This window comes from Glaciimonas soli (genome assembly GCF_009497155.1).
GTDB classification, from domain to species: Bacteria; Pseudomonadota; Gammaproteobacteria; order Burkholderiales; family Burkholderiaceae_D; genus Glaciimonas; species Glaciimonas soli.
Genome location: NZ_WINI01000009.1, coordinates 230,686 through 287,758, shown reverse-complemented (window position 1 = coordinate 287,758; position 57,073 = coordinate 230,686). Strand labels below are relative to the sequence as shown.

The following is a 57,073-nucleotide window of genomic DNA, read 5'->3' as shown; positions in this document are numbered from 1 at the left end:
CTACCGACAGACTGAACATCCGACCATTGCGGCCAATATCGACTATCTGATTATTGCCACCGATCTGACCATCGAAGACGTCGGACAAGAAACCCAGCGTGCCGATGCCCCGCATCAACAATTTACCATCCATTGTGACTTCGAAGTGGTGCCGCTGAAGGGCAACACCTACCGCCCCGAGCGCGTCACGCCGAGTCCAGTGATGCGCACTAGCGTTGCGCGTGTGGTTGGCCCGGACAATCAGCCGGTCTGGACCGATACGCTCGGTCGCATCAAAATTCAATTTGTCTGGGATCGACGTGACCTGAATAACGAAAACAGCAGTTGCTGGATACGTGCCGATCAGCTCTGGTCAGGTAACCAGCTTGGCATGACGTTTATCGCCCGCATCGGCAGCGAAGTCATCGTCGATTTCATCGGCGGCAATCCGGATCTCCCGATCATTATCGGCGCCGTTAATAACCAAAATAATCTGCCGCCATGGAATTTGCCCAGCCAGCAAGCGTTATCCGGCATACGCTCCCGCGAGTTTAGCGACAATGGCGGCAACAGCGCCAACGGGCGCAGCAACCATTTGATCTTCGACGACACGCAAGAGAAGATACAAGCACAATTTAAAAGTGATCATCAGCACAGTCAAATCAGCCTGGGACATATCGCCCGGATTGAAGATAACGCAGGGCGCAAGGATGAACGCGGCGAAGGGCTAGAAGCCCGCACCGATGGCGCAGCCGTAATACGCGCTGCGGAAGGCATGTTATTGAGTACCGATGCGCGCCCGAAAGCGGCTGGTAGCATGCTCAGCCGTGACGAACTGATCCGCGAATTGGAAGAGGCCATCCGCATCGCCAAAGGTCTGGGCCAATCCGCTGCCACGCACGAAGGTTCACCGCGTGACACCGAACCACAACAAGCACTCACCAACGCCGTCGAAGCCCTTGGTCACTGCAAAGGTGATGAAGTTAATTTGAAAAATGGCACGGCACCACAACAACCTATCATCGCCATCAGTTCCCCCGCTGGCATCGCCAGCGCCACGCCAAAAGATCAAACGCATTATGCCGGTCAACACATCGACACCGTTGCCGGTGGCAATCAGCAACATTATGCGATGGGTGATATTTCGCATACGGCAAGAAACAACATCGAAGGTTTTGCGGTCGATGGCGATATCCGGCAGATTGCCAACAAAGGGAAAGTCATCCATCAAGCACAACACAATACGATGGAATATACCGCAGATAAAACGCTGTCAATGACATCAGTAAATGATGGCGCCACCATCAGCGGCAAGAAGTACATCTTGCTGCAAGTGGGCGAAAGTTATATCCGCATGACGCCGGATATGATAGTGATTAATGGGAGGATTTTGAAAATGCAGAGCGATCATCCGACGATTACCGATTCGCAGGGAAGCAGTGTGAATGTACAAGGTTTTACCGCAGCTGGCGTATTCGACGAAACGTTCAGTGTGCGGAGTGCCAGTGGCGAGCCGATGGCAAACATGCCCTACGCGTTACAGCATCAAGACGAAGGGCACAACAGCCAAACCGAACGGTTTGGCAAAAGCCCATCGGTGACGACGCCAGAAGAACAAGCGCTCAAGTTTGGTTTGCATATATCCCAATTTAAAGTCACGCAAAACAGCCCGGCAGACGATGAAAATAATAATCAAGGAACCTCTTCATGAATAGTAAAGTGATCAGCAGAACCCCAACGTCCGTTACCGCGATGACCAACAGCACGCGAGGCACTTGCGTCGATTTGCAATGCAGTTGCAGCGTTATGTGGTCGATGGGAACATTGTTCTCTTACACACGCTTGAGCACCTATGATAAACCGCATGACGAATACACCTTAATAAATGATTACAGTGCGCGTGCCCGTCGTATTGCGGCAACCTATGCACGCTTTTATCTGGAGAAAGAAGATTTCAGTGATGTGAATAAGAAAGGTCGTTTCTATTGGATGGCTCTAGGCGCTCTAGCCAGCAAGACGGTAGCCTGTGCATTGGAATCGTGGCAGATGGGATTGGCGCCGGAGTCAGTGGTGGAGAGTTTTGGGAAAGGTAATTTCTGGCTATTTATCGACATCGCCACCACCCACTGGTTTTGGGCAAGGGATCCGAAGGGTTTCAAGCAATGTGCTGCTGAGCGTCCCAAAATTGATGAATTTGTTCCAAAAATAAAAGACCACATGCGGCAATTGCCGTGGTATCAGGACGCAATGGGGAAACTCCATAATCTGCCGATTACGCCAGAGATGTTTAAAGCGTTTGACGTGATTGGGGAATTTGAAAATGCCACTAAAATTGATAAACCCGCATATCAGTTTAAGCATCTGATGTTGGTCGCCCAACATGAGCAGCACAACATCCTGCAACCACTGATCTACGACAACAACCCTGTTTTAAAGAAAGTACTGACAGCACAGAGGGTTGGGCGCGGGGTTAGCCATATGCCGGACCCTATGCAAGATGGGGCAATACCTTATGATGATGGGGGGGCATCTGCTACGATCAACATGGTAAAAGCCGTGGTACCAGAGCTGGAGCTGGTGTTTACCAGTGCTTGTACTGTTGATGATCCTCAACTGAAATCGGTAGCACCGCTGGATACGGTGGTAAACGATTTTGAGAGTCGGATGCAATGGATTAAACAGGCCGCTTTGAAATTTCATGGTTTGATGCAAGAAAAGACAGAATTCATGGAGAGTGAATTAAGCACCATAGCGACCTGGTATCAGGATACCGGGATGGAAGCACTTAAAAATCGGATGGCAAAGAAATGAGCAAATCAATCCGGCGTAAACGCATCGTGATGACTTGTTCTATTGTCGGCTTCCTACTGGCATCCGTTTTGGTATGGTCGACAACTCCCTTGTCGTCAGCAAAGAAATCACTGGTGACCAACACTACAAAATCAACAGAAGGAGATAGTTCCATGAGCCCTAAAGAAGTCACCATCCGTCTTGGTCAACAAGGTAGAGAGTGGGTAGATATGTACCCAAATGCAGTACATGCCAACGACAAAAATGCAAATGGCGAAATTGTTTTTTATGATGTCGATTGGAAATCAGATCAACTAACTAATCGACAGCTTGGCACTGTGCGTATTGACCATGGAAACAACAGTTTTAGCGTTCCTTATGTGTTGAGTATTATGGGGACGGCACTACCGCAAGATTTTCCAGAAGAGGGAATTTATAATTTTGATCTCAGCGTTGCGATATCTCCCAACTCTACAAATTCTCATGCTATAGCTCTGCACCAATTTTATGCGTTACTCAAAACTATCCAAAATGCGGGATGGAAAAGAGAAATTGGTGTCTACAATCCTCGCCTCAGTGGGCGCGATGCCTTACTCTATTCGCAGGCGGGGGGTAATAGCAATTATTCTGTCGATGCAAACTATGTACCGGCGCTAGATGAATGGATGAAAATAAACGACTATACAGACTGGAAATTTTACGCCAATGAGGTGTATCTAGATGTGACCTTTGTGCGTAATCCAGACAAAATGGATCCAAATCAGCCAGGGGCTTACTTAGTTTCGTTAAATTTTAAAAGCGCCAATGCCGTAGAGCGTGCCTACTTTGACAAAAAAGACCGCCCACGCTACAAAGAATTGTATCCTGCCGAGCGCAAACGACTGGCAAAACTGCGCGGAGAAGCTGAACGAAAAATCTCCTCCCAATACCACATTGATGAAACGTATATTGACCCTGATGGTGAGACGTTAGCACCGGGATGGATTAGGCAGGGGGAGATAAATTAACGACGCTCAGTCATCATCAGCCTGCCCACAGGTAGCACTTCTTCTAGGAAATTGCGAATCACCTGCATTCCCATTCGATTCATACGATCTGCGATAGCGACCACTGTGCAAAATTTTGGATCATCGGCACAAACAATAAACGTGGGCGAAATTTGGGCGAAAACGGAGACCTTTCCAGCCCTCGCCAGACCGATTAGCTTTTGTAACATCTAGCATTTACACGGTCTGGCGGAGTCTGGGATGGTTTGTGATGGTGGAGGCGGCGGGAATCGAACCCGCGTCCGCAAGTCCTCTACAGACAGTTCTACATACTTAGTGCTGCCATTTGATTTAATCTGGCCGACGCGGACGCACACGCTGCGGTCAAACGAGTTACCTAAATTTAACTTTTAGCCAGGTAACCCGACTAAAAGCGATTCTCTGTAAATGACTCTACTGCTGTTGCCAGCCCACCCCAGAGACGAGATGGTGTAGAGCTAGACAGCGATTAAGCTGCTAGTGCGTACGAGTTATCGTTTGCAGTTATATATTTTCTGGTTGTATTTACGAGGTAGCCAGCCCTCGGTATGCCCTGCGCTGCTTTGTAACCCACGTCGAAACCAGGTCGCCCCCAAGCAGACTCTATTGTAACGCACTTAGCCTGCATGTTGTGCCGGCGCTGTGATAGTGCGATGTTTCACAGCGCTTTTGTTGCATTTACTTCATGGAAAAATCCACCCGATTTGGCTTGCCTTTGTCTTTAATGCCGTCTGCGGTCAATTTTGGGGCGATCAGGAATACCCTATCCAACGGAATTTTGCCGACGTTCTGCAGATAATCGCGCACCGCTTGAGCACGTTGGTCGGCCAGATTACGTAACTCATCCGGTGTAACTTTGGCGTTAGTCAGGATTAATTTCTCCATTTCTGGCACTGGCAACGATTTAGTGAAACCGATCATGTTGCGAGGTTTGTCGAATTTTTCGTCTTTGTAGACTTTTTCCATGTATTGCGCCTTATCGGCGTCAGTCAGGGTGATTTCTTGCGGCTCTTTGGCGGCAGTAGTGTCGCCCGCGATGTCTGTATCTGCTGCGGTTTCAGCGTGCGTTTCAGCAGCAGCTTGGTGTGGCGCATGTTTTTGTTTCAAGGCGTTCATTTTATGATTCAGCATAGCTTGTCTTAGCCCAACAGTATCAGTGTCTGGGTCAACCCGACCGATGATATCCATTTTTAATGCTGGACGATCAATCAGGGCTTTAACTAGCGTATCGAGTTTGGCTTTGCTTTCCGGTGTGAGGGTGGCTAAACCGGGTTTGAATTCGATATAGCTCAAATCCGCGCCGCCGCTGCCAAACATATTGCCGATCAACGCAAAAGGTGAGGTAACGGCTTTGACGATCAGATTGACGATGACGCGGATGATGATGCCACCCATCGAGAAATGCGGATCAGACAACGAGCCACTAATCGGCAAATTGATGTCGATCACACCGTTGCGATCTTTCAGCAGCGCGATGGCTAAACGTACCGGAAGTTTGGTCGCTGTCGGGCTATCGATTTTATCGCCAAAGGTGAATTGATCAATCTTCAAATGATTTTGCGCAGTCAGCTTTTGTTCTTCAATTTTGTACTCGACCTCCATAGACAGCTTGCCTTTAACGATGGCGTAGCCGGCATACTTGGCAGCATAGGATGTCAAACGCGGCAGTTCAACGCCGTCGGCACTGCCTTTGATATCCAAAAACATTGGCTTGAACAGTGGGTTAAACGTCCCGGAAATGGCGACTGGTGCGTCATTATCAATTTTTCCCTTGATGTCAATTGGTGCTGGCGCGGGTTTGTCCGAAGCGATTGCACCGATGGTCCCGTTCATACCGGTCATGTTGGCGGTGTAATTAGGTTTGATGAAGTTGTCGGTGAAATTGATGTTGCCACTTTTTAGCACGATTTGACCAATGTGAATAATCGGTGCCGGCGCGTTGCTATCGGTCGCAGGTTTGCTTGGTAAGGTGGCAGCGGTGGTGTCGCCTTTAACCGTTTTATCGACGGCGACCGTGGCAGCAGCTTCTTCATTATCGACACTACTTGCAGCCTCCGCCGATGCTGCCGCAGCGGCAGCAGCATCAGGTGCAAGTGCAGGTGAGCCAGCAGGCGCCGCTGGCTCGGATTCCGGTGCAGGAGCAGCTTTCGCCCCGGATTTTGTTGCGGCTTCTGATACAACTGATTTTTTCCCGACTTTGGACACGCGCATGTCTAGTAAATTTAAGCGGCCAGTCGGCGATAGAATTACGCGCGCAAAAAAATCATTCAGTGTGATTTTTCCTAGTGTGACATTTTGACGTGGACCGTTGATATCGGCATTAATGCCACTAACATCGAGTAATTTCCATTTTAAAAAGTCGTAGCCGTTTACTTTATCGACCAAATGAAAATTGGTAAAACGCACCATGCCGTTATAGCGCGCAATCAATGTCTGCCGGGCTGTCGGCGGAGTGAGTTGCAGTCTGCCTTTGGCGTGTGCAAGACCGCTGGTCAAGGTCACATTAAAGAGATTCGTCAAATACGGGTGCAGTGCCGGAATCGGCAGATTGAGAGCGTCAATCGCCAGATCAAATGATTTAAGCTGTGCAGCAGCAGTGCCGTTGATCTTGAGTTTTCCTGTTTTGTTGACCCGTGTATCTAGCGATATTTTGGTGGGTTTATCCAACTTGCTGGAAACATTTTCGAGTTTGAGATTGAAGCCATCAACACTAAATGCTGCTGTCGGTGTAACGCTATAGTCTTTGAATGAGACATTGCTATCGGTGACAGCGACAGTATTCAGATTGGCGAGCCATTCTGGAGCGCTACTTTTCTTAGCTGAAGATGTTACCCGCGCTTTAGTCGGTTTTTTTGCGTTTTTGGCAAATTGTTGTAGATTTATTTGGCCACGTGCATCGCGTCGCACATCGGTTTGTATACCGGCGATGGTGAGTGCTGTTGCGTTGAACAGATGTTTTTCCACATCGACACTGGCATCAGTCAAGCTCATTTTTTTCACGGCCAGACTACCATTGCTGGCCGGTTTGCCAGCCAGTTTGACATTGTCGATGTCGACGCCTAATTGGGTGAGCAACACCTTGCCATCTGCGACTGCCACTTGAGTTTTTAACGAAAGTTGACCGGACAGATCAGCGGCCAATGCACCGTTCAAATACGGTTGGTATTGCGCCAGCGATAAATCATCAATGCTTGCTTCACCATTGACCGCCGCGGTTGCAGGCGAAACGTACCCTGTAAATTTTATGGCTTGATCTCCAGCGTTGCCGACAGAGGCGGTGATGGCAGCGGGTGGTGCATTGGCAGCCAATGAGATGTGCTTTGCATCGACCGTCAGATTTTTTAATTGCATCTCCATCTTTGGTGATGCGTTGGATGCATCGGTCCAGTTAATCACACCGTCGTTAATGTTTAATTGCGTGAGCGCGATGGCCGGAGCAGCCTTGGGTGCTGCCTTAGTGGTCGCAGCATCGGCTTTTTCTGATGCCTTGGCAGAGTTAGCTTCGCCGAGTGTTGCCCAATTGAGCTTGCCATCTGTATTCATTGCCGCCCAGATTTCTGGTGCTTGCAGAGTGACTTTATCGATCACTGCAGTGGTAGTCATCAGGTCGAATTTCCCGATCTGGGTATCCAGGGTCTGTGCTTTGAGTAGCGGGGCAGGAGTTGCGCTCTTATCTGCGAGGGCGATATCGCTGAGTTTGATATCGCCTGATAAATTGATTTCAGGCTTGCTATTAGCCCGCGCAAAATTCAGATCGAGTTTGGTCGAGAGCTTGGCACTTTGTATCGTCAACGGCAAAGCGACCGGAGAAAAGCCGACGTAACTGGCAACATCAAGTTGATCAATATCGAGCGCTAGTGTGGTTTCCTGACTGCCCGCAAACGGCTTAGAACGGCCCTTCAATGCAAATGGCGTACCGTTTATCGTTGCGCTAAGTTTCGGTTGTACAAAGGTATTGATGTCGCGGTTAAGGTTGGAAATGAACGGCACACCGATATTAAGTGCAGCGACATTGATTTCTTTGCCGGTGACTTTGTCGTCAAACTTAATGGTGCCGTTATCGAGCTGAATATTCTCGATGGAAAATTTGGTTTCGCCCTCGGTTTTGGGCTTGGCCAGTATGCGGTCAATAATGTCAGAAAAATTATAACGACCGATGCCGGCGGCACTGGTACGTATCAAATGCACAGTTGGAGAGCTTAGTTTTATTTCATCCAATACTGGTGCCAAATGAATGATGGACGCCAGTGATGCGTTGACCGTCAGGCTTTTGAACGATAACGCGGGGGTGATTTTGTCCGGTTCGTAGAGCGTGAAATCTGAGGTAGTTAAATTTAACGTCAGTGGGTTAAAAGCGATTTTTCCAATAGTCGCTTTACGACCAATTTGTTGTTCAATTTGTTGTTCCGCCAAGTGTTTTACCAGCGGCGGCACCGCGATCCAACTGATAACGGCCAGCACTGCCAGTACGGCGATAAATATGCCAGTCCAGCGCAGAGTACGAGTTAGCCAAGCAGGGCGGGGAGAGTTTGCCATAGTGGTTGTTTTTCGTTACTGGTAAGGAATGATATACCGACACAGTCTATTGAGCCAGAGCCATGCGGTTTACGAGAGTAATGCGCGTTTTTTAGCGATAAGTGCAGCTAGTACAGCCCTTAAATCCTAAGGGTTTCGTTCACTCTGCATTGCTGAAGGCGTTGGTTGAAGAATGCGCAGAACAGCACGCAAACTTCTGGACTACTCAGCAGGCATCAAGGTTTTTGACGGATAACAGTTTTGAATCTGTTCGCGATCTAATCACGCAACCTTGCATAGGCTCTAAGAAGCTTGTGACTGCCGAATTAACGCGATCAATTCAGCCGGTGTGCTGATAAGTGCATCTGCTTCCCATGTGCTCGGTGCGACATGGCCGCCATAGCCCCAACCGACTGCAATAGTGACCATACCGGCGGCGCGACCGGCTTGGATATCGCGTAAGTCGTCGCCTACATACCAGCATTGGGAAGGCATTACATCCAGGCGTCGCGCAGCTTCCAACAACGGTGCGGGATGCGGTTTGGTATGTGGAGTAGTGTCACCGGAGATGACGCAGCCGGCGTCTTGTAGACCGATTTGCGGCACCAGAGGATCGGTAAAGCGCGAGGCTTTGTTGGTCACGATGCCCCATTGCAGCTGCTGATGCTGTATGTCTTCAAGCAAATGCGCTATTCCGTCGAATAGGTGGCTTTTTACAGCGAGCGCTTCTGCGTAATGGTTAAGAAAGGTGACACGTAAATCTTCGTATTCATCTTCGCCCGGCTTGATGCCAAAGGCAACGCCAATCAAACCACGTGCACCAGCAGAGGCAACTGGGCGCAGGTGTTCATAAGCGGTAAGAGTGAGTCCACGCTCACTTTGCAGACGCATCATTGCTGCTGCCAGATCTGGCGCAGTGTCGGCAAGTGTGCCATCGAGATCAAACAAAATGGCACGTGGTGCGGATAATGACATAGAGACTCTTGGTGAAAAATGAATTGGTTAATTACTAAGGCGCCATGTGAACAATTATGCCGGCCGGGTGCAAGCCATTAAATAATTCACACTGGTATCTTGATTGAGCGAATAGATACGCGTGACAGGGTTGTAGCTCATCCCTTTTAAGCCATTGACCGTTAAGTCTGCATTGCGCGCAAATTGTGCCAGTTCGGCAGGCGTAATGAATTTTGCGTAGTCATGTGTCCCTTTTGGGAGCATGCGCAGTACATATTCAGCACCAAGTACGGCAAACAGATAGGCTTTTGGATTTCTGTTTAATGTTGAAAAAAATACTTTTCCGCCCGGTTTCACTAAACCAGCGCAAGCACGCACGATGGAAGCGGGGTCTGGTACGTGTTCCAGCATTTCCATACAAGTAACGAGATCGAATTGCCCAGCCTCACGCGCAGCGAATTCCTCTGCCGAAATCTTTTCATAGCGCACCTGAATGCCAGATTCCAGGCTATGCAAATCAGCAACTTTTAATGCCTTTTCGGAGAGGTCGATGCCAGTCACATTGGCACCTTTTTTCGCCATGGATTCGGTCAATATTCCACCGCCGCAACCTACGTCGAGGACATTCTTTCCCGCAAGAGGAATGGCGGCATTGATCCACTCAAGGCGCAATGGATTGATTTCATGTAAAGGACGAAATTCGGCATCGGGATCCCACCAGCGGTGGGCAATGTCACTGAATTTTTGGAGTTCTGATGGATCTGCGTTCATAGGCATAATGATAGCTGGAAAGTGCTGTCGTGATGATGAAAATGATGGCGACAGTGATGACGAAAAAAAACCTCGCAGAAGCGAGGTTTTTTCGAACTCTTACTGAGTTTGAACTCAAATTTAACTATTAGTTAGTTAAAGTTGGGCCGCCAACTTTTGTCGTGCCAACAACTTCAACCTCAACGCGACGGTTTGGAGCTTGTTGTGCTTGACCAGCTTTAGTAGCAGATTTGATTGTCTTAGGTACCAATGGATTGCTCATACCTTTACCTTCGGTATAGATACGGTTCGATTCAATACCTTTGCTTACCAAGTACGCTTTAACTGCTTCAGCACGACGTACTGACAGTTTTTGGTTGTAAGCAGATTTACCGTACAAGTCAGTGTAACCAACAGCAATGATGACTTCCAGGTTGATCTCTTGCAATTTACCGTACAACTCATCCAGTTTAGCAACGCCTTCTGGTTTCAATGTCGACTTGTCGAAATTGAACAATGTGTCTGCTGCTAATTTGATTTTTTGTGATTCAGCAACTGGTGCTGGCGCTGGTGGTGGAACTACAACAGCTTCAGCAACTTTAACAATTTCACCATCGCAACCTGGTACTGAATCGGCTGGTGTCCAGTAGCCAGTGTGCCAGCATAGACCGTACGGATCACGTGCGATTACGCCACGTGCATCTTGCACGTAAGCACTGTATGGGGTTTTTGCTTGGATATCTGTGATTGTCTGCGCGGAAGCGGTCATTGCGACGACTGCGGACGCAGCGAAGACGAGTTTTGCTAATTTATTCATGTTTCTCCTCTCGGTTGAGATATCCGCAGATTAACTGCGCAACTAAATATACGACATCAAAAATTGGATAATACCACGTGATACGAGCTTTTACATGTGAAATTAGCCACATGCAATTAACTGATCACCATTCTGCCACATGCAGGTGTTGCTAGTGATGTATGCCAAATGTTCATGCACACGTTTTTTGTGCTTCGTTGTTTTTATACAACGTAACATAATGAAAACTTATGTCTCGGCAACATCATATATCGATTTGTAAAAAATAACCGCATTATTTTGCTTAATTGTCGATGGAAATGGCGATACGATCATTTGGGTTTAAATTTATTGCTTAAATTGCAATTAATAATTCACTGTTGCGAGTGTTAACAAGTCGCAATTTCCCGGCTCCAATAATCTGCTCTGGTTGTCGTAGCATCTTTATTTTTTTTAGGCGTATGGCAACTTTAGGTGTACGTTGCTTTATTAGTCTTTGATTAATTAATATGGCTCGTAATGGCGATGATCTGCTGTGCTGCTTTCGTTAAATCGGATCTGACTATGCTTTGGTGCCAGAAAAGGTGAAGTGAAGTACGTCGCATGTTAAAATCGCACGTTGTAATGAGCATCCTTGGTGACATTCGCCACTGCTACGTATGTCGACTAGGAAATACTGCTGATGCTGCACGATTGCTATATAGGCTGGCTTATCTGTTTAGTGATAGCCAGTTCGCCCGTGCGGTCTCTGTCCTTGCGGCTTCTATTCATGACCTATCAACCTAAGTAAAGACTCGTCTACTCGCTAATGGATCAATTCGCTAAAGAAACTATCCCAATTTCCCTCGAAGAAGAAATGCGCAAGAGTTACCTCGATTACGCCATGAGCGTGATCGTCGGACGTGCGCTACCGGATGCGCGTGACGGCCTCAAGCCGGTGCATCGTCGGGTCTTGTTCGGCATGCATGAAATGAACAACGTCTGGAACCGTCCCTACGTCAAATGTGCACGTGTGGTCGGTGAAGTCATGGGTAAATATCACCCGCATGGCGACCAATCTATTTATGACACTTTAGTCCGGATGGCGCAGGAGTTTTCTCTGCGTTATATGCTGGTCGATGGCCAAGGTAACTTCGGTTCGATTGACGGCGACGGCGCTGCGGCGATGCGTTATACCGAATGTCGTCTGGCTAAAATATCCAGCGATATTCTGGCTGACATCGATAAAGAAACCGTCGACTTTGTGCCTAACTATGACGGCAAAGAGAAAGAACCGTCGGTATTGCCGACGCGTATTCCGAATCTGCTGATCAATGGTGCATCCGGTATCGCGGTTGGTATGGCGACTAATATTCCGCCGCACAATATCACCGAGGTTATCAATGGCGCATTGCATGTATTGCGTAACCCAGAAGCGACGATAGACGAACTGATCGAAATTATCCCGGCGCCGGATTTCCCGACGGGCGGCATTATTTATGGCGTTTCCGGTGTGCGTGACGGTTATCGCACTGGTCGCGGCCGCGTTGTCATGCGCGCTAAAACGCACTTTGAAGAGTACGGCCGTGAAGGGCGTACTGCGATCATCGTTGATGAGCTGCCATATCAAGTCAATAAAAAAGCCTTGATCGAACGTATCGCCGAATTGCATCGCGATAAAAAACTCGATGGTATTTCCGATCTTCGTGACGAATCCGATAAATCCGGTATGCGCATGGTGATCGAGCTCAAACGCGGCGAAGTCGCGGAAGTCGTGCTCAACAATCTCTATAAGCAAACGCAACTGCAAGACACCTTCGGTATGAATATGGTGGCGTTGATTGACGGCCAGCCGAAGTTAATGAACTTGAAGCAAATGCTGGAATGCTTCTTGTCGCATCGCCGTGAAGTGGTCACACGCCGCACTGTGTTCGAATTGCGCAAAGCGCGCGAGCGTGGTCATGTGCTGGAAGGTTTGGCGGTTGCATTGGCCAATATTGATGACTTCATCGCCATCATCAAAGCCGCACCAACGCCACCAGTGGCGAAAACAGGTTTGATGGAACGTGCCTGGGATTCATCCGTGGTGCGCAACATGCTGGAGCGTACCGGTGCAGAAAACACCGGCGGCATCAACGCCTTCCGTCCAGATAATCTGCCGACGCACTATGGTATTCAAGCCGATGGTTTGTACAAACTATCCGACGATCAGGCGCAAGAAATTTTGCAAATGCGCTTGCAACGTTTGACTGGTTTGGAACAAGACAAGATCGTCAACGAATATCAAGAAGTGATGGCTGAAATCGCTGACTTGCTGGATATTTTGGCCAAGCCGGAGCGCGTCACTGTCATCATTACTGACGAATTGACTGCGGCTAAAAACGAATACGGTAATAAAGATGCGCGCCGCTCGCAGATTGAGCACAATCCGACCGATCTCGGCACTGAGGATTTGATTACGCCGCAAGACATGGTAGTCACGTTGTCGCACACTGGCTATATGAAATCGCAACCAGTGTCCGAATATCGCGCGCAAAAACGTGGCGGCCGCGGCAAGCAAGCCATGGCGACTAAAGATGATGACTGGATTGATCAACTGTTTGTCGGCAACACGCACGATTACATCCTGTGCTTTAGTAATCGTGGTCGTTTGTATTGGTTGAAAATCTGGGAAGTGCCGCAAGGTTCGCGCAACTCACGCGGCAAACCTATCGTCAATATGTTCCCGCTGCAAGACGGTGAAAAAATTACCGTGGTATTGCCGTTGTCTGGTGATAATCGCACGTTCCCTGAAGACCGTTATATCTTCATGTCGACCAGTTTGGGTACTGTGAAAAAGACACCGTTGTCCGATTTCAGCAATCCACGTAAAGCCGGCATTATTGCGGTTGATCTGGATGAAGGCGATTTCCTGATCGGTGCTGCGCTAACTGATGGTCAGCATGACGTGATGTTGTTCTCCGATTCCGGTAAAGCGGTGCGTTTCGATGAAAACGATGTCCGTCCGATGGGACGTACTGCGCGCGGTGTGCGTGGTATGAATCTGGAAGATGGTCAACAAGTCATCGCGTTGTTGGTGGCTGAAAATGAACAGCAATCGGTGTTGACCGCTACTGAAAATGGTTACGGTAAACGTACGCCAATTACGGAATACACACGTCATGGTCGCGGTACCAAAGGCATGATCGCGATTCAAACCAGTGAACGTAACGGTAAAGTAGTTGCAGCAACGCTGGTTGAACCTAGTGACGAAATTATTCTGATCACAACAGGTGGCGTGTTGATACGCACTCGTGTAGCAGAAATTCGTGAAATGGGTCGTGCAACGCAAGGCGTTACCTTGATCGCGGTGGAAGACGGCACGAAATTGAGCGGTCTGCAACGTGTAATGGAAAGCGATGTAGAGGAAGTAGTGGAAGTGGCTGAGGATGGCACTGGTAATGCTGCGGCTCCAGAAGCCGGTGCTACCGATACTGAATCCGACGCTGAGTAATATTGTTGTTTGTCGGATGGATACTGCTTCGCGCTATCCATCTGACATCATCTTAGTTTTTACCGACGAGTGCCAACATGACGATCTTTAATTTTTCCGCAGGTCCCGCCGTTCTCCCTAAAGAAGTGTTACAACAAGCCGCAGCAGAAATGCTCGATTGGCATGGCAGTGGCATGTCGGTGATGGAAATGAGTCATCGCGGTAAAGAATTCATGTCGATACTGGAAGCGGCTCAACGCGATTTTCGCGAATTGCTGGGCGTGCCGAGCAATTACAAAGTTTTGTTTTTGCAAGGCGGTGCGATTGCAGAAAACGCGATTATCCCGATGAATCTGGCGCACTTGAAGGGCCAATCGGCAACAGTCGATTACATCAATACCGGTTCATGGTCGGTCAAATCGATCAAGGAAGCCAAGCGCTATTGCGACGTTCACGTTGCAGCATCTTCGGAGGCGCAACACTTCGCGCAAATCCCAGCGCGTGATACCTGGCAATTGTCGAGTAATCCATCGTACGTGCATATTTGCAGTAATGAAACCATCGACGGTGTGGAGTTTCAATACACGCCGGACATCGCTGCTGAAACCAATAATGCGCCATTAATTGCAGATGTGTCGTCCCACATTTTGTCGCGCGAGATGGACGTCAGTAAGTACGGCGTAATCTACGGTGGCGCGCAAAAAAATATTGGGCCTGCTGGCTTAACTATTGTCGTGGTGCGCGAAGATTTACTAGAGGGCGGTCATGCGATGACATCTTGCCCTTCGGCGTTCAATTGGAAAATTGTCGCTGATAATGATTCGATGTACAACACACCGCCAACCTATGCGATTTATATCGCAGGGTTAGTTTTTCAGTGGTTGAAAAAACAAGGTGGTGTAGCAGCAATGGAGCAACGTAATATCGCCAAAGCGGCGCTGTTATATGATTACTTAGATTCAACCGATTTCTACCAAACCAAAATCGCAGCCGACAGTCGCTCGCGTATGAATGTACCTTTCTTTTTACATGACCATGCACTCAACGATGCTTTCCTCGAAGGAGCGAAAGAACGTGGGTTATTACAGCTAAAGGGCCACAAGTCCGTAGGCGGTATGCGCGCTTCTATTTACAACGCAATGCCGTTGGAAGGTGTGCAAGCATTGGTAACTTATTTAAAAGAATTTGAGAAGCGCGAACAGCGCAAGTAAAGATACGCAGGAGTAGGGTGGGCATGGCTTTTTGTGCCCACGCGGTATGGAGCCAGGTATGTCGATGACAGGGTGGTGGCAACCATCTCTGAAGTTGTCGATGGCATTCTGAGACTCTTCGCGTGGACATAAAAAGTTAAGTCGATCCTGCTCTGCTTACGTAAATTAGGAAGCAAGCAAATGAATATAGAAGACAAGCTCAAACCATTACGCGAACAAATCGATGCGCTTGATGCGCAGATTTTAGTGTTATTGAATCGTCGGGCGGAAGTCGCCCAAGAAGTTGGCCACGTCAAAGCGGAAACCAACGCTCCTGTATTCCGGCCGGAACGTGAAGTGCAAGTGCTGCGTAAAGTGGCCGAGAATAATCCTGGCCCGTTACAAGCCGGCGATGTACAAACCATTTTCCGCGAAGTGATGTCGGCTTGCCGCGCTTTGGAAAAGCGCGTGGTGGTTGCCTATCTTGGACCAGCAGGTACTTTTAGCGAGCAAGCGGTATATCAACAATTCGGCCATTCGGTCGAAGGCATGGCTTGTGTATCGATTGATGAAGTGTTTCGTGCGGCCGAAGCCGGGACCGCCGATTTTGGCGTAGTACCAATCGAAAATTCATCTGAAGGTGTGATCAATCGCACTCTCGATTTGTTATTGCAAACTACGTTGAACATTAGCGGTGAAGTATCAATGCCGGTACACCATAGTCTGATGACAAAAAACGGCACGATGGATGGCATTACGCGTATTTGCGCGCATTCGCAAGCGCTGGCGCAATGCAATGCCTGGCTGAATCAGCATTTCCCCAATATTGAACGTATCGCCGTTGCATCGAATGCCGAAGCGGCGCGCATGGCACGTGACGACGCCAGTGTTGCGGCTATCGCGGGTGAGATTGCCGCCCAGACCTATGATGTGCTGATCGTACATGCGCACATTCAGGACGATCCGCATAACCGTACGCGTTTTGCCGTGATCGGTCATCTGCAAACCAACCCTAGCGGGAAAGACCAAACTTCATTGGTGTTGTCGGTGCAAAATAAAGCGGGTGCTGTATATAAGCTGCTGTCACCGCTGTCGACTCACGATGTTTCGATGACGCGTTTTGAATCGCGACCGGCACGTACTGGCGCATGGGAATATTTTTTCTATGTCGATGTAGAAGGTCATGAGCAAGATGAAAATGTTGCCAAGGCATTGGCTGAACTTAAGCAAAATGCAGCGTTTTTCAAGTTGCTTGGTTCGTATCCATTTAGCCTCTAGAGCCTGACACCGTGAAAAAAATCGTTATTTTTGGTGTCGGTTTAATTGGTGGTTCGTTTGCCTTGGCACTTAAAGCGGCCAATAAGAATCCCAAAACGGGGCTGCAGATTGTCGGTGTGGGACGTAGTCAGGCTTCGTTACAGCGTGCGCTTGCATTGGGGATCATCGATACGATTGCAGCTTCGGTCGAAGAAGCGATGGCTGATGCAGATTTGGTATTGATTGCAGCGCCAGTCGCGCAAACGGCCGCGATACTCACCAGTATTTGCCCCTATCTGCAAGCCGGAACTATCGTCACGGATGCGGGCAGTACCAAGAGCGATGTCGAAGCTGCTGCACGTGCAGTGCTAGGTAATAAAATTGCGCAATTTGTCCCCGGGCATCCGATTGCTGGTCGCGAGAGCAATGGGCCAGATGCTGCGATTGTTGATCTGTATATCGGTAAAAAAGTCGTATTAACACCGTTGCCAGAAAACACCGCGGAAGATGTCGCTAAAGTTGCTGCAGCATGGCGTCTGTGTGGCGCCATCATTCATCAATTATCGCCGCAACAGCACGATGAAATCTTTGCGGCCGTCAGCCATTTTCCGCATATGTTGGCCTACGCATTGGTCGATCAGATTGCGAACAAGTCGCAAGCTGATGTGATGTTCCAATATGCCGCAAGCGGGTTTCGTGATTTCACGCGTATTGCCGGATCATCGCCAGAAATGTGGCGCGATATCTCGCTCGCCAATCGTCATGCTTTGCTGGGTGAGTTGAGCGTCTATCAAGCACAATTGATGCGTTTGCGCCATTTGCTGGAAGCTGGCGATGGTGCTGGTCTGGAAGCGATATATAGCAACGCGCAACAAGCGCGACATGACTGGATAACAGCAATCGAATCAGCGGAAAAACAGAATAAAGAAGGTGGAAATTAAATGGCACAGAAACAAAAGAGCTACCCGGCTTATATTAACCTGCAGCCGGCCTCACACATGCAAGGCACGGTGAAGTTACCCGGTTCTAAAAGCATTTCCAATCGCACTTTGTTATTGGCAGCGTTGGCAAACGGTACGACTGAAATTCTGGACTTGCTCGCTTCGGATGATACTTTGGTGATGTTGATGGCACTGAAGCAATTGGGCGTCACATGGACGCAACAAGAGGGCACGCAAAATTACACGGTGCATGGTTGTAATGGTCGCTTTCCGACGCATCAAGCCGATCTGTTTATGGGCAATGCCGGCACCGCAATTCGACCACTGACAGCGGCATTGGCGGCGATGGGCGGCGATTACACTTTGCACGGCGTGGCGCGTATGCACGAACGCCCGATTGGCGATTTGGTCGATGCATTAAATGCTATCGGCACCAATGTTATCTATACCGGCGTTGCAGGTTATCCGCCGTTGCATATTCGTCGCGGTCAATTGCATAAACATGCGATGCAGGTGCGTGGCAATGTTTCCAGTCAGTTTTTGACGGCCTTGTTAATGGCTGCGCCGTTGATGGCGAAGCATGACGCGATCACAATTGAGGTGATTGGCGAATTAATTTCCAAGCCCTATATCGAAATTACCTTGAATTTGATGCAGCGTTTCGGCGTGACCGTTGCACGTGATGGCTGGCAATCGTTTACGGTCGCGGCTGGTCAGCAGTATCAGGCGCCAAAAACAATTCATGTTGAGGGCGATGCTTCATCGGCGTCTTATTTTCTTGCTGCAGGCGCAATCGCAGGTGGCCCGGTGAGGGTCGAAGGCGTTGGCAAAAACAGTATTCAGGGCGATGTCCGATTTGTTGAAGCATTAGAACAAATGGGCGCGACCATCACGATGGGCGACAACTGGATAGAAGCTTCGTCGACGGGAAAACTAAAAGCCATCGACGCCGATTTCAATCATATTCCCGACGCCGCGATGACGATTGCAGTCGCTGCTTTGTATGCAGATGGTGTCAGTACCTTGCGCAATATCGCCAGCTGGCGCGTCAAAGAGACGGATAGATTAAGCGCAATGGCAACCGAATTGCGCAAATTGGGTGCGACAATAGAAGAGGGTGCGGATTATCTGCGCATCACGCCGCCAGCCCAGCTGCAGGCGGCGACTATCGACACTTATGACGATCACCGTATGGCGATGTGTTTTTCATTGGCGACCTTGGATGGCACGGGTTTACGTGGCGCTGCTTTACGTATCAATGACCCAAAATGTGTAGCAAAAACCTTCCCTGACTATTTTGACGTGTTTGCTCAAATCGCAGCGCAGTCGGTGCGTAACTCTTGATATTGGGCGCGATGCAGCCTGTTCACTTTACACTCGATGACATTCAGAATGCTGTCGAGGCTGCTGCATTTGAACGCGGGCAGGGATACGCAGATGAAGACAGAGTATTAAAAACAGAAACAGAAGTGATCGACAACGCCGAATTTTCTTTTCGAGCGACTGTGCGTGGCAGTGGACTGCAAATCTATGCGCAGGAAATTTATGTGTATAACGGTGAGCATGGAGTTGATGTCGAGGGGCATTGCTCTTGTCCTGTCGCTTATAACTGCAAGCATGTTGCAGCGGTATTAATTCATTATTTGCAGAGTTCTTCAGTGCACGCATTATCTGAAGCTATAACACCATCAGCATTGGTGACGACGGCAAAGGTGGAGCCACCTTTGCCGCGTGTTATTGACAACTGGTTGCAGCGGATCGCAGAAGATCGCGCTAAGATAATAGACCTGCCGACAGCCCCGTCGGTGAATCAGGACGTGCTTCATCATGCACCCAACAACCCATCCTTTCGCCTCATTTTCGCTTTAGTTCCGGGGCACAATGGCAAGCAGATCACTTTGCATTTGTGTCGGGCACGATTGCGCAAAGACGGCAGTTATAGCGCAGTCAAGCCGTTAAGTGATGGTCATAGTTTTCAAGAGTCGTTACGCGAAAACATACAAGAAAGCGACCATGATGCAGTCAGTCTGTTCATGGCATTGAGCGCAAATATCAAAGCGCCGTCTTATTATCAACGTCAGGCCAGTCACTGTGAGCTGCGTGGAAAACTCGGGGCGCAATTACTGAATCTGTTGTTGCAGAAAAAGAGTGTGCTGTGGGCAAATTCCTTAGCCGATTTAGGTAAGGGGCAAGCGCATCACATGCAATTGGCGGTGTCACGTCATGCCGTCTTAAACTGGCGCGCGCAGCATTTAGAAGAAGCCGGTGATACACCTGATGAGCGCATGTCTAGCTGGGGACGTCCGAAGAAATTGGCTGTGTCTGCCTACAAGCCGGCACGCGACGCATTGAAATTGGTATGGCAGTTTTCTTCTGAAACGAGTTCCGCGGTTGATACTGCTGCGGCTGAAATCATTGACTATGTATTGCCAACAGATCCGCCGTGGTACATTAATAATCTATCTAGCGGGGAACTGCATTTGCCATCGGCATTGATGCGGATAGCGAACGACGACTTGATTGCTCTGGTAGCACAAGCACCGCTGCTTGACGCGACGAATAAATTGCAAGTGGCGCAGCAACTATTGGTGCAGGGCCTCAATCATGTGATTCCTTTGCCGATAGAGGTGCCGTTTGCACAGCTTGATGCGGTGCAGCCGCAAGTGCTTTTGAAATTGGACAACGTGCCCTATGTGGATGGTTCTACATTGGATTTTGCGCAGTTGCATTTTGTGTATGACGGCACATTGGTGCCGGCATCATTTGCGCCAACTTTGCAGCGCAACAGCGCCAACGGCATAGAAAAAATAGCGCGCGATCCCGTGTTTGAAGCGGCGGCTCAGCAAGTCTTGCTTGCATTGCATTTTCAAGCTACGGCTAGCGATCATCCGCTTGCCACATTACCCGGCGCTTTTGTTTTGCCTGACCAGTCAGCCTGGCTACGGTTCAATCATGACGGCATATCTGCGTTGCAAGAGCAAGGCTGGCAGATTAATAAATCGTCAGCCTATCGTTTTGATGTGAGCGATATTGACGACTGGTATGCCGATATTGATGAGGCAAACGATGATGCGCAGGCGGGTAATACCTGGTTCGATTTGGCGTTGGGGATAGTTGTCAATCGGGAGCGAATATCGTTACTGCCGTTGCTGATTAATTTAATTCGCCAGGCGCCACAGGATTTTAATCCGCGTACTTTAGCGCAACGAGATGATCATGATGAGCTGTTGATGCGCTTGGATAACGGCCTGCGAGTCGCTCTGCCGTGGGGACGTATCAAACCTATTTTGACCACCTTGGGCGAGTTGTATTTTGCCGACAAGTTGATCGGCGACTCTGTGCGTTTATCAAGTCTGGACGCGGCTCGTCTGGCTGAATTGGAAGGTAGTGCGCAGATGCGCTGGATGGGTGGCGAGCGGTTGCGTCAGGTCGGCCATAAGCTCAACACCTTTGGCGGGATACAAGGCATCACTGTGCCTGATGGTTTGCAGGCGACATTGCGCAGCTATCAAATGGAAGGCGTAGCGTGGATGCAGTTTTTGCGCGAATACGATTTCGCCGGCATTCTTGCTGATGACATGGGTTTGGGTAAAACTGTCCAGACCTTAACGCATATTTTGATCGAAAAAAATGCAGGGCGTTTGACAGCGCCGGCCTTGGTTGTAGCGCCGACCAGTCTCATGGTTAACTGGCAGGAAGAGGCTGCACGTTTTGCGCCGGACCTGAAAGTATTGGTCTTGCAGGGCAAGCAGCGCTTAACGCAATTTGAGCGCATCCCAGAATTTGACATCGTGCTGACGACCTATGCCTTGTTGCCGCGCGATGAAGAAAAACTGCGTGAACATGCTTTCCATTTATTGATTTTGGACGAAGCGCACTACATCAAAAATACGCGCTCCAAAGCGGCACAAAGTGCGACGCTTATAAAAGCGCGCCATCGCTTGTGCCTTACCGGAACGCCATTGGAAAATCATTTAGGTGAGCTGTGGTCGCAATTTCATTTTCTGTTGCCGGGTCTGCTGGGAGATGAAAAAACCTTCAATCGCGATTTCCGCCAGCCGATAGAAAAACACGGTGATGAAGCAAGGCGTGCGTTGTTGGTGCGCCGTATCAAGCCGTTTTTATTGCGTCGTACCAAAGATAAAGTGGCTAGCGAGTTGCCGCCGAAAACTGAAATGGTGCGCACTGTTGAGCTTGGCGGCAGCCAGCGCGATGTGTACGAAACGGTACGTCTGGCGATGGATAAAAAAGTGCGCGATGCAATTGCCACCAAAGGCTTGGCGCGTAGCCATATTGTCATTCTTGAAGCTTTATTGAAATTGCGTCAGGCCTGTTGCGATCCACGCCTGGTGAAGATGTCTGACGAAAATGCTGCCACTAAGCACGCACCGTCGGCCAAGTTGCTGGAATTGATGGAGATGGTGCAAGAACTGTTAGAGGAGGACAGGCGGATATTGATCTTCTCGCAGTTCACCAGCATGCTGGTGTTAATCGCCGAGGCACTCGCCAGCGCCAATATTAAGTACACGATGCTGACTGGCGCGACGGAAGACCGAGCCTCAGTGGTGAGGGCGTTTCAACAGGGCGAAGTGCCAATATTTTTGATTAGTCTTAAAGCTGGCGGCGTCGGTCTCAATTTGACGGCGGCCGACACGGTGATTCACTACGATCCCTGGTGGAATCCCGCTGCGGAAAATCAAGCAACTGATCGTGCATGGCGAATCGGGCAAGACAAACCAGTGTTTGTTTATAAACTGATTGCCAAAGGAACGGTAGAGGAAAAAATTCAGGTGTTGCAACAGAAAAAATCTGCGTTGGCCGATGCAATTCTGGGCGACTCGGGGGAAATGTTGGATGGCAAGTTAACTGCAGAAGATTTGCAGGTGATTTTTGAGCCATTACAAGCCTAAAAATTTTACAATTAAACTTTTGTAAGTTCTCAGTCTATTTTAAAAAAAGAAAGTACTGGCTATGCCAAATTCTGCCATCCCGGTTATCACCATTGATGGACCTACCGCTTCTGGTAAAGGTACAGTGGCGCAAAAGGTCGCGCAACATTTAGGTTTTCATTACCTCGATTCGGGCGCGTTATATCGTTTGACGGCGTTATCCGCGTTGCGCCGTAACACGCCGCTGGATGATGAGCATGCCCTGGCGAAAGTGGCCGAGCATTTGCATTGTCATTTCGATGGCATGCATATTTTTTTGTCAAATGAAGATGTCAGCGATGCGATTCGCGCTGAGGTTGTTGGTAATACGGCATCACAAATTGCCACTTTGATGCCGGTTAGGCAAGCTTTGTACGGTTTGCAGCTGGGATTTCGAAAAGCTCCGGGTCTGGTTGCAGATGGGCGTGACATGGGGACAGTGATTTTTCCGCACGCAGCTCTAAAGGTATTTTTAACGGCAAGTGTGGATGCCAGGGCACAAAGACGTTATAAGCAATTGATTGACAAGGGTTTTTCTGCTAATATGAAAGACCTCTCAATGGATTTGAAGATGCGGGATGAGCGCGATACACATCGCAGCTCGGCGCCACTTAAAGCCGCTGATGGGGCACATCATCTCGATACTTCCGAAATGACCGCAGAACAAGCGGTGCAGCAAGTACTTAGTTGGTATGCGGCTGTAAAAACGAATTAAATGTTTTTGTTGTATTTTTCTGGTTATTCGATCTGATGCAAAGTCGGTTCGAATATTTTAAAACTTAACCCTTTATTGTATGCATTCTGGTTGTTGTGATTGGTGAGATGGTTCGCTATCACATGGGATGTTCTCCAATTTAGGCCAAACTTGTAAAAAAATCCTATGTCTACAGTTACTATCCGTTCCGAAGCATCTGCTGGTTACGACGCATTTGCTGCCATGTTTGAAGATTCGCTGTCTAAACAAGACATGCGTATGGGTGAAGTTATTTCTGCTGAAGTCGTTCGTCTTGACCATAACTTCGTTATCGTCAACGCTGGCCTGAAATCAGAAGCCTTCATTCCAGTTGAAGAATTTAAAAATGACAATGGCGAACTTGAAGTTCAAGTTGGCGATTTCATTTCTGTTGCTATCGAATCGTTGGAAAACGGTTTCGGCGACACTATCTTGTCACGCGACAAAGCTAAACGTCTGGCATCTTGGCTCTCGCTTGAAAAAGCGATGGAGTCTGGCGAGATCGTCACTGGTACAGTTAATGGCAAAGTTAAGGGCGGTTTGACCGTTCTGACTAACGGCATTCGCGCGTTCTTGCCAGGTTCGTTGGTTGATACACGTCCTGTTAAAGATACTACGCCGTTCGAAGGCAAGACCATGGAATTCAAGGTCATCAAGCTAGATCGCAAGCGTAACAACGTTGTGTTGTCACGTCGTGCAGTGATCGAAGCGTCGATGGGCGAAGAGCGTCAAAAACTGATGGAAACGCTGAAAGAAGGCACCATCGTTAATGGCGTTGTTAAAAATATCACCGACTACGGCGCGTTCGTGGATCTGGGCGGTATCGATGGTCTGTTGCATATCACTGACTTGGCATGGCGTCGTGTGCGTCACCCATCAGAAGTATTGACAGTCGGTCAAGAGATCACTGCTAAGGTTCTGAAGTACGATCAAGAGAAAAACCGTGTTTCACTGGGCGTGAAACAATTGGGCGACGATCCATGGACTGGTTTGTCACGTCGTTATCCAGCGAACACACGTCTGTTCGGTAAAGTTACTAACTTGACCGACTACGGCGCATTCGTTGAAGTCGAACAAGGTATCGAAGGTTTGGTTCACGTTTCAGAAATGGACTGGACTAACAAGAACGTGGCACCAAACAAAGTTGTCCAATTAGGCGACGAAGTTGAAGTGATGGTTCTGGAAATCGACGAAGACCGTCGTCGTATCAGCCTGGGTATGAAACAGTGCAAAGCTAATCCTTGGGATGATTTCGCGATCACTCACAAGAAGGGCGATAAAGTTAAAGGCGCAATCAAATCTATCACTGACTTCGGCGTGTTTATCGGCTTGGCTGGCAACATCGACGGCTTGGTTCACCTGTCGGATCTGTCATGGACAGAAACTGGCGAAGAAGCAGTTCGTCGCTTCAAAAAAGGTGACGAGTTGGAAGCCATCGTATTGGCAATCGACGTTGAGCGTGAGCGCGTTTCCCTGGGTGTTAAGCAATTGGAAGGCGACCCATTCAACAACTACGCAGCAATGAACGACAAAGGTGCTTTGGTAACAGGTACTGTTAAGTCGGTTGAGCCTAAGGGCGCTGTGATCCAGTTGTCGGAAGAAGTCGAAGGCTACTTGCGCGCATCTGAAATCTCGCGTGACCGCGTTGAAGATGCTGGTACACACTTGAAAGTTGGCGATACAGTTGAAGCGTTGGTATTGAGCATCGATCGTAAAGCACGTGGTATCCAGTTGTCGATCAAAGCTAAAGACAATGTTGAAACACAAGAAGCAATGCAAAAGATGTCAACTGCTGTTGACTCTAATGCTGCTTCGGGTACAACTAGCCTGGGCGCGTTGTTGAAAGCTAAGTTCGATAATAAGAACTAAGTTGTATTGAAAAATAAGTATGCCCAAAAACTGTTTATACGTCGTTACCGCCGCCTTGCCGTACTACAGTACTGCCTGCGTCGGGGGTGCCTAGTCTAAACAGTTTTGTGGACATACTTAACATAAACGTACTTAAGTAAGAAGCGAGCACGCAAATGACAAAGTCTGAGCTGATTGCCCGCTTGGCCGAGCGTTATCCGCAACTGGTTGCGAAAGATGCGGAGTACACGGTCAAAACCATACTCGATGCGATGGGCGATGCTTTATCTACCGGCCAGCGCATTGAGATACGTGGTTTTGGTAGCTTTGCGTTAAATCGCAGGCCGCCGCGGATTGGTCGTAACCCGAAGTCAGGGGATAAAGTGATGGTTCCGGAAAAGCGGGTCCCCCATTTCAAACCTGGTAAAGAGTTGCGTGAACGGGTCGATGCAATGGTTGGACAGCCAATCATAGAAGACTAGCTTACGTGTATGTTATGTGTAAGAAATAGAAACGGCATCTTCGGATGCCGTTTTTTTTCACGTACAATTTTGTTTTAAAATATGCAATCATGATGGTTTTCGACATGACTTATTTATAACATTTTAGGAACCTGTTTATGAAACTTATCTCCCGCGCCATTGCGATTTTTCTGTTTCTTATTTTTTTTGGCTTTGCGCTAAAAAACACGCAAGAAGTGACGCTTGATTTTTTTCTTAATTACGAGATCCGTGGTCCATTGGTTTTGATATTGCTGGGTTTCTTCGCCTCTGGTGCGGTATTGGGTGTATTGGCAATGACACCAGCACTATTTCGTCACCGTCGTAATGCTTCTAAAAATAAAAAAGCACTCACCTCCCTGCAAAAAGAACAAGAAGCACAGCGTGTTGCGCGTGAAGCTGCGCCACAAGTGGATAGCATCAGAAATATATAACTGAAGTATAGTCAACGGGAAACATAGTAAGAGCCCGACTCATTGCGCTCAAAGTAAGCTGAGTAATGTTGAAATGGCCGCATGATGAATACCATTCGTTGCGATATCGCATTTTCAATTGGTTACGGAGCGTTACCAAGCACCCATGTAGTTTCACTTGAGTCGTCTATATAATGTCGTACTGCATTAGATTTCTCACAAAACCTACTCTCAGTAAGCTGAGGTGACGGTTTTGAAAGAAATCTATTAATCTTTTAGAGACTTACATATGGAATTTGAAACCTGGTGGTTACTAGGTATCCCAGTTTTTTTTGGCTTGGGCTGGATTGCTGCGCGGGTTGATATCAATCAATTGATTTCCGAATCGCGTAGTTTGCCGCGAGGCTATTTTAAAGGCCTCAATTTTTTACTGAACGAACAACCCGATAAAGCGATTGATGCTTTCATTGAAATCGTCAAACTTGATCCCGAAACTGCGGAACTTCATTTTGCATTAGGTAATTTATTTCGCCGCCGTGGCGAAACCGAACGGGCGATTCGTGTTCACCAAAACTTGTTGGCACGTCCCGATCTGGAGCAAGAACATCGTCTGCATGCGCAATATGAACTAGGCCAGGATTATTTGAAAGCGGGCTTACTTGATCGTGCGGAAGAAAGTTTTAACTTACTGGTTAATACTCCCTACGGCGCGCAAGCCGGTCGCGCTTTGCTCGAAATTTATCAACGTGAAAAAGAGTGGGAACGAGCAATTGAAGCGGCGCAGGTTTTGCAAGAAACCGGTGCCGGTGCGCGACCAAAGGAGATCGCGCAGTTCTATTGCGAGTTAGCGCAAGATGCCTTGGTTGATGGTCATCCAGACATGGCCATGACATTGCTGAAAAAGGCATTAGACAACGATAGAAACAGTGTACGCGCCACGATGCTGCTGGGCGATGTTCATCTGGTACAGAACGATCCTGAAGCAGCTATCGTGGCATGGCGTCGTGTCGAGCAACAAAGCGTGCTGCACGTAGCATTGGTGGCCCAACGGTTGATGGATGCCTATCGCGCAGTCGGACGTCCGCACGAAGGTGTGAATTTATTGCGCTCCTACCTGAATGAGGCTTCTTCGATTGATCTGTTAGAAGTTGTATTTAAAGCAGTGTTGGAACTGGACGGCGTTGAATCCACGAATCAATTGGTGAGCGATGAATTGCGACGCACTCCAACGCTATTAGGGTTGGATAAATTGCTGGAAGCGCGCTTGATGATTGCGCCACCGGAAATGCACTCTGAACTTTCTGTCGTGAAGAATTTGGTACATGGCTATACGCAAAAACTGGCGCGCTATCAATGCAGCCATTGTGGTTTTAAAGCGCGGTTATTTTATTGGCAATGCCCGGGTTGCAGTCGCTGGGAAACCTATCCACCGCGACGGACTGAAGAACTGAATGTGATGAATTAAGTGATGCCGAGTTTGCTCCTTTTTCCTGATTGGAGCGAGGGGTTAGAGCAATAGTAGAAGTTTTAACGGAGTACGGAACAACATGAAAATAACAATCATCGGCACGGGATATGTGGGTCTGGTCACAGGCGCTTGTCTGGCAGAGTTGGGCAATGATGTATTTTGTCTAGACGTCGACGAAAAGAAGATCGCCATCTTAAATAACGGTGGTATTCCTATCCATGAACCTGGTTTGGCTGAAATCGTCGCGCGTAATCGTGCGGTCGGTCGTTTGCAGTTTTCGACCGATATTGCAGCCAGCGTTGCGCATGGTCAAATTCAATTTATCGCAGTTGGCACGCCGCCGGACGAAGATGGTTCCGCTGATTTGCAATATGTGGTGGCAGCGGCGCGCAATATCGGCAAATATATGACCGATTTCAAAGTCATCGTCGATAAATCGACTGTGCCGGTTGGTACAGCCGATAAAGTTTCGGCGGCGATTACTGCGGAATTGGCGGTACGTAAGTTAGCCACAGAAACGACTTTTTCTGTCGTCTCTAATCCCGAATTCCTGAAAGAGGGCGCAGCGGTTGAAGATTTTATGCGTCCAGATCGTATCGTGATTGGTTGCAATGACGATACCGCCGGCGAAAACGCACGTGCGTTGATGAAGCAACTCTACACGCCTTTCAATCGAAATCACGAGCGTACTTACTGGATGGATGTGCGCTCTGCGGAATTCACAAAATATGCCGCTAACGCTATGCTGGCGACGCGAATTTCATTTATGAATGAGCTGGCAAATCTGGCTGATAAAGTTGGCGCCGATATTGAAGCTGTACGTCACGGGATTGGTTCTGATCCGCGCATAGGCCATAGTTTTTTGTATGCTGGTTGCGGCTACGGTGGCTCATGTTTTCCGAAAGACGTACAAGCGCTTGAGCGTACGGCGCGCGCTTATGGTCAGGATCTGTTGATTTTACGTGCAGTAGAGCAGGTCAATGATCGTCAGAAACATGTGCTAGGCAATAAAATTGTAGAGCGCTTTGGTGAAGACCTCAGTGGCAAACACTTTGCATTGTGGGGATTGGCATTTAAGCCAAATACGGATGATATGCGGGAAGCTTCTTCGCGCGTACTGTTGGGTGAATTGCTGGGCCGTGGCGCAACGGTGGCAGTGCACGATCCTGTGGCGATGGCGGAAGCCAGGCGCGTATTGGAACTCGATTTTGCTAATCAGCCAGAAGCGCTACAACGTCTGCGTTTTTGCGAAAATCAAATGGAGGCATTGGAAGGTGCTGAAGCACTTGCCATCGTCACTGAATGGAAAAACTATCGCAGTCCGGATTTTGAGCAGGTACGCAAGCACCTTAAAGCGCCTGTCATTTTTGATGGACGCAATTTGTATGAGCCGACAGTGATGAGCGATATCGGCTTTGAATATTATGGTATCGGCCGCTCTGTGCTGACGCGTGGCTAAGTAACCACGCATAAACGGTTATGCGCGGTTACTTAAAGTGTAAGACAGCGAAGGTTTGATAAATGACAAATACAGCGCAGTTTAATAAAGAGATGAAACCAATGGCGATTCCGGCTTCTTTTGCAGATGTTCGCATTCTGGTGGTTGGCGATATCATGCTTGATCGTTATTGGTTTGGTGAAGTCAATCGCATTTCACCTGAGGCGCCGGTGCCAGTGGTACGTATCGTCAAACGTGAAGAGCGTTTGGGCGGTGCGGCCAACGTTGCGCGTAATATTGCAACACTTGGTGGCGGTGCCGGTTTGTTGGGCGTCGTTGGTCAGGACGAGGCAGGCGATATAGTGCATGCTTTGTCGACTGAACTTGGAATCGACAGTCATTTAGCGCGTGATCCAGCGATTTCCACCATCATCAAATTGCGCGTGATCGGCCACCAACAGCAATTGTTGCGAATTGATTTTGAAGAGCCGCCAACCGATGTGGTATTGCGTGACAAACTCAGTCAATTCAATACATTACTACCCAAATATCCCGTCGTCATTTTGTCTGATTACGCTAAAGGTGGACTGGTCAATGCAGTTGAGATGATTGCGGCTGCCAAACAAGCTGGCAAGTGCATTCTGGTTGACCCTAAAGGGGATGATTTTTCGCGCTATGCTGGTGCTACCATGCTGACACCGAATAAATCGGAATTAAGACATATCGTCGGCAATTGGAAAAGTGAAGAAGAGCTCACCGCCAAAGCGCAGAATCTGCGTACTTCATTGGCATTGGAAGCGTTATTGTTGACGCGTTCAGAGGAAGGGATGACCCTTTATACCGCCGATGAGATAGTGCATTTCCCTGCGATCGCACGTGAAGTGTATGACGTTTCCGGTGCTGGAGATACGGTGATTGCAACTATAGCCGTGATGTTAGGTGCAGGCTTGCCGATCGCGCAAGCGGTTGACCTGGCTAACCGTGCTGGCGGTATCGTGGTTGGAAAACTGGGTACGGCGACGGTTAGTTACGACGAGTTGTTTCAGGCGACTAAATAGGTCGACGCAATAAGCCAAGACCTAATGTTCGCAAAAGCATGATGTTTTTGTCAATTATTTGAAGATGTGATCTTTATAATAAAGCAGGCTAGATTCCGCAATCTGTCGGGCCTAGTGAGTGCTTTATTGAGTCATCTTTATTTATTGAAAAGAGAACAAAATGCTGAAAAAAATATTATGGTTTGTTGTTGTTTCGTTTGCCACAATGGGATTGGCGTTTGCCCAAGTTGACGTTAACAAAGGCGATCGAGCCGCACTGGACGGTATCAAGGGGATTGGGCCTGCGACGTCACAGCGCATTATCGATGAACGCACTAAAGGCGGTAATTTCAAAGACTGGCCAGACTTTGAAACGCGCGTCAAAGGCATAAGCGGGAAAAAATCAGTTAAATTGTCGGAGGCAGGTCTGACGGTAAACGGACAAGCTAAAACTAATGCGACGACCCCTGCAACAACAGCTCCCAAAGAAGTAAAAAATAAAACTGCCGCGGTCACAAAAAAATGATTCAGGTCATGTGGGAAACCGCATAATCACTCAAAAAACCCCGTTAGATGCGGGGTTTTTTCATTGTCCATTTGGCCATCCCACCCCTAAATTGGTGCCCGCTCATACGCATAATAAAGTCTCATATTAAAATGCGTTTTCTGTCCCACTCACTTTTCACGTTTCCCCACACCCTATGCCTTATCTGACTATTGAAGACACAATCGGTAATACTCCGTTGGTACAACTAAAGCGTATTCCAGGCGATATTGCGAAACAGCGCAATAACATCATTTTGGGTAAGCTCGAAGGCAATAATCCAGCGGGATCAGTCAAGGACAGGCCAGCCTTATCCATGATCAAGCGAGCGGAAGAGCGTGGCGATATTAAGCCGGGCGATACCTTAATTGAAGCCACTAGTGGCAATACCGGCATTGCGCTAGCAATGGCAGCAACCATGCGTGGTTATAAAATGGTGTTGTTGATGCCAGAAAATTTGAGTGAAGAACGACGCCAGAGTATGGCCGCATATGGTGCCAAAATTATTTTGACGCCAAAGACGGGTGGAATGGAGTATGCACGTGATATGGCTGAAAAAATGGCAAAAGATGGTCAAGGAACGATGCTTGACCAATTCGCCAATTTTGACAATTCCCTGGCGCATTATGAAAGCACAGGTCCAGAAATATGGCGTGACACTGAAGGCCGCATTACTCACTTTGTCAGTGCAATGGGAACAACCGGCACGATCATGGGTGTTTCAAGATATTTAAAAGAGCAAAACCCTGCGGTGCAGATCATCGGCGCGCAGCCAGAAGAGGGTTCGCAAATTCCTGGTATCAGAAAGTGGCCAGAAGCCTATATGCCAAAAATTTTTGATAAGGCACGTGTTGATCAAACCGAGTCAGTGAGTCAGGCGGCGGCGGAACAAATGGCGCGGAGACTAGCAAGTGAAGAGGGAATTTTTTGCGGCATTTCTGCAGCAGGTGCATGCGAGGTGGCGTTACGTATCTCTGAGAGAGTTGAAAATGCCACGATAGTATTTATTGTCTGCGATCGCGGAGATCGTTATTTGTCTACAGGAATCTTCCCTGCATGATTGCTGTATTCTGCAGTCGCAGAACAAGCTAAGAAATTACCAGATCAATATTAATTGCAGTGCGACCAAGTTTTAAATGTAAAACTCAAACGCACTGCAGTCCAGCAAAATAAAACCAAATAGTCAAAAAACGCAGGGATGCCATCGGCATGAAGCGTATCCGTCGCATCAGTCACATTTTTTGATTACAGACCGTTTTTCTCGGCTTCGATCTTATCTTTTGGTTTGAATTGCTTGTCGCTGATACGGAATTTCTCACGACGGTCACCCATCAATCCACGTAATTCGCTAATTGTCAGTGCGCTTACTTCGTGCATACGAATCAACAGCGAAGCACCGACTGGCAAGCGATGGTGACGGATTTTGCTAATCACCGGTGGCGCCACTTCCAATGCGCGCGACAGGGCAGCATCATTTTTTAAGTGCAATTTATCGATCAACGAATCCAAAAGATGATTTGGATCATAAGTAACTTGTTCATCAAGTTTATTGCTTTTTGGAGCTTCTGGAGTCGTATTCATAATTCTTCATATTCCATAATGAATGTTAAATAGGGAAGGATGGCGCAATTTACGTGCAAAATTGGCGTAATATCCTTCAGCTTATTAGCGAAGTTGCAAGTGGTGTTATTTTATACCGATTCTGAGAGCTTTTTTATCACAAAGAAACACATTGAAACAAATCTCTGTAAGACTGAATAAAAAACCAATAGATCTTTGATGCTTCGCGGCACAACGTAAACCTAGGACTACGGCAACAACGTAGGGATTGGATTGCTAATTATAGAATTAAGTTGCAAAAGCTTAATATTAAATTTTAAGTATGACCTAAAACTGTTAATTCGTTGCTGTTGCTCTTTGCCGTACTGGCTGCGTAGGAGTAACAAGTCCAAGCAATTATTGCATGCTACTTGGCAACTTCTTGTTAAGAGCGACATTGCTTTTCACTAACTATAGCGCTAATGATCTTATTTTACAACAAGCAACATTTTCCAGCAGCTGCACTATGAAATAATTAGGGAAAATTCAAGTTTGCCTTATAAATGTGTTGTTAAATTAAGATTTTGCCACCCGTCATGACCTAATTTTTCCATGGTCTCTATATTTTTTTCAAAAATCATCTCTGCTTCTGGAAATGCTTCTACCGCACGACTAATGCTTGCTTCGCGTAGGAGATGCAAGGTCGGGTAAGGAGAGCGATTGGTGAAATTAGTAATGTCGTCGATTTCTGTTTCCGAAAATTGATAATCCGGGTGAAAGCTGGCGACCTGAATTTCTCCTTCGAGTGCGCACTCTTCAACCGCCTCATCTGCTTGATCCAGGAAATCGTTGTAATCCAAAAAATCATTAAGTGCCCAAGGATGGATTAATAACGTGGTATCCACCAATGCGGCATCGCTTGCTTGTAAAAATTTAAGTTCCGACATCAAATCGGCGTATAAGGTATCGGCGTTTTTCGCCTTGCTGACGACATAGCGAATTTGATTTTTAATATGCACCGCTTTGGCGAATGGGCAAAGGTTGAGGCCAATCACTGCGCGCTCTAACCAAATTTTAGTGTCGGCAATGACGTCGTCGTCGGATGGGGTAATTTGTGATGGCATAGATAGATTGAATGGTGATTACAACGGAATCAAATTAAAAGGAAAGCAGCTTATAGGTTATTCTTGCGACCTTATAGATTTTTCACTTACCTTGTATACCTCGCATCATGGCACTTAAAGCAACCATTTTCAAAGCCGATCTGCAAATTTCCGATATGGATAGGCATTATTATCAAGAACATGCGTTGACGATAGCACGTCATCCATCGGAAACGGATGAGCGCATGATGGTGCGGCTCTTTGCCTTCGCACGTCATGCTTCAGAAAGATTGGCGTTTACTAAAGGGCTATTTGATATTGAAGAGCCGGATTTATGGGACAAAGATCTTACTGGTGCAATTGATTTATGGATAGAGGTCGGCCAGCCCGATGAAAAACGCATCATGAAAGCGTGCGGTCGCGCCAGGCAAGTCATCGTATATAGCTACAGCAGTACCAGTCACATCTGGTGGAACCAACTCAGCAATCGCGTTGAGCGAGCCAAAAATCTCAGCGTCATTAATATTCCATCGGATACCAGTTTCGGGTTGAGTCAATTGGCAGAGCGGAATATGAAACTGCAATGCACCATTCAGGATGGACAAACCTGGATGAATGCGGGGGATAAAACGGTGCAGATTGATTTGACTACGCTCAAAGAGTAGACGTCGTGTCGAAAGGGCACGGCAGGGTTTCCCCTTTTGTGCCCCTACGATTTTTTTACCCGCTAATATCCCCGCGCCGCCCGCACCGCACGGCCAAGATCGACCACTGACATCGCATAGAAAAAGCTGCGATTGTATTTGGTGATGGCGAAGAAATTATCCGTCCCCAACCAATGCTCGGTCGGCGCATTCCCGTTTTGCAAATCCACTAATCCAAAACGTAATCCACTTGCGCCAGCATTCGCCAGCGCAGGGGATGGAATGACACCGGCAGCAACTAATTCGTCTAGTGAAAACTTGGCTTCCAGGCCTTGGCCGATGTAAGCATTCCAGCGATCTTCAGTGCTGGTGTCACTGGCCACAGTAGCGGAGAACACGATCGGCAGGTTTCTTTTCCAGCCATGCACTTGCAAATAATGGGCGACACTGCCGATGGCGTCGACAGCCGAATTGCGCAAATCGATCTGGCCAGTGCCATCAAAATCCACCGCGTACTGACGTATGCTACTCGGCATAAATTGCGGCAAGCCTATCGCACCAGCATAAGAGCCTTTTAGCGAAAATGGATCGATGCGTGATTCACGCGCGTATAACAATGCGTTTTCGAGTTCGCCACGGAAGAACGTCATACGCGCATCACGCGTAGGAGTGTCGGGATAATCAAAAGCCAAAGTGGTGATGGCATCCATTACACGGAAATTGCCCGTGTTGCGTCCGTAAACGGTTTCTACACCAATGATGCCGACAATGATTTCTGCTGGCACGCCATATTCAGCTTCGGCACGTTTGAGTGCATCGGCGTAGGTATTCCAGAACTGCACGCCAGCGTTGATACGCACCGGTTCAATGAAGCGGGCACGATATGCCTGCCAGTTTTTGGTCTTTCCTGGTGGCGCTGGCCGCATTAATCGGACTGCACTTTCAACGTAGCGTGTCTTGCTAAAAACGGCTTCCAGCTCCGCCCGGGTAAATCCGTCTTTGGCGACTAACTGATCGATGAAGGCGGAGACGTCTTTCCATTGACCGAAGTTGGCAAATTCTCCCTTATCGTTTTCATCAATATTGCTAGAAAGGATAAGTCTGTCAGGTGACGTGGGCGCAACATCTTTCCTCATCGGTACATTGGGTACAGCGCCAACGACCGTAGGTTGTTGCGCGAGAGGCGCAGGAGACGTTTTTCTGGAATTGTCGACCGCACAAGCGCTGGTCATTATCGTAATGGCGAGAGCGACGGCCATCCGAGGACGTAAAAGGCTAGATGAGATGGAAAAATTTATCGGCATTGTGATAATAAGTATTTAAGTTTTTTAAATTGGTAGCCAGCTGAAGATGCGCCATTGCCTGCATTCGTTTTCGCGTCCGTTGTTTCTCCATATCGCAAGGATTCATACAATTTTAAAAAGCGTGCGACTGCATCTTTGGCTGTTGGCGACAGCGGCGAATCAGGTGCACAGAGCCGGCGGCGAAACGTCGCCGGTCCTTCATGCACTTTTTTCGCCAAACCGTTTTTGGCCATACGTTTACATAAGGCCGAGTATAGCGCATCAAGCGGATCAGTTTTTCGCGCAATGAGCAACAAGGGCAGCATTACTGCGCAAAGCGCAACGGCCCCTAATGCCAGCATCAGCGTTAACAGCATCCATATCAATCGACGACCATCATATTGTTCTGCATGTTGTACATTGAATGCTTTTAGTATCGTCTGCAGTAAATTTTTTTGCCGATCTGGTGTGTAATTTAATACCCATTGTGTCCAACCGTTGCTGATCGCATCCCAGCGATTTTGCAAATCCGTACGGGCTCCCATTAATTTTTTCCACCAGCTATTTTGTACTGGCGCGAGATCGAATAATTCACCTAAAAGGCTAGCCGGTGCTTCAGCGTGACGCTGTAAATGAATCCGGCTCGGTGCGACTGCGGCTGTAGGGTCAATTCGCGTCCAACCCCGATTCTGCAGCCACACTTCTGCCCATGCATGCGCATCGGATTGACGTACCACCATGACGCCATCGATAGGGTTAATTTCACCGCCTTGATAGCCGGTTACGACTCTGGCGGGAATGCCTGCCGCGCGCATTAAGACGACAAATGCGCTGGAATAATGCTCACAAAAACCGGCACGGGTAGAAAACAAAAAATCATCGACACTGTTTTTGCCTAACAATGGTGGATCTAACGTGTAGCTAAAATTTTCATTACGGAAGAAGTGGAGGACAGCGTTAATCAGTGCCGTATTGTCCCCATACCGTTGGCGTAAGGCCGTCGCAAATGCCATTGTGCGTGGGTTGTAGTCGTTGGGAAGAATTAAATCTTGCGCCAAACTCTGATCTGTTTCATTGGCATTGTTGAGAGCTTGGCTATCATTGCGGTGATCGTCGAGATAGGACGTCACATCATAGCGTTGTCGTTCATTGATCACATGCTCCGCCACGATCTCATGATAGCGCGTGAGGGTCGTTTGATTATTGCCGTTAGCATCCTCCAATATCGGAGCGGCTACTGGCGTTTCTAACGCAAATAGCCACTGCTGGCCACTTGCTTCCATGGTGATTTTTTGCCGGATTCTAGTTTTTTCGGGCGCAATAATTGATGCAGTATTTGATGCATTGTGAGTTGATGGCGGTGACGCTTTCTGCGGCGCTTGTGTCCAAGTCCGTCCATCGAAACGATCGAATACCGCACCGCGCCAATAGCGCAGATCTGGCGTTGGCGGCGGATCAAAAAAATTGATGTGGAAAGCAACGTCATCTGACTGCGCTAGCTGTGAAATATTCCCCGGTGACATGCTGTCAGACAGGCCAGTACGTCCGCCGTGGGCATCGCTCGGTAAGCCCCATAAAGGTCCCTGAATGCGGGGGAATGCGATAAACAAAACAAAAGTAAGGGGTACGGCCAACGCCAAAATAAAACCCGCCATACGTAATCGTTGTATCAATGAGGGTGCAATGGTGGCAAATTGAAATGATAACTGCGCCGTCAACAGCAACGCCAAAGTAGCGATGATCAGCAAGGCTGTGGCGATGGATTGCGAATAAAACAGTGTGGTTAATAACAAAAAGAAGCTGAGAAATAGCACCACAAAAGCATCGCGACGCGCCCGCATTTCCAGTAATTTAAAAGTCAGCAGCAACACTAACGCCGTTACGCCGGCTTCCCTGCCAAATAAAGTCTGGGTCGTGAAATAAATGCCAGCCAGGGTCGTCATTGCCAGTGGCAGCAACAACCAGATTGAGGGTAAGCGCTGCCCGCGAACTGTGATCACCGCCCGCCAAAATAATAGTAGAGCGCAGGTTAAAGAGGCCCACCACGGCAAGTGCAGTGCATGAGGAAGTAGCACGAAAGTGCAGGCAAGTAGCAATAGCAAGGTATCGTTTTTCTCACGCGACAAGGCCGACAATTTGTGCGACCAGACACGCCATCCACTATCGGGTTTCGCGTATGCCATCATTTATGCCTCATCAAATAAGGCCAATGCTTGCAAGCAGGCGCGTTGATGCGGAGCGCCAACGGCAGGCGCATAGAAAATGTCACCAAGCTTGAATGCATAAGGCAAACCACGCATTTCCGCTTCCAATACCCAGCGCGTCATGCGTGATAATTTGGATTCGACATCCATTGCGTACGGCAGGGTAGAGTAATCGATTAGCAATGTGCTGGCGCCGCCACCATCAAATTGCTTACTCAATAGCGTGCTAAATGATGTGCTGTTTTCATCCGTGTTTAATTTCGCCATTTGTCGCCACGCCAGATGTTTGAGCGAGTCGCCGGCCTGATAAGCGCGTACGCCAGCAAAATCATCGTGGCCCGATTGCATATCGCCTTCGCCATTTTGTTGTGCGCTGACTGGTAATGCCGGTGCTGTGTCGAGAGCTTCAGGTTGTGGGTATACAAGAACTTGCGCATCCGGTTGCCAGTAACTCCAGGCGCGTAGCAAACCCAGAGGAAAGCGTGTCTGCAATCGTATTTTTGGCGCTGCCAGCCAACCGCGCACATAAGTGTTGCTGCCTAATACAACGTTGGCAGAAGTTGAAGCTGCGATGTCGATTGCTTGCTCGATATGTGGTAAATCGGCAGTAATAAACTTGAGCCAGATTGCATAACGTGGATGGGTACGACGGTTGATCAGATGCAGTTCAAACAAGGCAGTTTGACCAGCAAAAACCGGAGATTTTTTTCCAGTGCTCAAATACAGATACGCGAGATTGCGAAAAGTCAAATGCATGGTGATGATGGCGCAGGATGCGAGCAAAAAAGTCAGCGCAAAACCGAGACTGAGGTTGTAATTGATCGCGGCGACGAACAATAAAATCAGCACTCCTGCAAATGCAAAACCGGCCCCTGACGGCACGATGTACACGCGTCGCTGGCTCAGAAAAACCTCACCGGTTTCGGCCGCGTGCGAGCGGGAGGGTAGTTTGAACGGAAGTATTTTTTGTAACCTGTTTAGCATTTTATTGTTCTGCCATCATGTTGCCGCTATGTTCTCTCTTCCTCACTTGGGAGGATGGAATCTAAGTAAGCTCAAACAATCAATTTGAAAACCATCGTCATTCTCGCAAACGCGGGAATCCAAGTTAACGTAAGGCGGATCCCCGCGTTCGCGGGGATGACAGTGAGAACGTTGCTTGCTGAACTTGCATCTAAAATTCAAATCTATTTGTGGCTTACTTCACTCAAACTGAAACCGATTTCAATAACTGCAATACGAGATCACGACTACCAAGCACCACACCATTCTCATGACGTGATTTCAATGGACGCAAACGATGTGCTGCGACTGGAATCAAGACGTTTTGCACGTCTTCTGGAATCACATGATTGCGGCCTTCCAATGCGGCCCAGGCGCGCGCTGCTTGTACCAGGGCGATAGCTGCACGTGGACTGAGACCTTCTGCAAACATGCCGTTTTGGCGCGAGGTTTGCGCCAGTCTCTGAACATAGTCAATTAACGCCGGTGCTGTATGTATTTGCTTTAATGCCTGACGTGCGCTCAATAACTCGCTGGGTTCCATCACGCGCGGCAATGATTTGATCAGGGTACGTCGATCTTCTCCCATCATCAGTGCACGCTCTGCTGCCGCATCGGGATAACCCAGTGATAAACACATTAAAAAACGATCCAGTTGCGACTCTGGCAAAGCAAACGTGCCAACTTGATGGGCTGGATTTTGTGTCGCAATCACAAAGAATGGTTCTGATAAATCGCGGGTTTGACCTTCTGCTGTGACCTGCCGTTCTTCCATCGCTTCCAGCAAAGCAGACTGGGTTTTTGGGGTTGCCCGATTAATTTCATCGGCCAATAACACTTGCGTAAAGATCGGCCCCGGGTGAAACTCGAATTGATTTTTCTCACGATCAAACACTGAAATACCGACAATGTCCGCAGGTAGCAAATCGCTGGTAAATTGCAGGCGGTTAAATCGCATTCCAAGCGAAATCGCTAACGCATGCGCCAGGGTAGTTTTTCCGACACCGGGAACATCTTCAATCAGCAAATGGCCACCGGCCAGCAAACAGACTAATGCTTGTCGAATTTGCTGTTCCTTACCGACGACGATTTGATTGATTTGTTTGGCGACGGCGTGGATTTTGGTGAACATGGGTGATTTTTTAAGTATGTGTGAGGTTGTAAATAAGGTAAGGGGCTGCAGGTTTTAATTTCTTGGTTACACTTACACATTCTAAGCGACGACAAGCTGCAATAATCACAGATCAACACAAACAATTTCAAATCAGCAAAAAATAAAATGACAACCGCTGTTTATACCCATCCTGATTGCAAGCTGCACGAAATGGGCGCGTGGCATCCTGAGTCGCCAGAGCGTCTGCAAGCGATAGAAGACCAATTGATCTCCAGTCGCATTGACCAATGGCTGGATTTGCGTGAAATACCTGATGTAGCCGAAGCCGACTTGATCACCGCGATCAGACGCGTACATAGTGAAGAAGCGATTGCACTGGTACGTGATCATTCACTTGCGTTGAAAAAAAGCGGTGAGAATTACTATCCGCTCGATGCCGATACCTTGCTGAATCAATACAGCTGGCAGGCGGCGCTGCGGGCGGTTGGCGCAGCACTGTCTGCTACCGATGCCGTCATGAACGGTGAATTGGAGAACGCGTTTTGCTCTATTCGTCCACCGGGACATCATGCGACACATGTGGCACCGATGGGGTTTTGCCTGTTTAATAATATTGCGATTGCTGCGCGCCATGCGATGGAAGTACATGGTTTGCAGCGGGTCGCCATTGTTGATTTTGACGTTCATCATGGCAATGGCACAGAAGAAGCTTTTTTGCACGAACCTCGCGTGTTGATGACGAGTTTTTTCCAACATCCGTTTTATCCGTTTAGCGGCACCGAAGCAGCTCCCGGCAATTTGATCAACCTGCCGGTTCCGGCCTATAGTGGTGGTGACGTGGTGCGCCAACTGGCGCAGGAAAAATGGCTACCCGCCTTGCAAGCACATCAACCGCAGATGATATTTATCTCAGCGGGGTTTGATGCGCACCGAGAAGATGATATGGCGCAAATGAAGTTGGTCGAAGACGATTATGCGTGGCTCACAGCGCAGGTCATGCAGGTGGCGAAGCAATATTCGCAGGGACGGATAGTCAGTTTTCTTGAGGGCGGATATAACCTATCGGCGCTGGGGCGTAGTGTGGTCGCGCATGTTAAGGTGCTGGCGGGAATCTAAGCGCTTTCATAAGCCTCCACAATCGCATCGACCACTGCGCGGACCCGTGCGGTGCGGTTCAAATCGCTATGCAGTACCAGCCACATGTCATACGGCGAGGACAGTTCCGGCCATATGCGTTGCAAGTCTGGCTCGACATCGCCTAAGTGCGTTGGCAATTCACCGATACCTAAACCGGCACGTACTGCCTCTACCATCATTAAGCCGGAGTTAACTTCTATCGTCACATGCGCATTGGCACTGGATAGTCCACACATAGCGGTGTGATTATAAGGAGATGGCACTACTGCGCGCTGATAAGTTACCACGTCATGTCCTCGTAAAGCGGTGCCCATTTCCGGCTCACCTCGGAGGTTCAAATAGGTTTTAGAGGCATATAAACCTGTTGCCATTTTTTTTAAATGGCGTGAAATCAAATCCGGACTGGTGGGGCGGATGTTGCGTATTGCCAGATCGGCTTCTCGTCTGCTTAGATTGGATACATGCGTTGCAGTGGTCAGCTTCACGTGAATGGAAGGGTGTTTGCTGTGCAGTTTCTGGAATGCGCTCATCAAAAAATGTCGCGCTGTGGTGTCGGTCGCCGCGATTTTTACTTCGCCACATAAGCGCTCGTCTATACCTTGCATTTGCCGCAGTAACTGGTCTGCACCTTGCTCCATTTTTTCAATACCGGTAACGGCCAATTCACCTGCGGGCGTCGCCACGTAACCGGCCGAAGTGCGCAAAAACAAGCGTGCTCCCAATTCCTGTTCCATTGCTGCCAGGCGTCGCCCGACTGTGGCTTGATCTATTAGCAATTGTTCGGCTGCGCCGCGCAACGTTCCAACACGATGTATTGCCAGAAAAATACGTGCATTGTCCCAGTCCATGATGCTCTCGCTTTCGCTCCAATTTATGTGATGCATTTTTGCATCGCAGTGCTGAGATTATGCCTATATATTGCAGTGCGCAATAGTCCTAGAATGACGATTTTATTGTCCCTAAAGGGAAATCATCATGACCACGCAAAGCAGAAATCTTGCGCTACCCGTACCGATACAAAACTCCACCATCGCCGCGCCCCAAATCACCGGCTTGTTGCCGTTGATGACGTTGGCAATCGGATTTGTGATGGCGATGCTGGACGTCACGGTGGTCAATGTTGGCTTATCGTCGATTAAGGAAAGTTTGGCGACGCCGTTGACCATGCTGGTCTGGATTGTGGATGGATACACCTTGACTTTTGCCGCCATGTTGCTGGTCGGTGGCGCTCTGGCGGATCGCTATGGCGCTAAAAATATTTATCTAATAGGTTTGTTGTTGTTTGTATTGGCGTCACTGTTATGTGGCATGGCGCCCAATGGCAACTTGCTGGTAGCGGCAAGGTTGTTCCAGGGTTTGGGCGCGGCGTTTTTTATGCCCAGTTCATTGAGTTTGATGGCGCATATATATCGGGATGATCGTGTCCGTGCGCATATGTTGGGTATTTGGTCTGCAATAGTCAGCAGCGCCGCTGCCATTGGTCCGCTGGTAGGCGGTGTGCTGATTCATTCCTTTGGCTGGCGCAGTGTGTTTTTGATCAATATACCGATAGGCTTGTTGGGTTTTGTTATGGCTTATAAAGTGCTTCCCACAGCGCCGAAACAGCCGCGTGAATTGACGATTGGCAGTCATGCGCTTGGAATTGTCATGCTGGCAGCATTGAGTTTTACGCTGATACAAGGGCCAACTTACGGTTGGACTTCAATGCCTATCGTCGTCGCCACTTTAGTCGTTTTCTCGGCACTTTGTCTGTTGATTGTGCGTGAACGCAATAGCGCAAAACCTTTATTGCCACGTGCTTTGTTTGCTACGCCACTGTTCGCTGCTGCGAATGGAATCGGTTTTCTGCTGAGTTTTGGTGTCTACGGACAGATATTTTTTGTCAGCCTGTTTTTACAGCAAGCCCGAGCTGCCGATGCACTGCATACCGGCATACAAATGCTGCCGATGATGGTGGTAATTTTTGCCGGTAATCTTTTGTCCGGACGCATTACCGCACGTCATGGCGCGCGCTTATCGATGTTGTTGGGGTTAAGTGTAGGAGCACTTTTTTCAGCCATGCTGATGGTGCTGACAACGCAGACTGCCTATTGGTTATTTGCCGTAGGTACCGCCTGTGCCAACTTTGGTGTCAGCATTGCGATACCGGCGATGACTACCGCCGTGATGCAAGTGGCAGGCCGCAGCCACGCCAATAGCGCTGCCGCCACACTGAATGCTAATCGCCAAATCGGCGCGTTGGTCGGTGTTGCCATCATAGGTGCGATTTTGCACACTTTCCCTGAATGGGGAACTCGCACAATGCTTGCGTATGGTTTTATTGCTGCGGTATATGCAGTGGCTTTGCTGTTGGTGATGCGCTATATCGTGACGGTCAACAAGGCATAATTAATTATTGGCCCAGATTCGCAAGCAGCAGTCGCCAAAATGGCAATAGCCTCGCCATCTATTTTGCAACCGCCAATTAGCTGCAGACTGCAGACACAAAGCCCAGCGTTAGCAGATTTATTTTGTCAATTGCCAATGCTCAGTCGGCGTGATCGCGTCACTGTCGCGTTTAATGCGCCGTCAGTGCAATATGCCGTACGTATATTGAACAGCTTGTCAGCGATGTCTTTTATGTTGAGGGCGTGAGAATAATTAATAAATAAACAAAATTAGTGCCAAATTATGCTGAACGAAGGGCAAAGTAGCGGAAAAAACGGAGAAGTTGCACGGAAAAATCGAGATCAACACCACAAATCCGTACAATAGCGTCTTATCCGTATTAAAGAAGAATTACGCATGTCCATACAATGGTTCCCCGGCCACATGAACGCCGCCCGCAAAAAGGCGGCGGAAGCCATGGAAAAGGTCGATATGATCATCGAAGTACTCGATGCTCGCATCCCGCAAGCCAGCTGCAATCCTATGATTGAACAGTTGCGTCTGTTTCGTCAGCGTCCCTGTCTCAAAATTCTGAATAAGAGTGACCTTGCCGACCCGGTTGCGACGCAGGCCTGGATTAATTATTACAACGGCCAGAAAGACGTACACGCGGTTGCTCTCAGCTGCAAAAAGCCGTCCGACGTGCTCAAAGTACCGAATTTGGCATTGGCATTGGCACCGCATCGTGGCACGCCGCTCAAACCGCTACGCATGATGATTATGGGAATCCCAAACGTCGGCAAATCCACTTTGATGAACGCGTTATTGAAAAAACGTGTTGCTGCAGTTGGTGATGAACCTGCGGTGACCAAAGTGCAGCAGCGCTTATACATGAATAAGAACATGGTGCTGATCGATACACCTGGAATGTTATGGCCTAAGATCGCTTTGCCTAGCGACGGCATGATGCTGGCCGTCAGCCATGCGGTTGGCGTCAACGCGTTAATCGAAGAAGAAATTGCCACGTTTCTGGCCGATGTTTTAGTGCAGCGATATCCAGCTTTGCTGACCGCCCGTTATGGCATGAAAACTGAAGGAATTGATGGCGTCAGCGTGATTGAAGGCGTTGCCAGCCGTCGCGGTTTCCGTCTCAAAGGTGGGGATTTCGATTTCGAAAAAGCGGCACACACCTTGCTGCAAGATTTTCGTACCGGCGCTCTTGGCAGGATCTCACTCGAAACGCCACAGAGCCGCGCAGTGGCATTAGCTCAGCATCAGCAAGAACAATTGGATAAACAACAGGCAAAACTTGACGAAGCCGCCGCTGCAGCTGCTGAAGAGTTGCGATTTAATCCTCCGCGGGAGATTGAATAAGTTTGAATAGGCTATTTTTTGTATAAAGAGAAAATACATTTCTCTTGTTTATTAAATACGCTATTTCATCGTCCAGTAATATTTCCTCAGCATAATTCTTTGGTTAAATTTTTACCATAAACCGAGGGATTAGCATGTTTAAAATAACGCCAAAGAAAGCCATGTCGGCTTTCTTTTTGTTTTTAGTAACTACCATATTGGCCGCTTGTAGCGGCGGTAGCGGGAGTGGAACCGCTGCTACTCCTAGTGCTTCCGGCGCGACTAACTTCAGCGTAGCCGCGACTACGCAGAGTATTCGCCACGTATTTGTCATCACCTTAGAAAACGAGAACTACGCCACAACTTTTGGTGCGGCATCAAAAGCCCCTTATCTGTCACAGACCTTGACCAAACAAGGTGCGCAACTGACTCAATATTACGGTACAGGGCACGTCAGTCTGGATAACTACATAGCGATGATCAGTGGTCAGCCAGCGACCAATCAAACGGCATCGGATTGCCAGATTTACCAGGATTTCGCACAAACCGGCACCACTGCTGACGGTTTGCCACAAGGTAGTGGTTGCGTGTTTCCAGCTGCCGTCAAAACTTTACCTGACCAATTGACCGCTGCTGGTTATACATGGAAAGGCTATATGGGCGACATGGGCAATGACCCGACACGCGAAAGTGTCACTTGCGGTCATCCAACCCTGAATACGCAAGACAAAACACAAATTGCAGAAGCGCCAAGTACAGCGGTTCCTTTGGGCGATCAATACGCTACGCGTCATAACCCTTTCATGTACTTCCATTCGATTATCGACAGCGCCGGTTGCGCGCAAAATGTGGTCAATCTGAATGCATTGCAGCAGGATTTGAAAGCAGTGAACACGACTGCCAATCTGACATTTATCACACCAAGCTTATGTGATGACGGTCATGATTCACCATGCGTAGACGGTCGTCCGGGCGGTTTGGTTTCGGCTGATGCGTTCTTGCAAAAATGGGTACCTATCATCACCGCATCACCAGCTTATAAACAAGACGGTCTGTTGATTATCAATTTTGATGAGAGCTCATACGCCAGTATTACCGTCAACCCGACGACGCATGCCTACAGTGTCGCTTTCACCGGCACCGCCTGTTGTAATCAACAACCTGGTCCAAACCTGTCAGTTCGCCCGATTACAGAAGCGTTAGCTCCAGGCTATAGCATCACTTACGGTAATTTCGGTGGTGACAATACTGGCGCTGTATTGTTGTCACAGTTTATTAAGCCAGGCACGGTTTCCAGCACGCCGTACAACCATTATTCTCTGTTGAAAAGTATCGAAGATATCTTCCAGCTGGGTTATTTAGGTTACGCCGGACAAACTGGATTGGTTGGCTTTGGCTCTGATATTTATACAGCACCGGCATCACATAGTTAATTTTTAGTAAGAGAATCAGCGCAAAGCCGATGATGATTTCGGAACTGCGCAGCGCCTTCTGATAGCGGGTTTGGATCACTGAATGGGATCTGAGTCGTGTTCAGAAGGCTTTATGCTTTCAGTAATTCAAAATAAGCGATTTGAAAATTATCGTCGTCCCCGCGTTCGTGGGAATCACGAGGTTATTTTTAAATCGCTTATTTGGTATTACTTACATGAACCATTTTTACGGTTGAGTCTTGATGAAAAGAAGTATGAAGGCTATCTCCTTGTTGGCGTTCACGTTGATTTTAAGCGTCGGTGTAAACGGATGGCAGGCACAAGCAGCAACCACGGTTGAAAAGCCTGTAGCAGTAATCCAGGCTGCCCCAAAAATGTCAGATGCTGCAGCGACAGCAGCGACCATTGCATTAGGCAAGAAAATATTTTTTGATCAAAGTTTGTCCGCATCAGGCCGCATATCCTGCGCCAGCTGTCACGATCCCAAACATGCCTATGCACCACCCAACAACTTGTCTGTACAGCTTGGCGGTCCGCATATGGCATCGCTCGGCAGTCGTGCTGCGCCGTCATTGGCCTATCATCTGAATCAAACGCCGATCTGGTATAAAGAGCGCGCCAGCAGTTTCGTCGAGCGCATCACCGAAACCGATAGTCCGCCGTTCGGTGGCTTCGGCTGGGACGGGCGCTTCAATAAATTATCGCAGCAAGCCGGTTTCCCGTTGTTGAATGCGGATGAAATGGCCAATCCCAGTATCGAAGCGGTGGTAGATAAATTAACCCGTGCCAGCTACGCAGAAGATTTCAGGAAAGTGTTTGGTGCCACTATTTTTACCAATAAGCAGCAGGCCTATGCGCAAGCGATGAAGGCGATCGAACAGTTTGAATTGCACGACCCCAGCTTCTATCCATTCACCAGTAAATTCGATGCTTATCTGGATGACAAAGTGAAGCTGTCAACGCAAGAAGAGCGCGGTTTGAAATTGTTTGTCGATCCCAAGGGCGGCAATTGCACTTCATGTCACACGCTGGAAAGCGGCGCTGACGGTTCACATCCTTTGTTCACTAATCACCAGTTTGAAGCCATCGGTGTGCCACGTAATAACAAAATTCCAGCCAACAAGGATGCCAGTTATTACGATATGGGTTTGTGCGGACCACTACGCAAAGATCAGCAATCCGACAAAACGTTTTGCGGCATGTTCAAAACACCGACGCTACGTAACGTTGCAACCCGCGGTGCTTTTTTTCATAACGGCCGCTTCTCAACACTAAAAGAAACGCTGGAATTTTATGTGCAGCGCGATACCAATCCAGAGAAATGGTATCCAAAGAATAAAGACGGCGGCATAGATAAATTCAACGATCTGCCACCTGCTTTACGCGCCAACGTCGATATTGTGGACGAGCCATTGACGCGGAAAAAGGGAGATAAGCCGGCATGGAATGCGGCGGAGATTAATGAGGTGATTGCTTTTTTGAAGACGCTCAATGATGGTTATAGCGTGCCAAAAAAGCGATAGTAGTTAGTGTGAATGCAGAATCAAAAAAAACCGACTGTGTCTCAGCAACACAGTCGGTTTTTATTTTTACCAGGCAGGAATAACAGAATTTTTATACTTGGTAATCACAAATTGTCTTACTTCCGGGCTGTGATATGCCTTGATCAGTTTGGCAACCCAGGGTTTGTCTTTATCGGCAGTACGCACTGCGATCACGTTGGCATACGGACTGCGTGCGGCTTCAATTGCAATGCCATCCTTGGTTGGATCCAGACCGGCAGATTCGGCGTAATTGCCATTGATTGCTGCGGCATCCAGATCATCTAATGAGCGTGGTAATTGCGCGGCATCGATCTCCACAATCTTCAGTTTCTTAGGATTTTCGGCGATATCTAACGGTGTCGCTTTCAAGCCAGCGCCTGCTTTTAACTTCAATAGACCCTGTGTTTGCAACAGCAACAATGCACGGCCACCATTGGTAGGGTCGTTAGGAATACCAATCCGTGCGCCATCTTTCAAATCTTTCAGTGACTTTATTTTTTTCGAATACACGCCCATAGGGAAGGTGATGGTGTAACCGGCGTTGCTGAACTTGTAACCGCGATCTTTTATTTGCGCTTCCAGATAAGGCAAGTGTTGATAGCTATTGGCATCCAAATCACCGGCAGCCAAAGCGGCGTTCGGTTGAATATAATCGCTGAATTCAATGATCTTGATATTCAAGCCGTCTTTAGCCGCCACTTTTTTTACGACTTCAAAAATCTCAGCGTGAGGACCACCGGTGACGCCGATTTTGATCGGTTTGTCCTGTGCGAACGCTGCGGTAGACACTAAACTGGCAGCAATACCCAGACCAGCAACAATACGAATGAAGGTTGTGCGTTTCATTTTCTTCCTTTTTAAAAATGTGAATTTCAGATGTTGATCGGTCACTGAGATTGTAGGGACATACGTAATGCCAAATACGCGATTTGAAAAATACCGCCGTCATCCCTGCGTTCGCGGGAATGACAAGGGAATTTTTAAAATGATTGATTGGCCTTGCTCAACATTATTTATGACTCAAACGACGTACCAATATATCGCCGAAGGTTTGTACCAACTGCACAAATACAATCAAAATAATCACAACCGTCCACATGATTTCCGGCATGTAACGCTGATAACCGTAACGAATGGCGAGATCGCCCAAACCGCCACCACCAATCGCTCCTGCCATCGCAGAATAGCCGACCAGACTAACAAAGGTAATCGTTAAACCAGCGACGATGCCTGCAAATGCTTCTGGAATCAGAACTTTATAAACGATTTGCCACGTAGTTGCGCCCATCGCTTGTGCTGCTTCGATCAAACCACGATCAACTTCACGCAACGCAGTTTCAACCAGACGCGCAATGAAAGGAGCAGAGGCAATGGTCAGCGGCACAATCGCTGCGGCCGTACCGATGGATGTGCCTACAAAAAAACGTGTGAAGGGAATCACTGCAACCAACAGAATAATGAACGGTGTCGAGCGCACCGCATTGATGATCAGCCCGGCAATCCGATTAAATGCCAGATTCGGCAAAACACCGTCGCGCCCGGTTAAGTGGGCCGCAATTCCCAATGGGATACCGATCAACGCGCCGAGCACACCCGAAATTCCAACCATCATCAAGGTTTCGCCGAACGACGAGATAAATAAATCCAGCATTTCAGATGACATGATTCAACTCCTCAACGGTGACGCCCTGTGCATTCAAATAAGCCATTGCTGCAGCGATGTCGGTGCTGCTGCCATTGGCGAGAATCGCCAGCGAGCCAAACGCCTGACCTTGAATTTCATCAATCTGACCATGCAAAATGCTGAAGTCCAGATTGAATTTCCGTACCACTTCAGACAGCAGCGGCTGGCTGACACTGTCACCAATAAACGCTAAACGGAACAAGTGGTCGGTACCTTCACTCGCATCACTTTTTTCTAATTGCGCGCGAAGGCGTTGCAAAACGCCGCTCGGTAACTCCTGACTAATCACGTCACCGATCATGGAGCGTGTGACCGGATGTTTGGGTGAGCGGAATATGTCGATAACCTGACCGTGCTCAATCACTTCACCAGCTTCCATCACCGCCATACGATCACAAATTTGCTTGATCACTTCCATCTGATGCGTGATCAGCACAATAGTCAAACCGAGTTCTTTATTGATTTTTTGCAGCAGCTCTAAAATTGAACGCGTAGTTTCTGGATCCAGCGCCGAAGTCGCTTCATCCGACAGTAACACTTTAGGATCATTCGCCAATGCGCGCGCAATACCAACACGCTGTTTTTGACCGCCGCTGATTTGTGCTGGATAACGATCTTTCAATGCCGTCAGCCCGACCAATTCCAGTAAGGGTGTTACTTTGGCGTTGATCTCAGTTTTTGACATACCCGCTAATTCCAACGGCAGTGCAATGTTGTCGTACACGGTGCGTGAAGAAAGCAAATTGAAGTGCTGGAAAATCATCCCGATCTCGCGCCGCGCTTCTCGTAGCTGTCCGGCATTCAATGCGGTCAGATCTTTGCCATCAATGATGATTTTTCCGGCAGTAGGGCGGTTCAACAGATTAAGTGTTCGCACCAAGGTGCTTTTGCCCGCGCCACTGCGCCCGATAATGCCAAAAATCTCGCCCTTGTTGATGATTAAATCAACATCCTTGACCGCATCAACGGCGGCACCGTTCGCGCCTTTAAAGCGCTGTGTCACTGCTTGTATTTTGATCATGGAAAAATAAAAGTCCAAATAAAAAAAGCAGCAAATTGTCTAGCTTTCGACAATGTGCCGCCTATGTAATTTTTATGTAAGACTTGATTCTATAATATTTTACTTATGCGTAAAAGTATCTTTGTATTGTGTACTTATTACTTTTGCACATAAGTGCAGTAATGTTGCCAATGGAAAAGTAAATGGCCGCGTATAGCGGCCTTTTTTACTTTTGATGTCGATTCGATATCAGGTATTTGTTGCAGTTAGTTGCCAACAAATCACTCATACCATTGATTCTGCAATGCGAGGTTTATAAGGCCGGGGCATTTTGCGGTACAACTCTATTTGCCAAGCCACGCTGCAGGAACCAGACCAGCGTTAACGCTGCCAGCGATGTTCCAACAACTACGTAACCGGCAACGTCAAAGTGCTGAAGCTTGCCATCTGCCCCGAGCGTGACGATGTGGCCAGAAACGACAGCGGCGATGCCACCTGACAGTTGCTGGATGGAGGCACTGATGGCGTTAAAGGAGCCGCGCTGCGTGGCAATCGGCACCGATGATACCAGCGCCTGGAATGGAATCATGCGCGAAAAAATTCCTGCAAACATCAGGACATTGATAATGATTAGAACAGGAAGAGAGATGGAATCAAGGTGGGTATAAATCAGCACCATGATGATAGTGACCGTCGTGCCTAGCGCAAACACTCTGAATTTGCCGAAGGTATCGGTAGCCTTCCCGATCATGGGGCCGAAGAAAATTGTGCATAGCCCCGTGATCAGATAAACCGTGGGCAGGCTGTGCAGACTGATGCCAAGGTTGTCCACAATATAGGCGCTGCTAAATGGCATCAACATGAAGCCGCCGGTGGTCAACAACGCTGTCGTCGCGAAAGCAATCAAGTGGCGTGGCTCGGTCACCGTGTGAAACAGATGCATCCACGGACTATGTTCCTGAGGTACGGCAAGGTGAGCGGCAACCGGCTGCATGCGCCAGGCGACGAACAGACCGCCGAACAGGCCCAGAGCGGCCATCGCCAAAAACGGCGCATGCCAATTCCATTGATTGGATAGATATAAACCGATGGGAATACCCATAATCTGGCTGGCGGCGAAAGCGGTTTGGATCAAGCCCATCACGCGGCCACGCATTTGCAGTGGAAACAGATCGGTCGCGATAGCAAGTACGACCGAGCCGATAACACCACCGAACAGTCCTGTGACGATGCGTGCCAGCAGCAGGGCTTCAAAACTTTGTGCCAGCCCGCACCATAATGTCCCGATGATGAAGCCGGTATAGAAGAACAATAGAATTTTTTTACGATCGAAACGGTCGGCGAAGCCTGCCGTTAACAATCCCGATACGCCGGCACTGAAAGCGTAAGCGGAGACGACTAATCCGAACTGTTTCGGACCGATGTTCAGTGCCGGCATGATCACGGCACCGAGCGGCGACATCAGCATGAAATCGAGAATGACGGCGAACTGCAGGAACGCTAGCATGCCGACAACGTACTTCTGATAGCGAGAAAACTGGGGTGGTGCGGATGTGGTGGCTGGCTTCATATGTTGGTTGTCGGTTCAAAGGCGAGTGAGTGTGATGGCATGTTCAGGGCAAGCGCTGACGCACAAGCCACATGCCCGACATGCATCGGCGTTGGGCGTATAAGCAACCTTCACCCCGTGCACGCGTAACTTGAATTTATGTAACAGGTTCAGACTTTGGTAATCGCTATCGTCGATACGTCTAACCTGAAACACGTTCTCTGGGCAGACATCGACACAATCGCCTTTGCCTTCGCAACGCGTCAGGTTGATGATCGGAACGATTATTCCTGGCTCCTGTTTGCAGCTGGCTATCGCCGTTTTGCTCGAGTTCATTGCTCGCCTCGTTCCTCACCTCTTCTGCGCGGGAATGGGCGGTGTTTGCGAAATTGTTCGCGTTCTTCAGGTGTCATCTCTTGCCATTTTTGCCAATGCTGATGACGACCATGCCAGCCAACGTGTCCACGGAATCCTCCAAACAGGATGCGGCAGAGAACTAACAAACCGACCGCATGCCAGTAATCAATCTGACGGCTGCCAACGAACAATCCTGGCATGACTAAATTCCATAGCAACATGACAGCGGCGCCAAGTGCTGCAGCAGCCACGACTATGAATATTACTTTAGCTAATTTTCTTGCTCTGAAATCCATTTCTTTCTCCTTCTTTATAAGTCAAATTCGTCGTATACCGTTTGCAAACGGCTACGCAAAAACAGCACTGCGTAGCGTTTGCGCGCCAACAAGGTATTCACAGCGACACCGCTTTGCGCTGCCATTTCTTTAAAACTGAGTCCATCGAGTTCATGTCCGATGAAGACATCGCGCTGATTTTCTGGCAGCTCGGCTATGGCTAGCTGCAATTCTTCGAGTAATACTGACCTCGCATACACAGCCTCAGGTCCTGCATCGAGCGTTGGCAGAACAAGATCGAGCCGATACTCGCTCTCTGCATCATCTACATCGTCGTCTGTCTCGCTGATCTGTTGCTCTTTCTTTTTGCGAAAGCGGTCTATGATGCGATTGCGCGCGACACGGAACAACCAGGCACTCGCCTGTTCGATCGGTGCGGGAAGGCGATATGCCTGCACGAACTCCTGAAAAACATCCTGCAAAATATCGTCAGCCTCGGTTGGATCGCGCACGCGACGCAGTATGAAATTGCCGAGTTTGACCCGCTCACGCAAAACAGTCGCGGTGATGTCTCTGTCTTGATCTGTCAACGGATTCGGGCTGTTCGGTGGGCTCATACTATTGAAGACGTTTCACAATTAAAAATATTGTGGGGAAACGAAAATTTTCTTATAAAGATAATCAAACAGGAAACTAACAGTACACCATTGCAAACACCCGGTTTGCGTATATCCCGATCTTTGTCATGCGTTGCAGCGACAATTTAATGTAAGGCTGGTTTCATTTTTGATATCATGAAAGACGCAAATATTACTGGTTTCACACCTCAATATTTATCAGCATTCCCAAGTCCCATCAATTGATGCAAGCAGAAAGAAATCCTATGTCAAATCCCAATCGTTGGTGGGGCGTCATCACCTTGTTGTTGCTTGTTACCATTGCCTATATTGACCGTATAAATGTCGCCGTCATGTTAGTCAATCCGGAATTTTTAGCACATTTCAATTTGCAGGGAGATCGCAGCTGGCAAGGTGCTTTGATGACGGTATTCCTGTTAGGTTATGGTATTTCGGCCATGTTTTTAACGCCCTGGCTGGAAACGTTATTAGGTTATCGCCAGGGATTGATATGGAGCGTGCTTGCCTGGGCTTTGCTTACGGCGGTTTCGCCATTAACGGGATCCTTACTATTGCTGCTGATGGCACGGACGTTGCTGGGTATCGCGGAAGGACCGTTGTTCTCGTTAAAAACCATGTACATCAGCGATCATTTTTCACACCATGAATATGGCAAACCAAATGCAGTGACCGCTATCGGTGTTTCTTTGGGTTTGGCGATTGGCTTTCCGCTGATTACTTTGCTGATGACGCATTTAGGCTGGCATGCCACTTTTTATGTGCTGACAGCAGTGAATCTCCTGATCGGTTTGTCATTTGTTTTATTGTTCATTCAGCCCAAGCGATCTTCGCCATCGCAGCCAAGTCAGGTTAGCGCATCCACTACATCCAACACGTCGGTGGCCCAGCGTGTCTGGAGTACTTTTGTCATTGCGTGGCAAACGCCGATGCTGATGTGGATTATGGTGATTGAAATGGCGACACTCAGTTATTTATGGGGAACGACTTCCTGGTTACCGGCATATTTGATCGATGAAAAGCATTTTTCTCTGAAGCAGATGGGGATTTTTTCGTCCTTGCCTTTTATCATCAGCATCGCTGCGAAATATGCCGGTGGTGTGTGGTTAGATCGAATGCCACCATACAAAGCGCCATTGGTGTTTGTGTTTGGTGGCATAGCTGCAGCCTTAAGTATTTGGGGCATCATTCACAGCGAAGCAATTTGGGCGACGGCTTTTTTCATGTTGGCCGCGAATGCATTTTGGGGCGCACAGGGAAGCGCGATTCCAACGCTGATACAACATTATGCCAAGCGATCTGCGGTGGGAAGTACCTATGGATTGATTAACGGCGTTGGCAATTTTTTCTCAGCTTGCGTTCCCGTGCTGATGGGCGTGGTGATGACGCATTACGGTAAAGTTTCATCCGGCTTTTTTATCCTGTTAATTTCACAGATCGTCGCTGCAATTGGTGGCGTTATATTGTTTATGCGAGGGCGATAGCATCGGGTTTTTGATGCTGAGCCAGATCATGTTTGATCGATAGGGGCTAGTTTTGATGCTAAGTAGTATCAAATACTGATTTGAAAATTATCGTCGTCCTCGCGTTCGCGGGAATGACGGCGGATATTTTCAAATCAGTTATTCTGAATTACTTAGTGACTATTTTTTTAAGTAGCAGGCATGGCTGCTTGTTATTCATTGCACTCGCTTCTGATCGGTAACCCAGTTTACCTCCCAGGACTTGCCGCCATCAGCTGAGAATGCTTGTTCAAAGTGCGCCGAATTGGCCGTAATGTTCGACCAGACATACCGAACCAGGATAGTTTTGTCATTAAAGGTATCTTGGGAGTAAAATTCGCCGCGTCCATTGTTGAACTCACCGACGTTGGGTGGGCCGCCCATAGCGCCATTTCTGCTGTTGGCCCAATACAGGCTCCACTGATGCGATTGCGGATTGTATAGGCGCAGAGTCAAACCTTCGATGTGGCCGGTTGGGCTATCGGTTTCAAACTCCTCAATATTAGCGAGTCCATTCCACACTTTCCTAGTGGTGGAAGTACCGTCAAATTGTACCCAGGATGTCGATCCGGTTAAGGGGTGGAGAAGGCGTGACAGGTGAATTTTCCAAGTGCCTATCTCGAAGTCAAAATCGTGTTGACCATCTCGCTCAGAGGAAGTGTGCGGGACGATAGCAGTCGAGGCAGCGGCTATATTTTCCTGCGCGAACCCCTGCAGGGGCTGCAAAACAACGGCTAAACACCACACCATGAGAGAAACCTGCATGCGTTTGTTCATCACACCCCCCTTTGGTTCGTCTAAGCGCCCTGAATGGAAATGACAAGTGATCGTGTTGCCAAGCTGAAATATTCTAACAGATAGCGCTATCTTATTTGCTTAATAAATTTTTGATAACTATTCCAGCAATAAAAAAGCCCGCATTGCTGCGGGCTTTTTTCGCAAATATCAGACATCAATAAAAAAAGATGCCTAGACAGTGCGGTGTGATCGTGCGGTGATTCTGCACGATCAATTTATTACATCATGCCGTCCATGCCACCCATGCCGCCCATACCACCCATCCCGCCGCCCATGCCGCCAGCAGATTTACCATCTTCTGGCAGTTCAGCAACTAAAGCATCAGTAGTCAGGATCAGAGCAGCAACAGATGCTGCATTTTGCAATGCAGAACGCGTTACTTTCGCTGGATCCAAGATACCTTGATCGATCATGTCGCCGTAAGTACCGTTAGCAGCGTTGTAACCGAAGTTACCTTTGCCTTCCAATACTTTAGCGATCACAACGTCTGGGGAATCGCCAGCGTTCGATACGATTTGACGTAATGGTTCTTCGATAGCGCGCAGAACGATTTTGATACCAGCATCTTGATCAGCGTTGTCGCCTTTCAGATCTTTAACGTTCGCACGTGCGCGCAGGTACGCAACGCCGCCGCCTGGCACAACGCCTTCTTCAACCGCTGCACGTGTTGCGTGCAATGCATCTTCAACGCGGGCTTTTTTCTCTTTCATTTCAACTTCAGTTGCAGCACCGACTTTGATCAATGCAACACCGCCTGCCAATTTGGCAACGCGCTCTTGCAATTTCTCTTTGTCGTAGTCTGAAGTTGCTTCTTCGATTTGCGCGCGAATTTGTTTAACGCGGCCTTCGATAGCGATAGCTTGACCAGCACCGTCGATGATAGTGGTGTTTTCTTTGCTGATTTCAACGCGAGCAGCTTGGCCCAGTTGTTCCAGAGTGACTTTTTCCAAAGTCAGACCAACTTCTTCAGCAACTACAGCGCCACCGGACAAGATAGCGATATCTTCCAGCATTGCTTTGCGACGATCGCCGAAACCAGGTGCTTTAACAGCAGCTGTTTTCAAGATGCCACGGATGTTGTTGACGACCAGAGTAGCCAATGCTTCACCTTCAACGTCTTCTGCAACGATCAGCAGTGGACGGCCAGATTTAGCGACTTGTTCCAATACCGGCAGCAGATCACGGATGTTGGAGATTTTTTTGTCGAACAACAGGATGTATGGCTGTTCCAGCGCAACAACTTGTTTTTCTTGGTTGTTGATGAAGTACGGTGACAGATAGCCACGGTCGAATTGCATACCTTCAACGATGTCCAATTCGTTTTCCAACGATTTGCCATCTTCAACAGTGATCACGCCTTCTTTACCAACTTTGTCCATTGCCTTGGCAATGATTTCACCGATATCGGTGTCAGAGTTAGCAGAGATCGAACCAACTTGAGCGATTTCTTTGCTAGTAGTTGTTGGCTTAGACAGTGCTTTAACTTCAGCAACGATGGCGACAACAGCTTTGTCGATACCGCGCTTCAGGTCAGTTGGGTTGAAGCCAGCTGAAACGTATTTGAAGCCTTCGCGAACGATAGCTTGTGCCAACACAGTAGCAGTAGTTGTACCGTCACCAGCGTTGTCAGAAGTTTTGGAAGCGACTTCTTTAACCAACTGCGCGCCCATGTTTTCCAGCTTGTCTTTCAGTTCGATTTCTTTAGCGACTGAAACACCGTCTTTAGTGACTGTTGGCGCGCCGAAGCTGCGTTCCAAAATAACGTTACGACCTTTAGGGCCTAAAGTTACTTTAACTGCATTTGCCAAAATGTTAACGCCGTTAACGATCTTTGAGCGAGCGTCATCGCCGAAAATTACTTGTTTTGCTGCCATGTTTGTTTCTCCTGAATAGATAGAATTCGAGTGATCAACGAAAGATTAAATTCGCGATCGGTGAAATGAATTATTTGCCGTCAACAACCGCAAACAAATCTTCTTCACGCATAACCAGT

At 48.4% G+C, this 57,073-nt stretch carries 47 protein-coding genes, 1 other RNA gene and 1 pseudogene (1 of these 49 cut by a window edge); 26 read left to right on the top strand and 23 right to left on the bottom strand.

Going from position 1 to position 57,073, the window contains the following annotated elements; genetic code table 11:
- The coding region (locus GEV47_RS18010; protein WP_153236167.1) for a type VI secretion system Vgr family protein at positions 1 to 1,690 on the top strand (1,690 nt) is incomplete at its 5' end.
- Positions 1,687 to 2,790 (top strand): DUF2515 family protein, encoded by a 1,104-nt coding sequence (locus GEV47_RS18005; protein WP_153236166.1) that lies wholly within the window; start codon positions 1,687 to 1,689, stop codon positions 2,788 to 2,790. The genes GEV47_RS18010 and GEV47_RS18005, both read left to right, overlap by 4 nt.
- On the opposite strand, the gene GEV47_RS18000 is transcribed toward GEV47_RS18005, so the two are convergent.
- Entirely contained in the window at positions 2,765 to 2,944 is a 180-nt protein-coding gene (locus GEV47_RS18000; protein ID WP_153236165.1) for a hypothetical protein, read from the bottom strand. The genes GEV47_RS18005 and GEV47_RS18000 overlap by 26 nt on opposite strands.
- Here GEV47_RS18000 and GEV47_RS17995 point away from each other — a divergent pair.
- Positions 2,943 to 3,776: a hypothetical protein gene (locus tag GEV47_RS17995; protein WP_153236164.1), complete on the top strand. Its 834-nt coding sequence runs from the start codon at positions 2,943 to 2,945 to the stop codon at positions 3,774 to 3,776. The two genes, GEV47_RS18000 and GEV47_RS17995, sit on opposite strands and share 2 nt — an antisense overlap.
- Positions 3,777 to 4,027: 251 nt before the next feature.
- Here GEV47_RS17995 and ssrA read toward each other — a convergent pair.
- The 5 genes from ssrA to ompA form a co-directional block, all read right to left on the bottom strand.
- Positions 4,028 to 4,388, bottom strand: a transfer-messenger RNA (tmRNA) gene (gene ssrA, locus GEV47_RS17990).
- An 84-nt stretch (positions 4,389 to 4,472) separates the two neighbouring features.
- Complete coding sequence (locus GEV47_RS17985) at positions 4,473 to 8,330, bottom strand: DUF748 domain-containing protein (RefSeq protein ID WP_153236163.1); 3,858 nt, start codon at positions 8,328 to 8,330, stop codon at positions 4,473 to 4,475.
- Positions 8,331 to 8,612: 282 nt separating this feature from the next.
- Positions 8,613 to 9,284 carry an HAD family hydrolase gene (locus GEV47_RS17980; protein ID WP_153236162.1) on the bottom strand — a complete coding sequence of 224 codons (672 nt, stop codon included), beginning with the start codon at positions 9,282 to 9,284 and terminating at the stop codon, positions 8,613 to 8,615.
- 54 nt (positions 9,285 to 9,338) lie between these two features.
- Positions 9,339 to 10,034, bottom strand: a complete 696-nt coding sequence (gene ubiG, locus GEV47_RS17975) for a bifunctional 2-polyprenyl-6-hydroxyphenol methylase/3-demethylubiquinol 3-O-methyltransferase UbiG (protein ID WP_153236190.1) — start codon at positions 10,032 to 10,034, stop codon at positions 9,339 to 9,341.
- Positions 10,035 to 10,161: 127 nt separating this feature from the next.
- Positions 10,162 to 10,830, bottom strand: coding sequence for an outer membrane protein OmpA (gene ompA, locus GEV47_RS17970; protein ID WP_153236161.1), 669 nt, complete (start codon positions 10,828 to 10,830; stop codon positions 10,162 to 10,164).
- Between the two features lie 787 nt (positions 10,831 to 11,617).
- Here ompA and gyrA point away from each other — a divergent pair.
- The 15 genes from gyrA (at position 11,618) to cysM (ending at position 31,617) form a co-directional block, all read left to right on the top strand.
- Entirely contained in the window at positions 11,618 to 14,281 is a 2,664-nt protein-coding gene (gyrA, locus tag GEV47_RS17965) for a DNA gyrase subunit A (protein WP_153236160.1), read from the top strand.
- A 77-nt stretch (positions 14,282 to 14,358) separates the two neighbouring features.
- A complete protein-coding gene (gene serC, locus GEV47_RS17960) occupies positions 14,359 to 15,471 on the top strand; it encodes a 3-phosphoserine/phosphohydroxythreonine transaminase (RefSeq protein WP_153236159.1) in 1,113 nt (370 codons plus the stop codon).
- A 180-nt stretch (positions 15,472 to 15,651) separates the two neighbouring features.
- Positions 15,652 to 16,728, top strand: a complete 1,077-nt coding sequence (gene pheA / locus GEV47_RS17955) for a prephenate dehydratase (RefSeq protein WP_153236158.1) — start codon at positions 15,652 to 15,654, stop codon at positions 16,726 to 16,728.
- Between the two features lie 11 nt (positions 16,729 to 16,739).
- Positions 16,740 to 17,648 (top strand): prephenate dehydrogenase/arogenate dehydrogenase family protein, encoded by a 909-nt coding sequence (locus tag GEV47_RS17950; protein ID WP_322741694.1) that lies wholly within the window; start codon positions 16,740 to 16,742, stop codon positions 17,646 to 17,648.
- Positions 17,649 to 18,992 (top strand): 3-phosphoshikimate 1-carboxyvinyltransferase, encoded by a 1,344-nt coding sequence (gene aroA, locus GEV47_RS17945; protein WP_153236157.1) that lies wholly within the window; start codon positions 17,649 to 17,651, stop codon positions 18,990 to 18,992.
- 11 nt (positions 18,993 to 19,003) lie between these two features.
- The gene (locus tag GEV47_RS17940) at positions 19,004 to 22,558 is read left to right on the top strand and encodes a DEAD/DEAH box helicase (RefSeq protein WP_153236156.1); all 3,555 of its coding nucleotides are present in this window, start codon (positions 19,004 to 19,006) and stop codon (positions 22,556 to 22,558) included.
- Positions 22,559 to 22,619: 61 nt separating this feature from the next.
- The gene (cmk, locus tag GEV47_RS17935; RefSeq protein ID WP_153236155.1) at positions 22,620 to 23,291 is read left to right on the top strand and encodes a (d)CMP kinase; all 672 of its coding nucleotides are present in this window, start codon (positions 22,620 to 22,622) and stop codon (positions 23,289 to 23,291) included.
- Between the two features lie 165 nt (positions 23,292 to 23,456).
- Positions 23,457 to 25,178 (top strand): 30S ribosomal protein S1, encoded by a 1,722-nt coding sequence (gene rpsA, locus GEV47_RS17930; protein WP_153236154.1) that lies wholly within the window; start codon positions 23,457 to 23,459, stop codon positions 25,176 to 25,178.
- A 155-nt stretch (positions 25,179 to 25,333) separates the two neighbouring features.
- Positions 25,334 to 25,639 (top strand): integration host factor subunit beta, encoded by a 306-nt coding sequence (locus GEV47_RS17925; RefSeq protein WP_153236153.1) that lies wholly within the window; start codon positions 25,334 to 25,336, stop codon positions 25,637 to 25,639.
- Positions 25,640 to 25,776: 137 nt separating this feature from the next.
- Positions 25,777 to 26,091, top strand: a complete 315-nt coding sequence (locus GEV47_RS17920; protein ID WP_153236152.1) for a LapA family protein — start codon at positions 25,777 to 25,779, stop codon at positions 26,089 to 26,091.
- A gap of 268 nt (positions 26,092 to 26,359) precedes the next feature.
- The gene (gene lapB / locus GEV47_RS17915; RefSeq protein ID WP_153236151.1) at positions 26,360 to 27,535 is read left to right on the top strand and encodes a lipopolysaccharide assembly protein LapB; all 1,176 of its coding nucleotides are present in this window, start codon (positions 26,360 to 26,362) and stop codon (positions 27,533 to 27,535) included.
- An 82-nt stretch (positions 27,536 to 27,617) separates the two neighbouring features.
- Positions 27,618 to 28,997, top strand: a complete 1,380-nt coding sequence (locus GEV47_RS17910) for a UDP-glucose dehydrogenase family protein (protein WP_153236150.1) — start codon at positions 27,618 to 27,620, stop codon at positions 28,995 to 28,997.
- Between the two features lie 101 nt (positions 28,998 to 29,098).
- Positions 29,099 to 30,034, top strand: coding sequence for a D-glycero-beta-D-manno-heptose-7-phosphate kinase (gene rfaE1, locus GEV47_RS17905; RefSeq protein ID WP_322741696.1), 936 nt, complete (start codon positions 29,099 to 29,101; stop codon positions 30,032 to 30,034).
- Positions 30,035 to 30,194: 160 nt separating this feature from the next.
- Positions 30,195 to 30,539, top strand: coding sequence for a ComEA family DNA-binding protein (locus tag GEV47_RS17900; RefSeq protein ID WP_153236148.1), 345 nt, complete (start codon positions 30,195 to 30,197; stop codon positions 30,537 to 30,539).
- Between the two features lie 175 nt (positions 30,540 to 30,714).
- Positions 30,715 to 31,617, top strand: coding sequence for a cysteine synthase CysM (cysM, locus tag GEV47_RS17895; RefSeq protein WP_153236147.1), 903 nt, complete (start codon positions 30,715 to 30,717; stop codon positions 31,615 to 31,617).
- 185 nt (positions 31,618 to 31,802) lie between these two features.
- On the opposite strand, the gene GEV47_RS17890 is transcribed toward cysM, so the two are convergent.
- Together GEV47_RS17890 and GEV47_RS17885 are read right to left on the bottom strand one after the other, a co-directional pair.
- The gene (locus GEV47_RS17890) at positions 31,803 to 32,138 is read right to left on the bottom strand and encodes a hypothetical protein (RefSeq protein ID WP_153236146.1); all 336 of its coding nucleotides are present in this window, start codon (positions 32,136 to 32,138) and stop codon (positions 31,803 to 31,805) included.
- Positions 32,139 to 32,653: 515 nt separating this feature from the next.
- Positions 32,654 to 33,220: a DUF1415 domain-containing protein gene (locus tag GEV47_RS17885; RefSeq protein ID WP_153236145.1), complete on the bottom strand. Its 567-nt coding sequence runs from the start codon at positions 33,218 to 33,220 to the stop codon at positions 32,654 to 32,656.
- A 107-nt stretch (positions 33,221 to 33,327) separates the two neighbouring features.
- Between GEV47_RS17885 and GEV47_RS17880 the strand changes: the two genes are divergently transcribed.
- Positions 33,328 to 33,864: a YaeQ family protein gene (locus tag GEV47_RS17880; protein ID WP_153236144.1), complete on the top strand. Its 537-nt coding sequence runs from the start codon at positions 33,328 to 33,330 to the stop codon at positions 33,862 to 33,864.
- A 62-nt stretch (positions 33,865 to 33,926) separates the two neighbouring features.
- Here GEV47_RS17880 and mltB read toward each other — a convergent pair whose 3' ends face one another.
- The 4 genes from mltB to GEV47_RS17860 form a co-directional block, all read right to left on the bottom strand.
- On the bottom strand, positions 33,927 to 35,102 hold the full coding sequence (gene mltB / locus GEV47_RS17875) for a lytic murein transglycosylase B (protein ID WP_228124789.1): 1,176 nt from the start codon (positions 35,100 to 35,102) through the stop codon (positions 33,927 to 33,929).
- A gap of 35 nt (positions 35,103 to 35,137) precedes the next feature.
- Positions 35,138 to 37,312: a transglutaminase TgpA family protein gene (locus GEV47_RS17870; protein ID WP_228124788.1), complete on the bottom strand. Its 2,175-nt coding sequence runs from the start codon at positions 37,310 to 37,312 to the stop codon at positions 35,138 to 35,140.
- The gene (locus GEV47_RS17865; protein WP_153236143.1) at positions 37,313 to 38,314 is read right to left on the bottom strand and encodes a DUF58 domain-containing protein; all 1,002 of its coding nucleotides are present in this window, start codon (positions 38,312 to 38,314) and stop codon (positions 37,313 to 37,315) included. It lies immediately after the preceding gene.
- A 223-nt stretch (positions 38,315 to 38,537) separates the two neighbouring features.
- Entirely contained in the window at positions 38,538 to 39,464 is a 927-nt protein-coding gene (locus tag GEV47_RS17860) for an AAA family ATPase (protein WP_153236142.1), read from the bottom strand.
- A gap of 147 nt (positions 39,465 to 39,611) precedes the next feature.
- Between GEV47_RS17860 and GEV47_RS17855 the strand changes: the two genes are divergently transcribed.
- Positions 39,612 to 40,562, top strand: a complete 951-nt coding sequence (locus GEV47_RS17855) for a histone deacetylase family protein (protein ID WP_153236141.1) — start codon at positions 39,612 to 39,614, stop codon at positions 40,560 to 40,562.
- On the opposite strand, the gene GEV47_RS17850 is transcribed toward GEV47_RS17855, so the two are convergent.
- Positions 40,559 to 41,431 (bottom strand): LysR family transcriptional regulator, encoded by an 873-nt coding sequence (locus GEV47_RS17850; RefSeq protein WP_153236140.1) that lies wholly within the window; start codon positions 41,429 to 41,431, stop codon positions 40,559 to 40,561. The genes GEV47_RS17855 and GEV47_RS17850 overlap by 4 nt on opposite strands.
- A gap of 127 nt (positions 41,432 to 41,558) precedes the next feature.
- Between GEV47_RS17850 and GEV47_RS17845 the strand changes: the two genes are divergently transcribed.
- The 5 genes and pseudogenes from GEV47_RS17845 to GEV47_RS17825 all read left to right on the top strand — a co-directional run bounded on the left by GEV47_RS17845 (position 41,559) and on the right by GEV47_RS17825 (position 47,259).
- The gene (locus tag GEV47_RS17845) at positions 41,559 to 42,971 is read left to right on the top strand and encodes an MFS transporter (RefSeq protein WP_153236139.1); all 1,413 of its coding nucleotides are present in this window, start codon (positions 41,559 to 41,561) and stop codon (positions 42,969 to 42,971) included.
- Between the two features lie 27 nt (positions 42,972 to 42,998).
- Positions 42,999 to 43,217 (top strand): annotated as a pseudogene (locus GEV47_RS17840) (M55 family metallopeptidase); the annotation flags it as partial.
- 150 nt (positions 43,218 to 43,367) lie between these two features.
- Positions 43,368 to 44,324: a ribosome biogenesis GTPase YlqF gene (gene ylqF, locus GEV47_RS17835; protein WP_153236137.1), complete on the top strand. Its 957-nt coding sequence runs from the start codon at positions 43,368 to 43,370 to the stop codon at positions 44,322 to 44,324.
- Between the two features lie 134 nt (positions 44,325 to 44,458).
- Positions 44,459 to 45,736: an alkaline phosphatase family protein gene (locus GEV47_RS17830; protein WP_153236136.1), complete on the top strand. Its 1,278-nt coding sequence runs from the start codon at positions 44,459 to 44,461 to the stop codon at positions 45,734 to 45,736.
- A 254-nt stretch (positions 45,737 to 45,990) separates the two neighbouring features.
- On the top strand, positions 45,991 to 47,259 hold the full coding sequence (locus tag GEV47_RS17825) for a cytochrome-c peroxidase (protein ID WP_194270707.1): 1,269 nt from the start codon (positions 45,991 to 45,993) through the stop codon (positions 47,257 to 47,259).
- 66 nt (positions 47,260 to 47,325) lie between these two features.
- Here the strand turns inward: GEV47_RS17825 and GEV47_RS17820 are convergent, their stop codons facing one another.
- From GEV47_RS17820 to GEV47_RS17790, 7 genes are all read right to left on the bottom strand, one after another.
- Positions 47,326 to 48,126, bottom strand: coding sequence for a MetQ/NlpA family ABC transporter substrate-binding protein (locus GEV47_RS17820; RefSeq protein WP_153236135.1), 801 nt, complete (start codon positions 48,124 to 48,126; stop codon positions 47,326 to 47,328).
- Between the two features lie 163 nt (positions 48,127 to 48,289).
- The gene (locus tag GEV47_RS17815; protein WP_153236134.1) at positions 48,290 to 48,943 is read right to left on the bottom strand and encodes a methionine ABC transporter permease; all 654 of its coding nucleotides are present in this window, start codon (positions 48,941 to 48,943) and stop codon (positions 48,290 to 48,292) included.
- Positions 48,933 to 49,985, bottom strand: a complete 1,053-nt coding sequence (locus tag GEV47_RS17810) for a methionine ABC transporter ATP-binding protein (protein ID WP_153236133.1) — start codon at positions 49,983 to 49,985, stop codon at positions 48,933 to 48,935. The genes GEV47_RS17815 and GEV47_RS17810 overlap by 11 nt, the downstream gene beginning before the upstream one ends.
- A 292-nt stretch (positions 49,986 to 50,277) precedes the next feature.
- Positions 50,278 to 51,534: an MFS transporter gene (locus tag GEV47_RS17805; protein WP_153236132.1), complete on the bottom strand. Its 1,257-nt coding sequence runs from the start codon at positions 51,532 to 51,534 to the stop codon at positions 50,278 to 50,280.
- A 15-nt stretch (positions 51,535 to 51,549) separates the two neighbouring features.
- Positions 51,550 to 51,849, bottom strand: coding sequence for a 4Fe-4S dicluster domain-containing protein (locus GEV47_RS17800; RefSeq protein WP_153236131.1), 300 nt, complete (start codon positions 51,847 to 51,849; stop codon positions 51,550 to 51,552).
- Complete coding sequence (locus GEV47_RS17795) at positions 51,846 to 52,166, bottom strand: hypothetical protein (protein WP_153236130.1); 321 nt, start codon at positions 52,164 to 52,166, stop codon at positions 51,846 to 51,848. The genes GEV47_RS17800 and GEV47_RS17795 overlap by 4 nt, the downstream gene beginning before the upstream one ends.
- Before the next feature lie 14 nt (positions 52,167 to 52,180).
- A complete protein-coding gene (locus tag GEV47_RS17790) occupies positions 52,181 to 52,762 on the bottom strand; it encodes an RNA polymerase sigma factor (RefSeq protein ID WP_153236129.1) in 582 nt (193 codons plus the stop codon).
- Between the two features lie 266 nt (positions 52,763 to 53,028).
- Between GEV47_RS17790 and GEV47_RS17785 the strand changes: the two genes are divergently transcribed.
- On the top strand, positions 53,029 to 54,264 hold the full coding sequence (locus tag GEV47_RS17785; protein WP_153236128.1) for an MFS transporter: 1,236 nt from the start codon (positions 53,029 to 53,031) through the stop codon (positions 54,262 to 54,264).
- A 195-nt stretch (positions 54,265 to 54,459) separates the two neighbouring features.
- On the opposite strand, the gene GEV47_RS17780 is transcribed toward GEV47_RS17785, so the two are convergent.
- The 3 genes from GEV47_RS17780 to GEV47_RS17770 all read right to left on the bottom strand — a co-directional run.
- Positions 54,460 to 55,059, bottom strand: a complete 600-nt coding sequence (locus tag GEV47_RS17780) for a hypothetical protein (protein ID WP_153236127.1) — start codon at positions 55,057 to 55,059, stop codon at positions 54,460 to 54,462.
- Between the two features lie 239 nt (positions 55,060 to 55,298).
- Entirely contained in the window at positions 55,299 to 56,954 is a 1,656-nt protein-coding gene (gene groL, locus GEV47_RS17775) for a chaperonin GroEL (protein ID WP_153236126.1), read from the bottom strand.
- A 70-nt stretch (positions 56,955 to 57,024) separates the two neighbouring features.
- Positions 57,025 to 57,073: the 3' end of a co-chaperone GroES gene (locus GEV47_RS17770; RefSeq protein WP_153236125.1), read on the bottom strand. 248 nt of this gene lie beyond the right edge of the window; the window shows 49 of its 297 coding nt (coding positions 249-297); its start codon lies off the right edge, out of view; the stop codon is at positions 57,025 to 57,027.

Coding starts and splice junctions, on each gene's coding strand:
- GEV47_RS18005 (WP_153236166.1), top strand. CDS start 1,687: ATGAATAGTAAAGTGATCAGCAGAACCCCAACGTCCGTTACCGCGATG.
- GEV47_RS17995 (WP_153236164.1), top strand. CDS start 2,943: ATGAGCCCTAAAGAAGTCACCATCCGTCTTGGTCAACAAGGTAGAGAG.
- GEV47_RS18000 (WP_153236165.1), bottom strand. CDS start 2,944: ATGGAACTATCTCCTTCTGTTGATTTTGTAGTGTTGGTCACCAGTGAT.
- GEV47_RS17985 (WP_153236163.1), bottom strand. CDS start 8,330: ATGGCAAACTCTCCCCGCCCTGCTTGGCTAACTCGTACTCTGCGCTGG.
- GEV47_RS17980 (WP_153236162.1), bottom strand. CDS start 9,284: ATGTCATTATCCGCACCACGTGCCATTTTGTTTGATCTCGATGGCACA.
- ubiG (WP_153236190.1), bottom strand. CDS start 10,034: ATGAACGCAGATCCATCAGAACTCCAAAAATTCAGTGACATTGCCCAC.
- ompA (WP_153236161.1), bottom strand. CDS start 10,830: ATGAATAAATTAGCAAAACTCGTCTTCGCTGCGTCCGCAGTCGTCGCA.
- gyrA (WP_153236160.1), top strand. CDS start 11,618: ATGGATCAATTCGCTAAAGAAACTATCCCAATTTCCCTCGAAGAAGAA.
- serC (WP_153236159.1), top strand. CDS start 14,359: ATGACGATCTTTAATTTTTCCGCAGGTCCCGCCGTTCTCCCTAAAGAA.
- pheA (WP_153236158.1), top strand. CDS start 15,652: ATGAATATAGAAGACAAGCTCAAACCATTACGCGAACAAATCGATGCG.
- aroA (WP_153236157.1), top strand. CDS start 17,649: ATGGCACAGAAACAAAAGAGCTACCCGGCTTATATTAACCTGCAGCCG.
- GEV47_RS17940 (WP_153236156.1), top strand. CDS start 19,004: ATGCAGCCTGTTCACTTTACACTCGATGACATTCAGAATGCTGTCGAG.
- cmk (WP_153236155.1), top strand. CDS start 22,620: ATGCCAAATTCTGCCATCCCGGTTATCACCATTGATGGACCTACCGCT.
- rpsA (WP_153236154.1), top strand. CDS start 23,457: ATGTCTACAGTTACTATCCGTTCCGAAGCATCTGCTGGTTACGACGCA.
- GEV47_RS17925 (WP_153236153.1), top strand. CDS start 25,334: ATGACAAAGTCTGAGCTGATTGCCCGCTTGGCCGAGCGTTATCCGCAA.
- GEV47_RS17920 (WP_153236152.1), top strand. CDS start 25,777: ATGAAACTTATCTCCCGCGCCATTGCGATTTTTCTGTTTCTTATTTTT.
- lapB (WP_153236151.1), top strand. CDS start 26,360: ATGGAATTTGAAACCTGGTGGTTACTAGGTATCCCAGTTTTTTTTGGC.
- GEV47_RS17910 (WP_153236150.1), top strand. CDS start 27,618: ATGAAAATAACAATCATCGGCACGGGATATGTGGGTCTGGTCACAGGC.
- rfaE1 (WP_322741696.1), top strand. CDS start 29,099: ATGGCGATTCCGGCTTCTTTTGCAGATGTTCGCATTCTGGTGGTTGGC.
- GEV47_RS17900 (WP_153236148.1), top strand. CDS start 30,195: ATGCTGAAAAAAATATTATGGTTTGTTGTTGTTTCGTTTGCCACAATG.
- cysM (WP_153236147.1), top strand. CDS start 30,715: ATGCCTTATCTGACTATTGAAGACACAATCGGTAATACTCCGTTGGTA.
- GEV47_RS17890 (WP_153236146.1), bottom strand. CDS start 32,138: ATGAATACGACTCCAGAAGCTCCAAAAAGCAATAAACTTGATGAACAA.
- GEV47_RS17885 (WP_153236145.1), bottom strand. CDS start 33,220: ATGCCATCACAAATTACCCCATCCGACGACGACGTCATTGCCGACACT.
- GEV47_RS17880 (WP_153236144.1), top strand. CDS start 33,328: ATGGCACTTAAAGCAACCATTTTCAAAGCCGATCTGCAAATTTCCGAT.
- mltB (WP_228124789.1), bottom strand. CDS start 35,102: ATGGCCGTCGCTCTCGCCATTACGATAATGACCAGCGCTTGTGCGGTC.
- GEV47_RS17870 (WP_228124788.1), bottom strand. CDS start 37,312: ATGATGGCATACGCGAAACCCGATAGTGGATGGCGTGTCTGGTCGCAC.
- GEV47_RS17865 (WP_153236143.1), bottom strand. CDS start 38,314: ATGCTAAACAGGTTACAAAAAATACTTCCGTTCAAACTACCCTCCCGC.
- GEV47_RS17860 (WP_153236142.1), bottom strand. CDS start 39,464: ATGTTCACCAAAATCCACGCCGTCGCCAAACAAATCAATCAAATCGTC.
- GEV47_RS17855 (WP_153236141.1), top strand. CDS start 39,612: ATGACAACCGCTGTTTATACCCATCCTGATTGCAAGCTGCACGAAATG.
- GEV47_RS17850 (WP_153236140.1), bottom strand. CDS start 41,431: ATGGACTGGGACAATGCACGTATTTTTCTGGCAATACATCGTGTTGGA.
- GEV47_RS17845 (WP_153236139.1), top strand. CDS start 41,559: ATGACCACGCAAAGCAGAAATCTTGCGCTACCCGTACCGATACAAAAC.
- ylqF (WP_153236137.1), top strand. CDS start 43,368: ATGTCCATACAATGGTTCCCCGGCCACATGAACGCCGCCCGCAAAAAG.
- GEV47_RS17830 (WP_153236136.1), top strand. CDS start 44,459: ATGTTTAAAATAACGCCAAAGAAAGCCATGTCGGCTTTCTTTTTGTTT.
- GEV47_RS17825 (WP_194270707.1), top strand. CDS start 45,991: ATGAAGGCTATCTCCTTGTTGGCGTTCACGTTGATTTTAAGCGTCGGT.
- GEV47_RS17820 (WP_153236135.1), bottom strand. CDS start 48,126: ATGAAACGCACAACCTTCATTCGTATTGTTGCTGGTCTGGGTATTGCT.
- GEV47_RS17815 (WP_153236134.1), bottom strand. CDS start 48,943: ATGTCATCTGAAATGCTGGATTTATTTATCTCGTCGTTCGGCGAAACC.
- GEV47_RS17810 (WP_153236133.1), bottom strand. CDS start 49,985: ATGATCAAAATACAAGCAGTGACACAGCGCTTTAAAGGCGCGAACGGT.
- GEV47_RS17805 (WP_153236132.1), bottom strand. CDS start 51,534: ATGAAGCCAGCCACCACATCCGCACCACCCCAGTTTTCTCGCTATCAG.
- GEV47_RS17800 (WP_153236131.1), bottom strand. CDS start 51,849: ATGAACTCGAGCAAAACGGCGATAGCCAGCTGCAAACAGGAGCCAGGA.
- GEV47_RS17795 (WP_153236130.1), bottom strand. CDS start 52,166: ATGGATTTCAGAGCAAGAAAATTAGCTAAAGTAATATTCATAGTCGTG.
- GEV47_RS17790 (WP_153236129.1), bottom strand. CDS start 52,762: ATGAGCCCACCGAACAGCCCGAATCCGTTGACAGATCAAGACAGAGAC.
- GEV47_RS17785 (WP_153236128.1), top strand. CDS start 53,029: ATGTCAAATCCCAATCGTTGGTGGGGCGTCATCACCTTGTTGTTGCTT.
- GEV47_RS17780 (WP_153236127.1), bottom strand. CDS start 55,059: ATGAACAAACGCATGCAGGTTTCTCTCATGGTGTGGTGTTTAGCCGTT.
- groL (WP_153236126.1), bottom strand. CDS start 56,954: ATGGCAGCAAAACAAGTAATTTTCGGCGATGACGCTCGCTCAAAGATC.